At 38.1% G+C, this 57,671-nt stretch carries 54 protein-coding genes, 1 tRNA gene and 1 other annotated feature (1 of these 56 only partly in view); of the genes, 16 read left to right on the plus strand and 39 right to left on the minus strand.

Annotated features, from left to right (window positions below):
* Nucleotides 1-23: 23 nt before the first annotated feature.
* From ACLHK8_RS05750 to ACLHK8_RS05800, 11 genes are all read right to left on the minus strand, one after another.
* Nucleotides 24-1,493 (minus strand): UDP-glucose--hexose-1-phosphate uridylyltransferase, encoded by a 1,470-nt coding sequence (locus ACLHK8_RS05750; protein ID WP_434520225.1) that lies wholly within the window; start codon nucleotides 1,491-1,493, stop codon nucleotides 24-26.
* Nucleotides 1,494-1,499: 6 nt separating this feature from the next.
* Nucleotides 1,500-2,690 (minus strand): galactokinase, encoded by a 1,191-nt coding sequence (locus tag ACLHK8_RS05755; protein ID WP_057774214.1) that lies wholly within the window; start codon nucleotides 2,688-2,690, stop codon nucleotides 1,500-1,502.
* A gap of 106 nt (nucleotides 2,691-2,796) precedes the next feature.
* A complete protein-coding gene (locus ACLHK8_RS05760; protein ID WP_057774216.1) occupies nucleotides 2,797-3,033 on the minus strand; it encodes a hypothetical protein in 237 nt (78 codons plus the stop codon).
* Nucleotides 3,034-3,145: 112 nt separating this feature from the next.
* On the minus strand, nucleotides 3,146-3,610 hold the full coding sequence (locus tag ACLHK8_RS05765; protein WP_057774218.1) for a universal stress protein: 465 nt from the start codon (nucleotides 3,608-3,610) through the stop codon (nucleotides 3,146-3,148).
* 101 nt (nucleotides 3,611-3,711) lie between these two features.
* A complete protein-coding gene (locus ACLHK8_RS05770; RefSeq protein ID WP_057774220.1) occupies nucleotides 3,712-4,278 on the minus strand; it encodes a histidine phosphatase family protein in 567 nt (188 codons plus the stop codon).
* Between the two features lie 192 nt (nucleotides 4,279-4,470).
* Entirely contained in the window at nucleotides 4,471-5,886 is a 1,416-nt protein-coding gene (gene lacG / locus ACLHK8_RS05775) for a 6-phospho-beta-galactosidase (protein ID WP_063696577.1), read from the minus strand.
* Between the two features lie 15 nt (nucleotides 5,887-5,901).
* Nucleotides 5,902-7,650, minus strand: coding sequence for a PTS lactose transporter subunit IIBC (locus tag ACLHK8_RS05780; protein ID WP_063696575.1), 1,749 nt, complete (start codon nucleotides 7,648-7,650; stop codon nucleotides 5,902-5,904).
* A gap of 21 nt (nucleotides 7,651-7,671) precedes the next feature.
* Nucleotides 7,672-8,025 (minus strand): PTS lactose/cellobiose transporter subunit IIA, encoded by a 354-nt coding sequence (locus tag ACLHK8_RS05785; protein ID WP_057774227.1) that lies wholly within the window; start codon nucleotides 8,023-8,025, stop codon nucleotides 7,672-7,674.
* Nucleotides 8,026-8,046: 21 nt separating this feature from the next.
* Nucleotides 8,047-8,898, minus strand: a complete 852-nt coding sequence (locus tag ACLHK8_RS05790) for a PRD domain-containing protein (RefSeq protein ID WP_063696573.1) — start codon at nucleotides 8,896-8,898, stop codon at nucleotides 8,047-8,049.
* A 179-nt stretch (nucleotides 8,899-9,077) separates the two neighbouring features.
* The gene (locus ACLHK8_RS05795) at nucleotides 9,078-9,563 is read right to left on the minus strand and encodes a hypothetical protein (protein WP_057774230.1); all 486 of its coding nucleotides are present in this window, start codon (nucleotides 9,561-9,563) and stop codon (nucleotides 9,078-9,080) included.
* A 199-nt stretch (nucleotides 9,564-9,762) separates the two neighbouring features.
* A complete protein-coding gene (locus tag ACLHK8_RS05800) occupies nucleotides 9,763-10,275 on the minus strand; it encodes a TetR/AcrR family transcriptional regulator (RefSeq protein WP_057774234.1) in 513 nt (170 codons plus the stop codon).
* A 238-nt stretch (nucleotides 10,276-10,513) separates the two neighbouring features.
* Here ACLHK8_RS05800 and trhA point away from each other — a divergent pair, with 238 nt between their 5' ends.
* From trhA to ACLHK8_RS05815, 3 genes are all read left to right on the plus strand, one after another.
* Nucleotides 10,514-11,176, plus strand: coding sequence for a PAQR family membrane homeostasis protein TrhA (gene trhA, locus ACLHK8_RS05805; RefSeq protein ID WP_057774237.1), 663 nt, complete (start codon nucleotides 10,514-10,516; stop codon nucleotides 11,174-11,176).
* Between the two features lie 27 nt (nucleotides 11,177-11,203).
* Nucleotides 11,204-11,452, plus strand: coding sequence for a hypothetical protein (locus tag ACLHK8_RS05810; RefSeq protein ID WP_057774240.1), 249 nt, complete (start codon nucleotides 11,204-11,206; stop codon nucleotides 11,450-11,452).
* A gap of 122 nt (nucleotides 11,453-11,574) precedes the next feature.
* Nucleotides 11,575-11,769 (plus strand): hypothetical protein, encoded by a 195-nt coding sequence (locus ACLHK8_RS05815; protein ID WP_057774243.1) that lies wholly within the window; start codon nucleotides 11,575-11,577, stop codon nucleotides 11,767-11,769.
* Between the two features lie 40 nt (nucleotides 11,770-11,809).
* On the opposite strand, the gene ispE is transcribed toward ACLHK8_RS05815, so the two are convergent.
* The 3 genes from ispE to ACLHK8_RS05830 form a co-directional block, all read right to left on the minus strand.
* On the minus strand, nucleotides 11,810-12,664 hold the full coding sequence (gene ispE, locus ACLHK8_RS05820; RefSeq protein WP_057774246.1) for a 4-(cytidine 5'-diphospho)-2-C-methyl-D-erythritol kinase: 855 nt from the start codon (nucleotides 12,662-12,664) through the stop codon (nucleotides 11,810-11,812).
* Nucleotides 12,665-12,785: 121 nt separating this feature from the next.
* Nucleotides 12,786-13,973: an amidohydrolase gene (locus tag ACLHK8_RS05825; protein WP_057774249.1), complete on the minus strand. Its 1,188-nt coding sequence runs from the start codon at nucleotides 13,971-13,973 to the stop codon at nucleotides 12,786-12,788.
* A gap of 61 nt (nucleotides 13,974-14,034) precedes the next feature.
* The gene (locus tag ACLHK8_RS05830; protein ID WP_057773994.1) at nucleotides 14,035-14,274 is read right to left on the minus strand and encodes a Veg family protein; all 240 of its coding nucleotides are present in this window, start codon (nucleotides 14,272-14,274) and stop codon (nucleotides 14,035-14,037) included.
* Nucleotides 14,275-14,571: 297 nt separating this feature from the next.
* On the opposite strand from ACLHK8_RS05830, the gene ACLHK8_RS05835 reads away from it, so the two are divergent.
* Both ACLHK8_RS05835 and ACLHK8_RS05840 read left to right on the plus strand, forming a co-directional pair.
* Complete coding sequence (locus tag ACLHK8_RS05835) at nucleotides 14,572-15,573, plus strand: amidohydrolase family protein (RefSeq protein ID WP_063696570.1); 1,002 nt, start codon at nucleotides 14,572-14,574, stop codon at nucleotides 15,571-15,573.
* Nucleotides 15,574-15,594: 21 nt separating this feature from the next.
* Nucleotides 15,595-15,906 (plus strand): DUF2316 family protein, encoded by a 312-nt coding sequence (locus ACLHK8_RS05840; protein ID WP_057773997.1) that lies wholly within the window; start codon nucleotides 15,595-15,597, stop codon nucleotides 15,904-15,906.
* A 583-nt stretch (nucleotides 15,907-16,489) separates the two neighbouring features.
* On the opposite strand, the gene ACLHK8_RS05845 is transcribed toward ACLHK8_RS05840, so the two are convergent.
* The gene (locus ACLHK8_RS05845; RefSeq protein ID WP_057773999.1) at nucleotides 16,490-17,689 is read right to left on the minus strand and encodes an MFS transporter; all 1,200 of its coding nucleotides are present in this window, start codon (nucleotides 17,687-17,689) and stop codon (nucleotides 16,490-16,492) included.
* A 531-nt stretch (nucleotides 17,690-18,220) separates the two neighbouring features.
* Between ACLHK8_RS05845 and ACLHK8_RS05850 the strand changes: the two genes are divergently transcribed.
* Nucleotides 18,221-19,069 (plus strand): helix-turn-helix domain-containing protein, encoded by an 849-nt coding sequence (locus tag ACLHK8_RS05850; protein WP_057774001.1) that lies wholly within the window; start codon nucleotides 18,221-18,223, stop codon nucleotides 19,067-19,069.
* 659 nt (nucleotides 19,070-19,728) lie between these two features.
* On the opposite strand, the gene rsmA is transcribed toward ACLHK8_RS05850, so the two are convergent.
* The 7 genes from rsmA to ACLHK8_RS05885 form a co-directional block, all read right to left on the minus strand.
* Complete coding sequence (gene rsmA, locus ACLHK8_RS05855; RefSeq protein ID WP_057774003.1) at nucleotides 19,729-20,601, minus strand: 16S rRNA (adenine(1518)-N(6)/adenine(1519)-N(6))-dimethyltransferase RsmA; 873 nt, start codon at nucleotides 20,599-20,601, stop codon at nucleotides 19,729-19,731.
* Nucleotides 20,602-20,615: 14 nt separating this feature from the next.
* Entirely contained in the window at nucleotides 20,616-21,167 is a 552-nt protein-coding gene (gene rnmV / locus ACLHK8_RS05860; protein WP_063696568.1) for a ribonuclease M5, read from the minus strand.
* Nucleotides 21,154-21,939: a TatD family hydrolase gene (locus ACLHK8_RS05865; RefSeq protein WP_063696565.1), complete on the minus strand. Its 786-nt coding sequence runs from the start codon at nucleotides 21,937-21,939 to the stop codon at nucleotides 21,154-21,156. The genes rnmV and ACLHK8_RS05865 overlap by 14 nt, the downstream gene beginning before the upstream one ends.
* Before the next feature lie 99 nt (nucleotides 21,940-22,038).
* Entirely contained in the window at nucleotides 22,039-24,069 is a 2,031-nt protein-coding gene (metG, locus tag ACLHK8_RS05870) for a methionine--tRNA ligase (protein ID WP_057774008.1), read from the minus strand.
* Between the two features lie 114 nt (nucleotides 24,070-24,183).
* Nucleotides 24,184-25,032 (minus strand): DUF72 domain-containing protein, encoded by an 849-nt coding sequence (locus ACLHK8_RS05875; protein ID WP_063696563.1) that lies wholly within the window; start codon nucleotides 25,030-25,032, stop codon nucleotides 24,184-24,186.
* A 474-nt stretch (nucleotides 25,033-25,506) separates the two neighbouring features.
* Nucleotides 25,507-26,472, minus strand: coding sequence for an AEC family transporter (locus tag ACLHK8_RS05880; RefSeq protein ID WP_057774013.1), 966 nt, complete (start codon nucleotides 26,470-26,472; stop codon nucleotides 25,507-25,509).
* A gap of 123 nt (nucleotides 26,473-26,595) precedes the next feature.
* Nucleotides 26,596-28,224, minus strand: a complete 1,629-nt coding sequence (locus ACLHK8_RS05885; RefSeq protein ID WP_057774015.1) for a malolactic enzyme — start codon at nucleotides 28,222-28,224, stop codon at nucleotides 26,596-26,598.
* Nucleotides 28,225-28,483: 259 nt separating this feature from the next.
* On the opposite strand from ACLHK8_RS05885, the gene ACLHK8_RS05890 reads away from it, so the two are divergent.
* From ACLHK8_RS05890 to ACLHK8_RS05905, 4 genes are all read left to right on the plus strand, one after another.
* Nucleotides 28,484-28,672, plus strand: coding sequence for a PspC domain-containing protein (locus ACLHK8_RS05890; protein WP_057774019.1), 189 nt, complete (start codon nucleotides 28,484-28,486; stop codon nucleotides 28,670-28,672).
* A 219-nt stretch (nucleotides 28,673-28,891) separates the two neighbouring features.
* Entirely contained in the window at nucleotides 28,892-29,077 is a 186-nt protein-coding gene (locus ACLHK8_RS05895) for a type II toxin-antitoxin system HicA family toxin (RefSeq protein WP_057774021.1), read from the plus strand.
* Nucleotides 29,078-29,100: 23 nt separating this feature from the next.
* Entirely contained in the window at nucleotides 29,101-29,505 is a 405-nt protein-coding gene (locus ACLHK8_RS05900; RefSeq protein ID WP_063696558.1) for a hypothetical protein, read from the plus strand.
* Between the two features lie 43 nt (nucleotides 29,506-29,548).
* The gene (locus tag ACLHK8_RS05905; RefSeq protein ID WP_057774025.1) at nucleotides 29,549-30,427 is read left to right on the plus strand and encodes a LysR family transcriptional regulator; all 879 of its coding nucleotides are present in this window, start codon (nucleotides 29,549-29,551) and stop codon (nucleotides 30,425-30,427) included.
* A gap of 48 nt (nucleotides 30,428-30,475) precedes the next feature.
* Here ACLHK8_RS05905 and ACLHK8_RS05910 read toward each other — a convergent pair whose 3' ends face one another.
* The 5 genes from ACLHK8_RS05910 to trpS all read right to left on the minus strand — a co-directional run bounded on the left by ACLHK8_RS05910 (nucleotide 30,476) and on the right by trpS (nucleotide 35,883).
* A complete protein-coding gene (locus ACLHK8_RS05910; RefSeq protein ID WP_105782155.1) occupies nucleotides 30,476-30,799 on the minus strand; it encodes a hypothetical protein in 324 nt (107 codons plus the stop codon).
* A gap of 106 nt (nucleotides 30,800-30,905) precedes the next feature.
* Nucleotides 30,906-31,862 carry a hypothetical protein gene (locus tag ACLHK8_RS05915; RefSeq protein ID WP_057774029.1) on the minus strand — a complete coding sequence of 319 codons (957 nt, stop codon included), beginning with the start codon at nucleotides 31,860-31,862 and terminating at the stop codon, nucleotides 30,906-30,908.
* Nucleotides 31,855-33,120, minus strand: a complete 1,266-nt coding sequence (locus ACLHK8_RS05920) for a hydroxymethylglutaryl-CoA reductase, degradative (protein ID WP_063696553.1) — start codon at nucleotides 33,118-33,120, stop codon at nucleotides 31,855-31,857. Before ACLHK8_RS05920 ends, ACLHK8_RS05915 begins: the two co-directional genes overlap by 8 nt.
* A gap of 100 nt (nucleotides 33,121-33,220) precedes the next feature.
* Nucleotides 33,221-34,141 carry a Ppx/GppA family phosphatase gene (locus ACLHK8_RS05925; protein ID WP_057774033.1) on the minus strand — a complete coding sequence of 307 codons (921 nt, stop codon included), beginning with the start codon at nucleotides 34,139-34,141 and terminating at the stop codon, nucleotides 33,221-33,223.
* Between the two features lie 722 nt (nucleotides 34,142-34,863).
* Complete coding sequence (trpS, locus tag ACLHK8_RS05930) at nucleotides 34,864-35,883, minus strand: tryptophan--tRNA ligase (RefSeq protein ID WP_057774035.1); 1,020 nt, start codon at nucleotides 35,881-35,883, stop codon at nucleotides 34,864-34,866.
* A gap of 71 nt (nucleotides 35,884-35,954) precedes the next feature.
* Nucleotides 35,955-36,131, minus strand: a binding site (T-box leader).
* Between the two features lie 347 nt (nucleotides 36,132-36,478).
* On the opposite strand from trpS, the gene ACLHK8_RS05935 reads away from it, so the two are divergent.
* Nucleotides 36,479-36,551: transfer RNA gene (locus tag ACLHK8_RS05935), tRNA-Thr, on the plus strand.
* Between the two features lie 241 nt (nucleotides 36,552-36,792).
* On the opposite strand, the gene ACLHK8_RS05940 is transcribed toward ACLHK8_RS05935, so the two are convergent.
* From ACLHK8_RS05940 to ACLHK8_RS05965, 6 genes are all read right to left on the minus strand, one after another.
* Entirely contained in the window at nucleotides 36,793-39,405 is a 2,613-nt protein-coding gene (locus ACLHK8_RS05940) for an alpha-mannosidase (protein WP_063696551.1), read from the minus strand.
* Nucleotides 39,406-39,408: 3 nt separating this feature from the next.
* Nucleotides 39,409-40,452: a PTS fructose transporter subunit IIC gene (locus ACLHK8_RS05945; RefSeq protein WP_063696549.1), complete on the minus strand. Its 1,044-nt coding sequence runs from the start codon at nucleotides 40,450-40,452 to the stop codon at nucleotides 39,409-39,411.
* Between the two features lie 20 nt (nucleotides 40,453-40,472).
* Complete coding sequence (locus ACLHK8_RS05950; protein ID WP_063696547.1) at nucleotides 40,473-40,787, minus strand: PTS fructose transporter subunit IIB; 315 nt, start codon at nucleotides 40,785-40,787, stop codon at nucleotides 40,473-40,475.
* Between the two features lie 12 nt (nucleotides 40,788-40,799).
* On the minus strand, nucleotides 40,800-41,258 hold the full coding sequence (locus tag ACLHK8_RS05955) for a PTS sugar transporter subunit IIA (RefSeq protein WP_063696545.1): 459 nt from the start codon (nucleotides 41,256-41,258) through the stop codon (nucleotides 40,800-40,802).
* Nucleotides 41,251-43,179, minus strand: a complete 1,929-nt coding sequence (locus ACLHK8_RS05960; RefSeq protein WP_082854798.1) for a BglG family transcription antiterminator — start codon at nucleotides 43,177-43,179, stop codon at nucleotides 41,251-41,253. Before ACLHK8_RS05960 ends, ACLHK8_RS05955 begins: the two co-directional genes overlap by 8 nt.
* A gap of 232 nt (nucleotides 43,180-43,411) precedes the next feature.
* Nucleotides 43,412-44,839 (minus strand): ISNCY family transposase, encoded by a 1,428-nt coding sequence (locus tag ACLHK8_RS05965; RefSeq protein ID WP_057775614.1) that lies wholly within the window; start codon nucleotides 44,837-44,839, stop codon nucleotides 43,412-43,414.
* Between the two features lie 193 nt (nucleotides 44,840-45,032).
* On the opposite strand from ACLHK8_RS05965, the gene helD reads away from it, so the two are divergent.
* Nucleotides 45,033-47,339: an RNA polymerase recycling motor HelD gene (gene helD / locus ACLHK8_RS05970; RefSeq protein ID WP_063697267.1), complete on the plus strand. Its 2,307-nt coding sequence runs from the start codon at nucleotides 45,033-45,035 to the stop codon at nucleotides 47,337-47,339.
* Nucleotides 47,340-47,390: 51 nt separating this feature from the next.
* On the opposite strand, the gene sstT is transcribed toward helD, so the two are convergent.
* From sstT to ACLHK8_RS05990, 4 genes are all read right to left on the minus strand, one after another.
* Nucleotides 47,391-48,698, minus strand: coding sequence for a serine/threonine transporter SstT (gene sstT, locus ACLHK8_RS05975; protein ID WP_063697269.1), 1,308 nt, complete (start codon nucleotides 48,696-48,698; stop codon nucleotides 47,391-47,393).
* 270 nt (nucleotides 48,699-48,968) lie between these two features.
* Entirely contained in the window at nucleotides 48,969-49,799 is an 831-nt protein-coding gene (locus tag ACLHK8_RS05980; RefSeq protein WP_063697271.1) for a PRD domain-containing protein, read from the minus strand.
* 26 nt (nucleotides 49,800-49,825) lie between these two features.
* A complete protein-coding gene (locus tag ACLHK8_RS05985; RefSeq protein ID WP_063697273.1) occupies nucleotides 49,826-51,277 on the minus strand; it encodes a glycoside hydrolase family 1 protein in 1,452 nt (483 codons plus the stop codon).
* The gene (locus ACLHK8_RS05990) at nucleotides 51,278-53,113 is read right to left on the minus strand and encodes a PTS beta-glucoside transporter subunit IIBCA (protein WP_063697275.1); all 1,836 of its coding nucleotides are present in this window, start codon (nucleotides 53,111-53,113) and stop codon (nucleotides 51,278-51,280) included. It abuts the gene before it with no gap.
* Between the two features lie 484 nt (nucleotides 53,114-53,597).
* On the opposite strand from ACLHK8_RS05990, the gene ACLHK8_RS05995 reads away from it, so the two are divergent.
* The 4 genes from ACLHK8_RS05995 to ACLHK8_RS06010 all read left to right on the plus strand — a co-directional run bounded on the left by ACLHK8_RS05995 (nucleotide 53,598) and on the right by ACLHK8_RS06010 (nucleotide 56,492).
* Nucleotides 53,598-54,386: a hypothetical protein gene (locus tag ACLHK8_RS05995; protein WP_057774748.1), complete on the plus strand. Its 789-nt coding sequence runs from the start codon at nucleotides 53,598-53,600 to the stop codon at nucleotides 54,384-54,386.
* Nucleotides 54,387-54,469: 83 nt separating this feature from the next.
* On the plus strand, nucleotides 54,470-54,778 hold the full coding sequence (locus ACLHK8_RS06000) for a nucleotide pyrophosphohydrolase (RefSeq protein WP_063697277.1): 309 nt from the start codon (nucleotides 54,470-54,472) through the stop codon (nucleotides 54,776-54,778).
* An 8-nt stretch (nucleotides 54,779-54,786) separates the two neighbouring features.
* A complete protein-coding gene (locus ACLHK8_RS06005) occupies nucleotides 54,787-56,145 on the plus strand; it encodes a DNA/RNA helicase domain-containing protein (RefSeq protein WP_434520226.1) in 1,359 nt (452 codons plus the stop codon).
* Nucleotides 56,142-56,492 (plus strand): DNA/RNA helicase domain-containing protein, encoded by a 351-nt coding sequence (locus tag ACLHK8_RS06010; RefSeq protein WP_434520227.1) that lies wholly within the window; start codon nucleotides 56,142-56,144, stop codon nucleotides 56,490-56,492. Before ACLHK8_RS06005 ends, ACLHK8_RS06010 begins: the two co-directional genes overlap by 4 nt.
* A gap of 241 nt (nucleotides 56,493-56,733) precedes the next feature.
* On the opposite strand, the gene ACLHK8_RS06015 is transcribed toward ACLHK8_RS06010, so the two are convergent.
* Both ACLHK8_RS06015 and ACLHK8_RS06020 read right to left on the minus strand, forming a co-directional pair.
* Nucleotides 56,734-57,600 carry a GRP family sugar transporter gene (locus ACLHK8_RS06015; protein WP_197460021.1) on the minus strand — a complete coding sequence of 289 codons (867 nt, stop codon included), beginning with the start codon at nucleotides 57,598-57,600 and terminating at the stop codon, nucleotides 56,734-56,736.
* Between the two features lie 66 nt (nucleotides 57,601-57,666).
* On the minus strand, nucleotides 57,667-57,671 hold the final stretch of the coding sequence (locus ACLHK8_RS06020; protein WP_320531972.1) for a glycoside hydrolase family 38 C-terminal domain-containing protein. Its footprint extends 2,623 nt past the window's final position; the window shows 5 of its 2,628 coding nt (coding positions 2,624-2,628); its start codon lies off the right edge, out of view; the stop codon is at nucleotides 57,667-57,669.

The following is a 57,671-nucleotide window of genomic DNA, read 5'->3' on the forward strand; positions in this document are numbered from 1 at the left end:
CTAAAACTTTCTAGTTTACTTAATTACCGATTGATTGCCTTAATAAATTTTAGAAAACCGGTTTGCCCATCACTGGTCCGTTTAAAGACCCCAGCATCTTCTAACACTCTTAAAAAGACGTGCCCAACTTCTTGATTCAAAATTTCTTGGACATTTGTGTCCGTGATTGTATGCCGTTGTTGCACTTCGTCAGCCCAATTCTTATGGTACTCCTTCATTTGATTAGGTTGCGCTAATAAATAACGTTGAACTTCTTGTAACTCTGTTTTTAAACGTGCCGGCAGAATTGCGCGACCCATTACTTCAATCAGCCCAATATTTTCTTTTTTGATGTGTTGCACATCAGCGTGAGGATGAAAGATTCCATCTGGATACCGCTTGGAAGTTTGATTATCTCGTAAAACTAAATCCATCTCAAATTGATTCGCTCGTTTTCGAACAATCGGCGTAATCGTGTGATGATTGATCCCCTCTGTTTCACACTGAATTTGGCGATCTGGATCACGGTACTTTCGCCATGTATCGAGAATGTGGGTAGCAGCGTTCACTAACTCGCCTTCATCTTCACTCGCAAGGCGAATCACTGACATTGGCCATTTCACAATTCCTGCCTGAACGTCAGGATAGTCACTCAATTTGAAAGATGTTTCAACTTTTGCCATGGCCATCGGAAAATTGTGTTTTCCGCCTTGATAGTGATCATGGCTTAACATCGAGCCTCCCACAATTGGCAAATCAGCATTACTCCCAACAAAATATTCAGGAAACAGTTTGGTGAGCGCCACTAAGTTTTGAAACGTCGATCGATCGATGTGCATTGGTCGATGTGTTTCAGAAATGAAAATACAGTGTTCCGCAAAATACGCATATGGTGAATATTGAAATCCCCATGTTTCACCATCTAGCAACAAACGAACGATCCGATGATTAGCTCGGGCCGGATACCCAACGTGGCCTTCATATCCCTCGTTTTCCATACATAACTGGCATTGTGGGTAACTAGTTGATTGCTGCGTTTGAGCTAGGGCAATTGCGCGCGGATCCTTTTCAGGTTTGGATAGATTGATTGTGATTTCTAGGTTGCCATAATCTGTTGCAACCGGAAATTCAATATTTTTAGCTATCGCCCGAGTTTTAATATAGTCATTATGCTGGCTTAACTGATAAAAGTAAGTTGTGGCCGCTGAAGCACTTTTTTGATAAAGATTCCAAAATTTGGCGTTCACTTGAGACGGTGTGGGAGTCGCAAAATTCATTAAATCAGCGCCTAATATTTCCCGTTCTGTAGGGTTATCTTCAATTTTTTTATTTTGGATAGCCATCTCGATCAAAGCATCGTGAATTTCCAAAAAATTACTGGGATGTTTTTCAAGCTGAGGATCAGTTTCACCCACTAATGCGTAGATCCGATTTACGAGATACTGCCGATCTAACTCTTGGTAGGGTCCTTGCTCCAAAACTTTGGTCACAAAATTTTCAACGATATTTTCCAACTGCCCTTACTCCTTTTGTAATTGTTGGGGGCCATCCGCAATTTCGGCCACATAGAAATCAGGCGCATATCCAATCACGGCTTGGTAATTGCGACCTACACGCTCTTCGAAAGTTTTAACCGCAGGCTTTTGAACCAGGGCAATGGCACAACCACCATAACCGCCACCGATCATGCGGGCCCCTAAAACACCATCTTGTTCCCAAGCAGTATGTACCAAAGTATCCAGCTCCTTACCGGTCACTTCAAAATCATATTGAAGGGATACATGAGAAGCGTTAACTAGCCGACCAAATTTAGCCAGGTCTTTCGTTTGCAGCGCTGTAACGGCCTCACCAACTCGCTGATTTTCAAACACAGCATGACGTGCACGCTTGAGCAGTGGTTCACTTTGAATGAGATAACTGTATTCGTCAAACGTTTCTTTATCTAGCGCTCCCAAGGTGGGGATATCGATACCGGTTTGCAATTGAGCTAGAGCTTCATCACATTCACGCCGGTGTTCATTATACTTAGAATCTGCCAGCTCACGGCGTTTGTTGGTGTTCATAATGATGATGACGTACTCACCTAGTTTAAGTGGTACGTGCTCATATTCAAGCGTATTGGTATCCAACAAAACCGCGTTATCTTTTTTACCCATTTCAACGGCAAACTGGTCCATAATTCCTGAGTTTAGACCAATAAATTCATTTTCGACTTTTACACCAAATTTCACCATGTCAATCGGGGCCACCTGGAGATCAAACTCTGTTTGCAGAATTTTTCCAAACAACATTTCTAGGGATGCTGACGAGGACAAACCCGCACCGTCAGGCAAATTACCTTCTATGTACACATTTAACCCATGCGTAATTTGGTTTCCCGCTTCGATTAAATATCGCAGCATTCCCTTTGGATAATTCGTCCAAACATTTCCAACTTTTTCTTGAATTTCATCCGTTCCCAGCGTTAATACTTGCATCCCTTGATCAGCAAAATTGGCCGAATATAAATGGAATTCATTATCAGACCGGGAGCTTACTGCTGCATAAGTCCCTAAACTAATCGCACATGGAAAAACGCGGCCGCCATTATAATCTGTATGTTCCCCAATTAAATTAATGCGTCCTGGGGCAAAATAATAGGTCTCGGCATTACTGTTAAACGCAGCTTCAAAGCCACCTTCTAAATTTTGAGTAGAAATTCCTGTATTCATAATAAGACTCCTTTGTTTTTAAAGCGCTATCATAATTTGTGAAATAAAAATGCTTCAAAGACGGCTTCTTTTTCTTAATTATCCACCCTTTGAAGCACCATTTGAATTATTCCCAAGTAATTGCTTCGACACCGTTTGGGCGATTCTTTTCAGTAATCAAATAGCTAATTGCCCCGCGAAATGACAGCATCCCCACTAACCCTTTTTCGCTAAATTTAATTGTTGAGCCAGAAGACATATGGGCCAATAAATCTTTCTCAGCATCCTCAAGGCCTTCATAGTCTCGGTAAAATGTGACAACGCGGCCATTTTCATAAGATAATTTGAATTCGAATTGTGTCAATTGATAAACTCCTCTTCTTTTTTAAGGTTATATTCATCATACCATTTTTAAACTACTAATTATTATAAAAACAGGTTGCTGATACTTCATTTAGACGCATCGCAACCTTGTTTTAGCTTAATTTGTTATTAAGATCTGTTCGTATCAGCAAAACATCACAGTTGGCGACCCGCACAACGTAATCTGCAACCGAACCAATCATTGTCCGCTGCATGGCATTCATACCGGTGGCTCCCATCATAATCAAATCACTATGCAATTCTTCTGGAGCCAACTTTGCAATGATTTTTCCAGCATTCCCGGACTCCACAGAAATCGAGACATCATCAAAATCATATTTTTCCTTAATGGTGTCTCTCAACATTTCTACGTATTCTTGCGTTCGGTGATAAGTAATATCTAGATAATCTGTATTTGACCCCATATGACCATAAACATCTAAAAATCGGCTAGTCTGAATTATTGAAACAATGTCTAAATGAGCTTGATTGCGTTTAGCTGTAAACACGGCTTTGGTCACTGCCAATTCAGCATTTTTCGAACCATCAACCGGAACGAGAATTTTTTTATATTGCATCGGGTTACACCTCTCATACTTTTAATCTGTTAGGTTGATTATAGTCAATCTGAGGCTGTAGCGCTACCATTTGAGAAAAAAACACGCAATTTTAAACTGTTTTAAAATCGAATCACATCTACTAATTTAAATTTCCGTTGGTCATACGTAAATTTAAAAATACTACAATTCGAAAATCCACTCTTCAAAACGTCTGTCGGGTCCTGCAGCATTTCCAAGAAGTTCACACAGGCACCAGCATGTGAAACGGCCAAAACATTTTGATGATCCGGCTTATCCATAATGTCAGTTAATGTTTCTAGCATTCGTTTACCAACCGCTTTGGATGATTCGCCCCCAAAAGGGAGGAAAAAAGTTTCATAATCTTTAAGGATTGTTGGATTGAGCTTTTCGCTCTCGCCCTCATAAACACCAAAATTCATTTCCTTCAGCCCTTTTAGCCTTTGATAGGGCATGCGATTCTTCAAGGCAATTTCAATTGTGTCGCAACTGCGCTCTGATGTTGAACTATATGCATGATCAATTGGTAATTTATCCAAGTATTCACCCGCAACTTTAGCCTGTTGAATACCGGTCTTCGTAAGCGGTGAATCACACCAACCTTGAATTTTTCCAAGTGCATTAAAAAGTGTTTCTCCATGTCGCATTAAATACAGTGTTTTCGCCATTGATTACTCATCCTCTTTTAGCATGAAATCGTTTTACTTATCAACTCATAAATTAAGTCAAACAGATATTTACAAATAATTCAAGCACGGATTAATATTTAATAAAAAAGTCTTAAGCACAAGCGCCCTGCAGACCAGCAGGCGTTTGATGTTTAAGGCTTTTTTAGGAGAAACTACTAAGATCTCAGGACATTATTTATCCATCGTATCCGCTAATTCTTTAAACCACTCCGCACTCTTTTTGACATATCGTTTCTGAGTGTCGAAATCAACATAAAATAATCCGTAACGCTTATTGTACCCATTTGCCCAAGAAAACTGATCTTGTAAGGACCAAACGAAGTATCCTTGAACATCAACGCCCTCACTACGAGCTTTCAATAAAGCTGCAACGTGTTGATCAATGTAATCAATTCTTGGTTCATCTTCAATTACTTGATCTTCACTTACAAATTTATCTTTATAGCCCAAACCATTTTCAGTAATATAAATAGTTTTAGAGTTAGGATACTCTTTTGCAACACGTTTCAAGATATCGTACAAACCTTCTGGATAAATATTCCAATCCCAATCAGTAGTTGGAACTCCTGGTTTTTGTACAATCTGTCCCACACCATGGAAACTAAAGGATGAAGAACCCTTATCACCAGTTCCGTTAAATTTATTACCACTTGGGCCGTCGTAAGCCTGAATAAACTGTGATTGATAATAATTCATCCCAAAATAGTCATTTTGAGTAGAAGCTTTTTTCAAGATATCCATATCACCATCTTGAATATCAAGTTTGGCGTTATTTTTATCCAAAATTTCGTTAATCAAGCTCATGGTTTCATCGGAATATTCACCAAGGAAAGTCCCATCGAGTAAAAATCGATTAATAAACGCATCGTATAAAGCAGCGGCATGTTTATTTTCAGGTGTCTCAGTAATTGGATAAATTGGCTGCAAAACGTGAATCAACCCAATTCGACCATCTAAATTCAATGATTTGTACAAATTAACGGCCTTTGCATGTGCTAAAAGTTCATTGTGCTGAGCTTGAATAGCACTTGTCACATCAAAATGATGGTTAGGCGGAAAGTTTCCTGCAATATATTGAGAAAGAGAAAGTGAAATTAATTCATTAATTGTGAACCAGTTTTTTACCTCAGTAAATTCTTTAAAACAGAACTCAGCATACTTCACGAAGTAATCAATATTTTTACGATTTAACCAATCGCCTTGGTCAAAAAGTGTTTTTGGCGAATCAAAATGATGTAATGAAACATATGGTGTAACACCATTCTCGATACAAGTTTTGAATAATTCGTGATAATATTTCACACCCGCTTGGTTAGGTTCACCATACCCATCTGGGAAGATCCGTGTCCAAGCAATGGAAACTCGAATCGCATTTAAACCATACTTATGCGATAATTTTACATCTTCTGGATAACGATGATAAAAGTCACTTGCAGGATCAGGAGAGAACCGACCTTGCGCTTTCAAGTAGTCGTCCCACATAGTCTTGCCTTTCCCATCGACTTTGGTTGCGCCTTCAACTTGATAGGCAGCTGTGGCACCACCCCAAACGAAATTTTTTGGTAAAGATTTTACTCTATTTAACATATTAACCTCCTAGTGTTAAGCAGTTGGTGTTGGAGTCTGTGTAGGTTTCTCAGTATCCTCTGATTCGCCTTTTAATTTACCGACAATGAATTCCAAAGCCTTATCTGCATGTCTTGTTAGATCGATATACTGTTTACCAGTCGTTGTAATCATTTTGACATTGGCTTTATCGGTCTCTAGTTTTAATGAATCACGCATCGCATCCATTTGGGGTGCCAAAACAACAACATCCATGTCAGGTAACAAGTCACCATGAGCACCGTACGCTGCAGCAGCTGCTTCAACAGGTAACTCTTTTTCTTTGGCCATTTTATTTAAAGCATTGGCCAAAATACCACTAGTACCACCACCGGCACAGATAACCATAATATTTAGATTCTTTTTATCTTTTGTCATGCTAACTGGAATTTCACCACTGTCAACTTCAATAGGTGCTTCAACAGTTGTTGCAGAAATGCCTTTTGCAGCATTTTCTGCATCAGTTGCTGCTTCTTCAGCAACTTTTTGTGAATCATAGGCTTTAAAGAATGGATAGTAACAAACGACATCCATTGCTAACAAGGCCACAATTAAGATTAAAGCTTGAATTGAGAAACCAACACCCATGTATAATCCAATTGGACCTGGTGTTGTCCAAGGTAAGTTATAAACAAATCCATTCATACCAAAGAAATCAACAAAGAATTTGAACAACCAAACGTTAAAAATTGGTGTCAAAATGAATGGTAAGAAAAATACTGGGTTCAAAATCAAAGGAGCACCGAACAAAATCGGTTCATTAACACCGAAGGAAACTGGAATTGCCGAGGCTCGTCCAACAGCCTTTAGTTCTTTCGATTTCGCAAATAATGCAAACATATAAGTAATTACTAAAGTAGCACCAGTACCTCCAAGGGTAGCAACGAAATACTGGGTTCCTTGTGCAAGGATATTTGTTGCGTGTCCACCAGCCTGAAATAATTTTAAGTTAGCTTCAACGTTAGTTAAATAGATAGCTGTAACAGCTGGTTCAACAATTGATGGTCCTTGAATTCCGATAAACCAGAAGAAGGCCATTGCTCCATATACAATTGCTAATCCAAAGTATCCATCAGCAGCTGTAAATAATGGAGAGAGAACTTGAATAATCCAAGCCGCTAAGTTTGCACTTGTTAATGCTCTGAATACAATATCAAATATCCAGAAGAAGAAGCTGGCAAATGCGAATGGAATAATATTTGTAAATGCAGATGAAATATTTTGTGGGACCGCATCAGGTAACTTAATTGTAATATGATGTTTAAAACAGAAAAAGTAAATGTTAGGTACAATAAATGCAACTAAGAAAGCACAAATTAAACCTTTAGTACCCATGAAAGCAGTGTTAAAGAAAAGCTCTCCTGCTTTGTTTGTAAATGGGTCAACAGCAACCAATAAGAAACTGATTTGAGCACCAAACATAACGGCAGCTTCTGGAATCTGATCAATTTTTGGTAACCGAACATTTAAATTACGTGTTAAGGCTCGTGCAACGTTTGCTGCGGCCATTAACGATAAAACACCCATTGAATAATTATAAAATCTATTTAAGTTATTACCTACATTTGTTGGCCAGTAAAAGCCCCAAATGTTTGGTACATTTGCTACTAGAATAAAAATACTTGAGAAAATAATAATTGGCATTAATGAGATAAACCCATCACGAACCGCCTGAAGATAGATATTTGCAGACAGTTTTCTAAAAAATGGTTGAGCTTTCTCAATTTGTTTAACAATCCAATTCATGAGATAACCTCCTACATTAATTTATTTCGATTTTTCGATTCCTAATTTCTTTTCGATAACATCAATTCGTTCATATTCATCAATAAAGTATTGAACTTCGTCTTTCAACATCATCGTGGTCATCAATGTATCCTGTCCATGAACCATAATGAATGTCACGTCCATATCATCACCACCAGCTTCTTTACTTAAAAGCTGTGTTTGCTCGTTATGAGCGTCAACGATGGATTGATTGGATTCTTTAAGTAATGCGCGTGCTTTTTCAAAGTTACCATCGCGTGCTTCATTGAGCGCTTTAATCAGCGCCGTTTTTGCATCTCCTGCATATGCGACGATTGCAAAACCAACCATTGATACTTCTTCTCTTGTTGCCATAATACTTTCCTCCATAACTGTTTATTCTTGAGCCTGTTCATTAATTAGTCTCTGTATATGAATAATAAAATATAGTTTTTCGTTATCACTAAGTGTTGCAGATAATTGTTTTTGCAGATTGTCATAAATTTCTTCTGCAATCTGTGTTGAATTTGGATAAGATTTTTCTAGACTTTTTTCTAAAGATTTTGTAAATGCCGAACCATGTACTTCAGATTGGTTGAGTCGATCCACCAAATATTGAAGATGAACCATTAATCGATCATAATAATTGCCATTTTCTTTAGTACGTAGAATATGATTTTGGTTCAAAATGTCTTGAACAATGTCGTTTACACTCATAGTCAGTGATTCATCAAGTTTATCGGCTCCCGGTGTGCCTTTTGCATTGATGAAATGTAAAGCAATACTCTTTGCTTCACTATGTGGTAACTGAATGTGCAAATTATTGGATATAATTTCTACTGCTTTTTCACCAATAGCATATTCAGTCGGATATTCTGTGTGCATATCAGGCACAAGACTTTCAGTATAGTTGTCTGCTTGAAGTCGTTTATAAACACCGTAAATATGATCACTTAGCGTTATATATACATAATCAAGTACTGGAAAATCAAATGCTTTCTGTGCAACGTCGACTATCTCATATGTGGTAGTCACAATATCGATGGGAATATCTTTAAGCAGAAAATATAAATTTTCTCTAGATTCCGCGGTCTCCAGATAAAAGATCTTTTCTACTTTTTCAACATCAACACCTTGTCCTTTTTTCTTTTGAAAAACAATTCCTTTTCCCTTTACGATTGCCTGTCGATTATCATTTAGCTTAACCAAAGCTACATTGTTATTAAAAATCTGAACGATAGTCAACATTTTTATCACATCCTCTTTTTTGAAAAAAAATGACCACAAGCAATGAGTTGCATTGCTTGTGGTCACGCCTAATCTAATTAGTAACGATCCACAAAAACTTTATCCGTGATTACTATATCATATGATTTCTTAAATGTAAACGCTTTATTAAATAAAATTTCCTATTTTCAATGCAAAGCTTATACTACCACGCTTGAATGCTTATGAATAATCTGCATAGCCTCTCGAGCAATCGGCTGCGCAATCAATAGTTCCACAGCTAAAGCAATCGCAAAATTACGTGGCCATTTTACGAAGAATTGCTGAATTGGTGCCCAGCTAATTTGTTGACTTCCGATCCATGTTCCTAAAACAGTCATAAAAATTGAGATTAATAATACCGAACACATCCCATTAATCACCATATGAGCCGCAAAACTATCTTCTTGAGCTACAATTTTCCCCGTCAACCACCCAGCTGGCTGCTGTGTGAAAATCACAATTACCAAAACAGTTATCCACATAAATGGAATAATTGTCAAAACCTGACGCCAGGTCTGCCAACTAAATCCAATTTCAAACCCTGTGATCACAGGGGCAATAATATTCACCGAGATTGCAGAAATTAAAAACATAAATAAAACCGTTTCTTTCTTGTTCTGTGGTAACTTCATTCTAAATAACATCTAAAATCCTTCTAATTTTTTAAAACTTACCAGATTAGCCCTTAAAAGCACAAAAAATCAGCGCATGTTTTTTATAAAAAAAACATACGCTGATCAATTATACGCAGTATGAGCTCTATCTATTTCATTGTATCAAATACAGATTGAAAATTTCTAGTGTTTTTTGAAAAGAATTGAAAATCAATTCACTTTCCATATACTACCTTAAAAACTTACGGGCGATCATAACCATTTCCTCATTTGACTCTACCATTTGGTCTTTATCCCATCTAACAATCATTTGGGTTAATCCGCCGGCAACAAACGCAATCCACATTTTTGAAGTTCGATCACGGATTGTTAAAACACCTTTATCAATCAGGTCAGTAATATAGAATTGTAGTTTATCCAAAATAATCGGGGTCAAATCTGCTTGAATTAACACATTTACGGTCCCTTGATGACGTCGCATCACAGTAAAAAACGCATCCAAAAATGCCGTTAAATCATGATTGTTCATCACTTGCAGGTAACTAAAGAACTCTTGAAACACCTCGTCAAATTGATATTCTAGAATTTGTTGTTTTGATTTAAAGCTCCGATAATAAGACATCCTCGAAACTGAGGCTTGTTTACAAATATCGCTTACTGTCACTTCATCAACAGAGCGTGTTCGCATTAATTCGAACAACGCCATCACGATTTTTTGCTTGGTGTTCACACGCTTTGCCATGATTTCCCTCTTTACTATTTCTCTCTTTAAATACACCTAACGCGAGTGCTGCAGGTCGCTGGCGTTACTTATTAAAATCTCACTCACTACATAGTAGCAGCCGACCGCATTTCAAAACACCCTTCTTAGTATCATACCATTTTCCCTTAAAATTAAGTAATTTGCAGTTTTTAGCTTCATCTAGTTTTAAATACTAGATCATTGGTATATAATATCTAGTTGAAAGAGAGGATGACCAATGAAATCAACTTTAACAACTAAACAAACTCTATCAATCCGGCACGCCCAATTGTTAAACGAAATCTGGAGTGCAATTACTCATGGTTTTGGATTCATTTTGAGTATCGTCGGCACAATTTTATTACTTATTAAAGCAATGGGGCTTGGGAAACCACTCGATTTAGTTGCCTATGCGATTTATGGAGCCAGTTTGTTGGTTCTATTCTTCTCCTCCACCATGTTTCATAGTTTATATTTCACGAAAGCTAGTCATGTCTTCCAGATTCTCGATCATGACAGTATTAATTTTTTAATTGCCGGAACCTACACACCTTATTGTTTGTTGGCCATTCGTGGGCGGCTTGGTATCGGCCTTTGTATCGTTATTTGGCTTCTCGCAATTGGTGGTATTATTTTTCAATTTTTTGCCGTTGGTAAATTCAAAAAAGTTGAAACGCTAATCTACGTTTTGATGGGTTGGCTGTGTATGGTAGGTGCTAAACCGCTCTATGAAAGCCTTGGATTAATCGGTCTTTCCCTACTGGTTGCTGGTGGAGTTGCCTTTTCGCTAGGCGGATTAATTTATAACATACCTCATGTCAAATACGTCCATGTTTGGTGGCACGTCTTGGTCTTAGTAGGCGCCACACTCATGTATTTCTCCATTTTGTTGTATATTTAAGATAATCATCCACAACGGAGGACTCACATGAAACGACCAAATAATAAATTTTTACTGATTCAATATCTTCTTGGATATGTTGTAATGGCTTATTTTCTGTATAAATTTGGCTTTCCATTACCTTTAATTTTTGGACTAGTTGCCGTCAGTCTCAGTTTAGCCGGTGGCTCGATGTATTTATCGAAACATTATAGTCGTCGTAATCTTTTATTGATGTTGCTGGTCATTTTGATTGGAACTGGCTTATTATTTTTGATGTTTAGAAACTTTTATTAAGTTACATGTAGGCCTTATGTAAGCGTTTTCTAAAACTAATAGACCATGCTACACTATGCTTGTAATGTCAGACTACCCAATAAGAGTTTTAAGTTTCGTAAATTTGAATGAAGGCGATTATAATGATTACGCGTATCTTAATTGGTACTGTGAGTATTTTAATTGGTTTGTTTCAGTTTTACAACGTATATACCAGTTGGAAAACATTACGAGTAAAGATGACAGCTGGTACATCTGTTTTTATGCCGTTTGCCCTTTGGTACAGCATATTTTTCGGCCTACTCCTGATTGGTCTGGGTGTTGCTGCATTACTTTAAAAAATAGAGAGTTCACCAAATTTTGGTGACTCTCTATTTTTTAATTTAACGGCCTCACTAGATACACCTCAGGACAAAATCCCTTTAAACTATTCACTAAATGCTGGGCCCGACTTTCTTTGTGACAAATTCCAAATACCGTTGGCCCAGTACCACTCATCTGAGCCGCATCAGCACCATATCGTAACATCCGATCTTTTAGTTGGAGAATTTGCGGATGCAACTGCCCTGTGATGGGTTCTAAAACATTGCCCACATTAGCACAGATTTCCGCAAAATCATTTTGTTTAATTCCTGCTAAAATCCCATCGATTTCCAAATGGTTTAAACTTTTGTGATCAATTTGGCGCAAAATTTTAGGTGTCGAAACACTTAATTTTGGTTTAGCAATCACAAAATACATCGCTGGTAATTGGCGTAACAGTTGCACTTTTTCGCCCTTCCCGTACACATAGGCGGTTTGACTGTATACACAATATGGAACATCCGAATCAATTCGCAGGCCTAGCTTGGCTAGCTGCTCACGCGAAATACCCAAATTCCATAAATTATTCAATCCACGCAACACGGCGGCTGCATCTGAAGAACCACCACCCATACCAGCCGCGACCGGAATATTTTTCTTAATCCGAATCTTAGCGCCTGCCTGCACATGAAACTCCTGTTGAAGCAGTTTAGCGGCTTGATAGGCAAGGTTACGACTGTCATTAGGTAAAAAGCCTGTATCCGTATGCACGCTAATGGCGCGTTTACCAGGCTTGGTCTCTATCTTCACATAATCAGCCAGATCGACCGACGTCATGACCATATTCCATTCTTGAAGTCCATCCGAGTGATTATAAGGTGTATCCAAAAACAAGTTGAGTTTGGCTGGGGCCTTTTCCGTTGTCTCCATTTAATCACCTAGTTTGTTAATCCAGTATTTTATCACAATTATACTTAAAAACTGGGCAAAGTACCAGCGTGGGTCTAGTTTAACTAAAAAAAGCCAACTAAAAAATCTGTTGGCTTTCATTTCATGCATGCATCAAATAGTTTAAAGTGACCGTTCCAGCTGCTTTAGCTGCAATTAACAGGCACTTTTCATTCATCATAAAATCTGGACTATGATGGGGGTGATTGGCATGATCATCTGTCATGCAGCCCACGTAAAAGAAACAACTGGGGACTTTTTGCGCAAAGTAAGCAAAATCTTCAGAAGGATCTTGCGGCCCACAATCCGAAACTTCAGTAACTTCAGGTAGATTTGCAGCTTTCAAGCTAGTCACCACTTGATCTGTTAGCTTAGGATCATTCACAAGGACTGGATAGTTGTCATCATAATCTAGTTCAGCCGTGACACCAAACATCGACTCAACCCCATGAATAATTTGCTCAATTTGTTTTCTGACCAGTTTTCTCGTTGATTCTTTCATCACGCGGACATCCCCTTTAAGAGTGACAGACTCCTTAATAGCGTTATATGAACCTACCCCATCGAATGACCCAATTGTGACACTAGCTGTATCAAACGGATTAATTCTACGAGCCACAATCGTTTGTAGAGCGGTCACAAAGTAACTTCCGGCTACAATCGCATCGTTAGACAAATGAGGCATTGAGGCATGACCGCCTTTACCAGTAAATTTAACCGTGAAATTAGAACGGCCCGTTTGCGTTTCACCAAAGTGATAACCAATCATGCCGGTCTCCATTGAAGACATCACGTGAATTCCAACCACATTATCCACGTTTTTTAAAACGTCATCTGCAATCATGGATTGTGCGCCACCTGGAGAAACCTCCTCAGCTGGTTGGTGAATGATCCGGATTGATCCTTTTAAGCGATCTTTTAAGGCAATTAAATGTTTCGCTAACACCATAAGATAAGCCGTATGCCCATCATGGCCACACGCGTGCATCACTCCGGGTACTTGTGATTTAAAGGACAAATCATTATCTTCTTGAATAGCTAATGCGTCAAAATCTGCGCGCAATCCAAGTTTTGGACCTGAATGACCGCTATCAATATCCACCACAAAACCATACCCATCACCATAATCCGTTATCTGACAGTCTAAATCTCGATAAAACTTTTTTATGTAGGCAGCCGTTTGTTTCTCTTTAAATGAAATTTCTGGATGGGCATGCAAATAGCGCCGAATCTCAATCATTTCATCTTCAGAGTCTTCTAAATGGTGCATTAATTCATTTTGTAAATCCATAGTTTTTTAAATTCTCCCTATTTTTGGCAAAATAAAAAGACCTTCAAGGCCCAATTATTTTTTATTCTTCTCCAAATGCAATTTCGATGTTTTTGGTGAGGATATCTGTGTAACTATAAGATACGCGCTCAAAAGAATTTTCTTCTTGGTCCAAATCAACAACGAAAACTGCTGGATATGTTTTGTGGAGAATACCATGACGTTTCGTAATTTTCTTACGACCTGCTTGTGCAACGACCATCATTTCTTCTCCGACCTTGTTATCTAAATCAGACTTAATTGTGGCTAGTGTATTTGGCATTGGCATCACCTTCCCATGTGAAACATTGTAGCATAGTTTCACAAAAATTGCAAATTATACCACAATGCTTAATGAGCCGCAATAAGTAGTTTCGAAATCACCGCCAAATTTTATCAAAAACTTCTAATTTCAGTTTATTCTATTTGACCGTTTTCATCTGCGTTACACTGTTGCTGCACGTCTATGAGACATATAGTCCTCTTGTGTCTTGCAAAACGCTTTTATTTACCTTATGGCCTCTTTATAATATCTATTGTATAAAGGATTTAAATCCTCGTGACGAAAGGAGCACTTAAAATGAAAGTTATTACGCTTGAAGAACATATTGAATCAAAATTATTAACCGATGAAATTAACAAGGCCATTGGTGAGCCCACTTTGCCAAATCTAAGTAAAGATATGTTGACTTACATGCACACATCGCTACCTACTCCGACTGATATGCAGGATGTAGATAACCGCCTAAAATTTATGAATAAATATGGCGTTGACATGCAAGTTCTCTCTTATGGTAACTCACAACCTCAAAATTTGGACCCCGAAGTGTCTGTTCGGCTCTGCAAACTCGCAAATGATGAACTCGCCAAAGTGGTGGACGCCCATCCAGACCGGTTTGCTGCATTAGCCGTATTGCCAGTCGGTGATCCCGAGGCCGCTGCCAGTGAACTAAAAAGAACCGTTAAAGAATTAAATTTCAGAGGCGTCCTTTTAAAAGGTAACTTTGATAATAAGTTCTTTGATGACCCATTTTTCTTCCCAATTTTCAAAATGGCAAGTGACTTGGATGTCCCAGTTTACTTTCACCCATCTTTTATTCCACAAAATATTACCGACCACTACTTTGGTAACGGTGAATGGTCCGATGTTGTGACTGGAATTGCCTCTAGTGCCGGTTTTGGTTGGCATATGGATGTCGGCATTCAAGTTATGCGCATGATTTGGTCTGGCATCTTTGATAAATTACCTAACCTAAAACTCATTTCCGGACATTGGGGCGAAATGATCCCCATGTTCTTGGAACGTTTAGATGATGAACTCACCAACTATTCTGGTTTAAAGAAACCATTTTCTGAATACTATCGAAACAATGTTTGGCTCACACCAAGTGGCATGTTAAGTGAACCCCAATTGAAATTCATTTTAGATGAAATGGGGCCTGAACACATCATGTATTCACTGGATTATCCATACAAGCAGCCTAAAAATAGTAAAACTTTCCTAACAGAGATTTCCGCTTTAACAGACAAGCAACGTGAATTATTTGCCCATGGTAACGCAGAAAAATTACTCAAGCTTTAATTTTAAAGGAGGAAACTTAAAATGTCTTTAAATCCCACTCAAATGAAAAATACGCGCAAGGAACTCAAGGAAAACTTTGAGATTTCTGGTTTAACCAAAGAACAGGTTGCTAGCGACCTTAACATCAGTTTAGAAAAACTGGATCACTTATTCACCCTTACCCAACAATCACTTTCTGATCCTTGGATATTGAGAAACTATTTAACTGAAAAAGTTGAAGAACAGGGTAAAACCCCAGTTTCGTACACTGCTTTACTAGGTGATTGGCATCAATACTGGTTCTTAGATACTAGAGCCATTGATGCGCAGCAGATGACGCCCGGTGATAATTAAACTCACTGTAAATTAAAACACGATTATCGAATGATTGTTTATTCGGTAATCGTGTTTTTTTTCTGTTCAACTTAATGAACTGATTGCTGCTTTGGTAACAAGTTGTCGTAATTGCGAAATTTCTTTTTTTTTCGCTTGATTTTCGCCTTGGGTTTTAACCTTTCGTTCAAGTACTTGTTGCTCTTTTTTAGACATTGTTGGATCGGATTTAACTGCCTTTTCTACATTTTGAGTAATTGCTGTTTTAATCTCAGATTTCCCGTTTTTTTAGCAGTTGCTGTTTTTGACGGCCATTCAGCCTGACTTCGACTTAAAATATGCCAATTATTGGGAACTGTGACCTTATTTTTACGACTACTAAAACGCCTTTGCGAGGTAACCGATGAAAATTTCTCTAGTGTTTGTGGATCTTTTTCTAGTTGCTTAACAACATCTGCAACTTTCTAAAAATCGAGCTGCTTTTATTGATCCAAATTTAAAGTATTCTCCATATTAAATTCCTCCTCGTATTTTTTAAAGCCAACCATTTAAAATGGTCTGCCTGTAGGCACACTTTCCCTACCAAAATTACCACCACCTATTTCTATTTATCCAACGCAGGAGATACTTGATGCGTTATTATTAACACTACTGCAAAAGTTAAATATACAAGACCTCCAATTAATGCGAACCTCTGAATACCCCAAAAGTTAATTAGTATAGGAATTCCAAGTAGTCCAATAGGCTGGGTTATATTCATCACAGCAAAATAGCTATTAAAAACAGTGCCTAATTTTCCTTCTTCTACCTTATTTTGAAGTATGGTTTTAGAAGAAATGTTAAAAAATGGTAATGATAAGCCTAATATTACGAGCCCAATTAATGACACTAGTAAGTTGGTTGTATCTCCAAAAATTAATAGCGATATTGGGACAAGTACCAATGCAGTTTCAATAAGGTTATGCATTGGAACTCTTGTAATAATAATTTTATAGAACAGCGATCCTAATAAAAATCCAAGTGAGAAAAACGATTCCATAAAGCCTACTAATCTTGGGTTATTAAAAACACGACTAGATATCTGTGTTAAGTACACATCATTAGGTGCTAAAATAATGTTAAACAAAACTGCCGCGAGAAAAACAGGAACCACTACTTTGTAAGTGTTTAAGAACTCACGAACTACCTCAAAACCATTCAAAAAACTTAAAAAATTCCCTTTTTCGGTTTTTGCAGTCTCCGCAATCGGTTTAATACGAAGTTGAATTAATAAAATTGTAATAACTAGATAAGACATAAAGTCAAAAATAAATAAAAAATAGGTAGACAAAAAACTAATGAAAAATGTCACTATAATTCCAGAAAATAGATTTGCTCCGGTCATGGCCGTACTAATGGCCGCATTTATATCATTGTACTCATTGCGATCAAATATTTGTACGGTTATCTTAGTAACAACAGGCATATAAAATCCAGAAAATAGATTATAAACAATGGCCAAAAGAACTAGTAGGAAAAACGATTTTACTTTGAAGTACGTTAACAATACAATTCCTAACACTGCAATTGCTGAAAGAAAACTTGTACTTATCAACAATTTTTTTTGATTTCTGCACGAATCAATAAAGTAACCAATTGGAGTTGCCAATAATATATTGGGCACAAACAAAAAGAAAGAATATACTCCCACATATATTGGGTTTTTAAACCATGTGGTGACTAATATAATAAGGGCAATTCTAGAGAACCCCGAACCAAAATTGTTTACAAATTGACTCACAAGTATAACTTTTTTATTACTCAATCGCCATCACCCCAGTTCCACAGTTGCGCCAATTTATTCTTATAAGAAAACGCGTAATCACTTTCACTTTGAAACTTTTCACCGATTCTCTTGAGCTTCTGCAATAAGTGATTTTTTGGCACACTCACCTCAAACTCTACTGACTCCCATTTTCATGACGTCTAACGTTTTTTTTACCGATGATAATATTTTTTGAAATCTTTTGTAAGCTTCAATTGAACTACTGCTATTACAATAATCGAATGTTTCACTTAATAATTGTAATTTGAGCTTATAAACAATTAAGCTATTATCACCATATTTAACCGTATAACTTTGAATTTAATTTTGAAAAGATTTTACATACTCAAAAAAGCTATTCTTATTCATATAATTTTCTGCCTTCCTTTTAACCACCAACAATCCAAAAATGAGTTTTAAATTAAAGCTGCTGCCGATTCGTCATCTCGTTTTATAATATGATTTTAACATGATTGTAATTATTCGTGAAAAAAGGTAAACTATATTCACAATATAATTGGAGATGATTAAGTGACTTTTGGTGATACGCTCAAACTAATTAGAATATCCAAGAGCTTGAGTCAAAAAGAGCTGAACAATAACCTAATGTCTAGAACCTCAATATCAAAAATTGAAAATAATCGTCAAATACCAACTTACCCCAAAGCAATTATTCTAATATCAGAATTAGGTGTAACACCTAATGAGTTTGAATATATAAGAAATGGCTTCAAACAAAGTTCAAAACAAGAGATTATTGACGACTTCATTCATTTATCTAATTCAACACAACATAAAGCTCTCGAACAGTTATTTATTCGATGCAATAATCTATTAAGCAAAGGACAGAACGACGATATATATAGAATTTCATTAATTATAAAAGCTTTACTTTGTACCGATACCAAAAGTCTTAAAGAGTTGCGAATAATTGTAACTCCTGTCTGGAAATATTTAGAAACTCACGATTCTTGGGATAAACTGGATCTTTATCTTGTTAACAATATTTTATTTTTATTTTCATCAGAGACTTCCTACACCATGGCTAATACAGCTATCAAAAATATAGACCAAAATTATCCTCAGTTAAGGAAATTAAAAAATGGTTTTTTACTAAATGAAGCATTTCTCTTAATGCAACAAAATTGTTGGAATTCAGCTTTACAACTTTTGGAACTGAGTATGTCATTGTCTCAACAAATTCAACGTTTCGACCTTTTTATACTAGGAAGAATTAGAATAGCTATATGCAATGGCGACTTTATAACTGCCGAAAAAGAAAGAAAAGTTCTATCGTTGATGGGAGCAACAAACATGTACAAATCGATTGAATATGAAATTAATGAATTTAGAAAACAAATTCAAAAAAAAACACACTAAAATGTGTATCACAGTTAACGCATTTTTGATTAAATTCTCTTACTAAAACTGAGAATAACTTAACAAGACGGAAACTAGTAAATAAGCAACACTAACACCGGATACCGAGTCTCATGATCTCACCTTACTTATTTCTTGGCTCTTAACGACTTGTTTCGTCCACTTTCTTAGGACAGTTCGACAAAATAAGTGTAAAGAAATAGACGTGTCGTATGCGGGATTGCGATCTGACAAATCTGAGGACAACTGCACAAGTCAGAGTCAAAAAAATAAGAGAGGTTCTCACTACTCGAAATTACTGATGATTTTCGTCCCGAAAATTTCATTTCTCTCATTCGTTGTCGATTTTTGTGGCCTAATTCAGCCGCAAAAACTCGCAGCGGGATATGATCCCGCCTTCACCTCTCTTATTTTTTTGACTCTTAACGACTTGTTTCGTTCACTGTTTTAGGACAGCTCGACAAAGCAAAAGGTGATAAATAAGCATGACTCCCGCGGGATTGCAATCCCGCATCCGTCACGTCTTCGCCTTTTGCTTTCCGCTGAGCTTTAGGACAGTTCGACAAAATAAGTGTAAAGAAATAGGCGTGTCTCCCGCGGGATTGCGATCCCGCGGGAGACACGCCTATTTCTTTACACTTACCATTTTGTCTCACTCACTATTTTAATTCGTTCGTCAGCCTTACAAAATCATCCACCGTCAACCGTTCCGGCCTCACTCCCGGCTTGATTTCTAATTTTGCTAGTACCGCTTCTAGCTTAGCCTTTGTCTCATCATCCTTGCCGTAAATTCCCACAAGGTTATTCCACAAAGTCTTTCTCCGATGCGCAAAACACCCATGCACCGTCTTGAAAAAGGCATCCTTTGAATAAGGTTGCACCTCTCTTGGTTCGCGATGGGTCAGCTTCACGATCGCCGAATCCACCTTTGGTTGTGGCACAAATGCCGTCTTAGGCACCTCAAATTCGACATTTACATTCATTTCTAGCTGCACTGCCACACTCAACGAACCGTATGCCTTCGTTCCTGGCACTGCATTCAAGCGATCCGCCACCTCTTTTTGCATCATAACCACAATCTGATCCAACGTTAAGGGGCTCTGTAACAAGCCCTTTAAAATTGGCGTCGTAATGTAATATGGTAAATTAGCCACCACTTTTAGAGTGTGTTTGCCATCTAATTCTTCTGAGACAACTTTTGGTAGATCCACCTGCAAAATATCACCATTAATGATCGTAATGTTTTGATAGGGTGCTAAAGTTTCATCCAAAACGTTCAACAGGTTATCATCGATTTCAAAAGCCAGCACATGATGGGCGTGGCGAGCTAATTGTTCGGTCAAAGCCCCAATTCCTGGGCCGACTTCAATAACATCATCAGCTTCAGAAATTTCCGCGGCTGACACAATATCCTTTAAAATTTGAGGGCGGGTCAAGAAATTTTGTCCAAGACTCTTCTTGGCATTTAATCCATAGCGTTCTAAAATGCCTCGTGTTCGGATTGGATCGGCAATATCTATTTCTTCTGTCATCTGTTGTCCCTTCTTTACTCTTGTCCCAATTTAGAAACCGCATCCTGAAAATCTTCATCGCTAATTTGAAATAGCTGTAATCTTTTCAAAAGCTGTTTACCATTTACATAGCCAATATTCAAAATTTCACAAAGTTCCATGCGCCGTTGCTTTGCATCTTGCCCAGCAATTAAATCAGCATCCAACAGGTCTGCACGAGTGATTGTCTGAGGGGCATCAGAAACTTCCGTATATACTTTATCCAATGCGTCACGAATAGCTTGTGGCGTCGCATGTTCTACGCCAAGACTCCCCTTTTTACTAGGCACCGCATCCCGACGTGCCAAAAAGGCATGTTTCACATCAGGGACCGCCGCTGAAATGGTTTTACGGATCTTTTCGCCAGAAAAATCTGGGTCCGTAAACACAATCACGCCCCGTTCTTCTTGCAAACGACGTATTTGATCAATGGTTTGCTCCGAAATAGCGGATCCCCGGGTCTCAATCGTATCCGCATTGACAGCTTTGTTGATGCGGACTGTATCATCTTTACCTTCAACTACAATTACTTCTTTAATTTTTTTCATCATCTATTATCCTATAAAATCGTTTGGCATTTTCATAAGTGGCTTTGCCAGTCACATCTGGATCTTCATCCCGCAAGCGCGCTAAAGCTTCCACCACATAAACAGTATATGCAGGTTCATTTTGTTTACCGCGAAATGGCATCGGGGCTAAATAAGGGGCATCGGTTTCGGCCATAATCCGATCTAGCGGCGTTGCCTGCACTGACTCGTGAACATCCTTAGCAGATTTGAAACTAGCCACGCCACTATATGAGATATGCATCCCAAGGTTTAAAAACTTTTCTAGCCATTCTGGCGAGCCATTAAAACTATGCATCACCCCACCAAAGTTTTCAACATGCGCGTTTTTTAAAATTGCATACGTATCTTCAAACGCATCCCGATTATGAATGGCGACTGGCACATTGAGCTCACTGGCAATCGCTAGCTGTTCTTCAAAAACACGCCGCTGAATTTTTTGTGGCGATTTCGTTTCATAATAATCCAAGCCAATTTCACCTAACGCAACCACTTTCGGATCTTGTAATTGGGTTTTTAAGGTTTCGACTTGAGGTTCATGAAAATTTATGGAATCTTCCGGATGCCAACCGACTACCGCGTATAATCCAGCGTATTTATGAGCTAACATAATCGCATCTGCATTTAGTTTGGCATTTGAACCAACCATGGCCATTTTTTGAACGCCTAATTTATGGGCATGGTCAATGTAACTGGCTTCTTGGCCTAAAAATGCGGCATCATTTAAATGGGTATGTGAATCAAATAATTGCATGTTTCCTCCAATTACTAAAATAACTCAAGACACCTAGATAAACGCGTTTGGTCTTGAGTTAATTTTATCATTCTAAAACGGCCTCAAAAGGCATTCTTCTTATTCCACACCCGAACCATTCACAAGTGATTTTGGTACTTCAACCACTTGAATATGGCCATCGTGTTCCGCTGACAACAGCATGCCTTGGCTAATCTCACCACGCATCTTACGTGGTTTAAGGTTAGCGACAATTAACACTTTTTTGCCAACTAAAACACTTGGATCTGGGTAATATTCAGCAATTCCTGAAAGAATTTGGCGATCACCAACATCCCCAGCATCTAACTTAAATTTAAGCAATTTGTCGGCACCTTCAACATGATCAACAGACTTGATTTCAGCAACTTTCAACTCGATTTTGTCAAAAGCTTCAATCCGAATTGATTTTTTAGCTGACTTTAATTCAGGTTCATCAGCAGTCTGGGCAGCCTTTTTAGCAGCTTCCATTGCGGCACGACCCTTTTTCTTGTCAGTCTTTGTCATCTGAGCCTTAATAAAGGCAACTTCCTCTTTAGCATCCAAACGGGGGAAGATTGGCGTTCCTTTAGCAATCACTTTAGTACCAGCAGGAATTGTGCCAAACTTAAGTTCATCTAAGTTAACCGTTTGAGCAGATAAACCTAACTGTGTCAAAATCTTGCCAGGCGCCTGAGTCAAAACTGGTTGCAACAGGTGAGCCAATAAACGCAAACTTTCAGCCAAATGATTCATCACACTAGCCAATTTGGCGCGATCAGCTTCATCGTCACTCTTAGCTAGAACCCATGGGGCTGTCTCATCAATATACTTATTAGAACGACTCACTAACTTCCAGACTTCAGAAAGAGCGTCAGAGAAGTGCAACGAATTCATTAATTCACGATAGTTGGTAACCACTGTGGCAGCCGTTTTTTCAAGATCCTCGTCAAATTCGGTAACTCCAGCTTTGAAAGGTGGAATAACGCCGTCTTCATACTTATTAATCATCGCCACTGTCCGGTTCAAAAGGTTTCCCAAATCATTGGCCAAATCATAGTTAATTTTGTCGATAAAGTCTTCCGGTGTAAACACACCGTCGTTTCCGTAAGGCATTGCTTTTAATAAATAGTAGCGCAAAGCATCTAGACCGTAGCGTTCTACCAAAGTTTCTGGATAAATTACGTTTCCCTTTGACTTCGACATTTTGCCGTCTTTCATCAATAACCAGCCATGCCCAACTACGTGCTTAGGTAGTGGTAAGCCTAACGCATGTAATAAGATTGGCCAGTAAATCGTATGGAAACGCACAATTTCTTTACCGACCATATGCACATCAGCTGGCCAGTATTTATCAAAGTTACTTTGATCCGCGCTGCCATAACCTAAAGCAGTGATATAGTTCGTCAACGCATCAATCCAAACATAAACCACGTGTTTCGGATTATCCTTTACTTTAACTCCCCAATTGAACGTGGTCCGTGAAACAGCGAGATCTTCCAAACCAGGCTTGATAAAGTTATTGATCATTTCATTCATTCGGCTTGCAGGCTGAATAAAATCAGGATGTTCCTTGTAATATTGCAATAACCAATCTGCGTACTTACTCATTTTGAAAAAGTAAGACTCTTCTTTAACTTTTTGAACTTCATGCCCTGATGGAGCTTTTCCGCCGGTCACATTGCCGTCTGCATCATGATAAACTTCGGCTAATTGGGTTTCCGTAAAATACTCTTCATCTGAAACTGAGTACCAACCTTCGTATTCGCCCAAATAAATATCGCCACTATCTTCCAATTTTTGGAAGATTTCTTGAACGGCTTTTTCATGATAGTCATCTGTAGTACGGATAAACTTCGTGTTTGAAATATCCAATAATTTCCAAAGCTTTTTGATGCCGTCAGCCATGCCATCAACATAAGCCTTAGGCGTGGTGCCAAGTTCCTCAGCCTTTTGTTCAATTTTCAAGCCATGTTCATCAGTTCCTGTAAGGAAGAAAACATCTTTACCTTCTAGACGCTGAAAACGAGCCTCCGCGTCACAAGCGATGGTCGTATATGAATTACCAATGTGTAATTTTCCCGATGGATAATAAATGGGAGTTGTTATATAGTATGTGGATTTATCTGCCATATGAGATTTCCTTCCTAGTTTCACAAAAAATTTAATTTTATATTTGAATTATTTTAACTTTAAGTATATCACAAAGAACCGCTTGGCAAAGCCTGTTTCATTCTGATTTATCACTTAAAACAGACCAAGCTGTAACGGACCTAATCCATCAAAACTAATATTCAAAATTTCTTTTAAACGCAGGGCATTTTCAGCAGCATCATGCCCACTATTATTATTAAAAATAATGCACACTTCTTCCGATTTTTCCTGCATCTGTTTCACAAGCTTCGCAAAACTTTGTAGCTCTTCTTCCGAGTAGCGATACAAAGTCCGTGTTTTACGCCAGTTCGGCCCTTTTTGTGCCCAACCTTCTGCATTTTGCCCGTGTAATCGTAAAACAGCTAATTGAGAATTGGTCACGGTGCTAACTAACGGCACCCCATTTGGCACCGAACTTGGTTCATCCACACTCACATGACTCATGCGCAACTTTTTAAGATACAGCATCGTTTCCTCTTGAACCGCCGGATCATACCAACTCTGATTACGAAACTCCACGGAAATTGGTAGGTCACCCATCAACTCACGAATGTCCCATAAATATCTGATGTTGGCTGTTTCACAATTAAAATAGGGTGGAAACTGAAATAAGATTGTTTTAAGTTGTTTAGCCTCAACTAAAGGCCGGACCATTTTACGAAACTCCGTAATTGCTAGGCGGTGTTCATCATTTAAATACTCATCCGCATTGACGCCATCATGTAGAGTCATAATTTGATTAGCTTTCAAAATAAATTGAAACTTTTCTGGAACGGATTTTTGCCAATTTTCAACGGTCGTTAGTCTAGGAATCCCGTAAAACGATGTGTCCACCTCGACCACAGGAAAAAAGCCGGCATATTCTGTCAACGTCACCTTACGATCTTCATTTTCAATTAGTGAAGGATGATCTGCCCATGTTGTTAATCCAATTGTAATCAATTCTCTTGCCTCAATTTATCGTTTATTTACGCCTAGTCTATCACAGTTTTTCTACGCAAACATTAGCCAAATATTTCTGTAAGATTTTAGTTTGTTTTCTGGATACTGAAATAATTGCCTACTACTTCAAAGCAAATCAGGCAATGGGTTGGAGGTGTCACAATTGTTTCTTGCTTCTCTCATGTCGCTTTTAGTAGCGATTTTAAACTCTTTATTTGTCTTTTGGTTGAATAGACACGATAAAAGTGAAGACTAGGCAACATCAACCCGCCCGCTTAGTTTTGGTCTTAGCCAAAGCTGATCTAAAAACGTTACATAAGTGTAAAAAAGGCCTTAACTATGTCCAGTAGTTAAGGCCTTTGGCGTCACAATTGTTGATCACTTGTCTCACAAGCTTATTTTAACTCATATACTTTGTGCTAGCAAAAAATAGTTTACCAAAACGACTGCTCGTCTTGATAAACTATTTAGTGATTATACAAATTGAATTAAGCTCATAACAATTGGGACAACCACAATAAAGAGAATTGTACTTGTCGTGACCAAGTTGGTTGCAAACTTCACGTCACCATGCGATTCATTAGCCAAAATTGGCATTACAGCTAACGCAGGAGCAGCAGCTTGGACAATCAAGGTCTGCATTTCCATTTTTGGAATTGCGTAACCCATTTTGGCACCTAACATAATCAACAATGTGATCACAATTGGTGATAATGCAAATCGGCCCAGCAAAGCAAAAATGGTATCCTTATCAAAATTGATACTCTTTAAGCCGGCATCTGCCAACACGATCCCAATATAAATTAAGGAAAGTGGTGTAACCAAGTTACCAACGTATGTCAACGTATTGTTGGCCCAAGCTGGAACTGGTAGGTTCAAGATTAACCAAACTAAGGCAACCAAGAAACCTAACAATGGTGGGGGTAGAAGTTTCTTCCAGTTAAAGTTACCGGAACCCTTTTCGCCCTTTTTCTTCGTTGGGTCATCGTTTGAGATTAAGAACACCCCAAATGCCCACGTTGAAACGGTGTTGGTTACATAGTAAACCAAGAAGTAAGGCAAACTTATGGAACCAAACAACGCAATATTTAATGGCAATCCGATAAAAATCGTGTTTGCATTAACAACCGTATTCATAAAGATTCCCCGTCGACCTGGTCGAACACGAAGAACTTTGACTGCTAGCCATGCAATGATGTAGCCAATGATGACCCCACCGAATGAGTAAATTAACCCACTAGATAGACTGATCAATTTTGGTAACGTTAGATATTTCATAATCGCCACAAAAATTGATGCTGGCAACGCAACATTCATAATTAATTTGGAAATACTGCCACTAAAGTTATCATCAAACCAGCCAATGCGGCGCAGCACATAACCTAACGCCATCATCAACAGGATTGTCACAATACTCTCAACAGAAGTTATAAAAGCCATGATAAACCTTCCTCCAGTTAAACTCTTTTATTTTTTAGTAATGCTTGCTTATTTTAATTACGCTTTTTACTATTTAGCGCAAACTTGTTTAAAAAGGCACTAGCATTGGCCTTTTGAAACACTCTAGTATTTTGGTTCCCACTTCATATCTTTGATTGCTTTATCAACATCTGAAATAGGTTCCTTATTTAATTTCTGGTCTACTGCACTCTGTGCGACAGCTTTAGCCACAGTGTATGAGAATTGGTCAAGCTTTGAAACTGGAGGCAATACTGCTGCACCAGCTTTGTCGCCATCCACAATTCCACCTAATGAATGAGCAGCCTTTGAAATCATTTCATCATTCAAAACCTTGGCAGTTGAAGCAATCACCCCTAAACCTAAACCTGGGTAAACTAACGCATTATTAGCCTGACCGATTTGGTAAGTTACGCCATTGTATTCAACGTCATCAGCTGGGATACCGGTTGCTACTAAAGCTTTACCATCAGACCATTTGATCAAGTCCTCTGCCTTAGCTTCTGCTAATTTAGTTGGGTTTGATAATGGGAAGATGATTGGACGTTCAGTATGAGCTGACATTTCCTTCACGATTGATTCTGTGAATGTATCTGGTTGCGTAGAAGTTCCTACTAAAATAGTTGGGTGAATGGCCTTTACGGCTGCTTCCAAACTAGTTAATTCATCAGCATTAGCAAACTCAGAACGTGAACGGGCAAATGGCTTTTGTTCTGGTGTCAAAGTCTTGTCATCATCAAACAGCAAACCTTGCTTGTCCACCATGTAGAAGTGTTTACGAGCTTCTTCTTCAGATAAACCTTGTTGTAAGAATTCATCGTAAATTCGTTTTGTGATTCCGGCACCAGCAGTTCCAGCACCAAATGAGAGATAAACTTGATCAGTCATTTTTTGTTTAGAAACGTTTAAAGCACCCAAAATTCCTGCTAAAACAATAATTCCAGTTCCTTGAATATCATCATTGAATGTGGTGATCTGATCTTTGTAAGTGTTCAAGATATTTGCGGCGTTGTCGCGACCAAAATCTTCAAAATGTAGATAAAGCTTTGGGAAAAGATCTTCAGCAGTCTTTACAAATTGATCAACAAATTTGTAGTAACGATCGCCGGTTACCCGTTCGTGACGATTGCCAAGATACATTGGATCCTTCAACAAATCTTGGTTGTTTGTACCAGTATCCAAAACAACTGGCATGACTTGGCTAGGATCAATTCCAGCAGCGGCCGTGTAAACCATTAATTTTCCAACTGAAATGTCCACACCGTTTGTGCCCCAGTCACCGATACCCAAGATTCCTTCAGCATCTGTAACAACGATCAAACGAATATCACGACCGTCAGCAGCATTCTTCAAAGATTCTTTCATGCTGTCTGGATCATCAATTGATAAGAACGTTGCGTTTTGTGATTGAACATATAACTCACTGTAGTTTTCAATTGTGTCTGCAATCGTTGGGTCATACACAATTGGCATGAATTCAACGACGTGTTGGCTAAACAACTTGTAGAATAACACACGGTTTTCGTTGAAAATTTCCATCAAGAAAATTCGCTTTTCTAAACTTGTTGTTTTTGATTCGACCTGCGCATAAGTTTGGGCAGCTTGTTCGTCTAAAGTTTGGATGTACGGTGGTAGTAAACCAACTAAACCAAGTGATTGACGTTCTTTTGCTGTAAAAGCTGTCCCTTTGTTTAAAAATGGATCGTTTAAAATTTCTACTGGACTTTTTGTCATATTAATAACCTCCAAATACTTATTTTCCTAATCAACAGCGCAAGTATACGCGCGCTAGAAAACTATAGTCAAATGTTTAAGATTCCATTAAGTAAATTAATAAGCAGTCAGACAAACCGGGTATCCGCCTGGGTTTACGTCACCCTTTATTTTGAACGCTTTTTGGTGGGTTTTAATAGTCCAAAAAGTTATAATAAAAATATAGAAAAAGTTTGTAAATGTGGATGTGATTTATAAATAACGGAAAAGAGGAATAATTATGGATAAGAAATTAACCAAATCATCAGATAAAATGTTTGCTGGCGTAATTGGCGGCTTTGCTGAATACCTTGGCGTCGATAAAGCCTTACTCCGTGTCATCTACGCCGCAATCTCAATTCCTGGATTTATCCCCTGTATCATTTTGTACCTTGTAGCCGCTTGGGTAATGCCAGAGAAAAGTAAATAGGTAATTATAAAACTGTACTAGAAGCTGAACCATAACTTAGCCAATAGCACAGTTATTTTAATATTTACCTTTCTATAACTGAATTAATCAAATAGCTAGTTTTCCTACAGCATTATTGCGTATATTATTTTGACGCACATCATATCACCCGATTTAAACGAACTTTTAAACTAGTTTTACACGTGTAATATGGTATACTTTTGCTGTTGGAGAATAGTCATGAAAAGAAGAGACTTAATCAACAAACTTAAAAATGATGGGTGGCAATTGATTCGTCACGGTGCTAACCACGACGTCTACGCCAAAGGATCAAAAACAGAACCCATCGAACGCCATAGAGAAATTCCAGAGAATTTAGCACACAAAATTCTTAAAAGAAATCATATAAAACAAAGCTTTGATTAAGTTATTTAGAAAGGAAATAGATCATGCAAAAAAAACATCAAAATTTAAGAGCAGCCTATCCAGTCATTATCAGTCACGATAAACCTGACCTTTATTTGGTACATATCGTGGATTTTAATAGCGACACAAGTGGCACAACCCTATCAGAAGCAATTGAAATGGCTCGTGATGCTTTATCAGAAGAAGGATTGGCTAGGCAAGATGCTGGTCTCTCCATTCCTGAACCAAGCTTTGACATTGAACATCCCGCAAATACAGTGGTGACTTATGTTGATATTGACTTAGCTAAGTATCGAAAATTATCAGATAATCGAACAGTCAAAAAGACAATCACTATCCCCAGCTATCTAAATGAATTGGGTCGCGAACAAGATATTAATTTTTCGGAGACCATGACCATTGCGTTGAAGGAAAAACTAGGGGTTTAAAAGGAACCATTCGATTCTAAAATTAACCAGATTGAGGCAGCCAATGAACATTAAAGATCTAGAATATTTTCAGGCCATGTTTGAGGAACATAATTTTTCCCGCGTGGCCACCAAATTTAAAGTCAGCCAACCGACAATTAGTACCGCCATCAAACGACTCGAAACTGAGCTCAATACCCAATTATTTGTGCGCGATGCGAGTAAACACCGGCTGACAACTACTTTGAGCGGTCAACAATTGGCTGAACACTCTCGCATTATCCTAGATCAGGTTAATGTTGCTCAAAACGAAATCAAAAATATCAACAACGGCAAAATCGTGCTTGGTTTGCCGCCCGTCATTAGTCAGTCCTACTTTCCACAAATTGCGACTGAGCTTGCCAAACAAAACTTACTTGCGCAAATTGTGCCAATTGAACAAGGATCTGCGGAATTACTAAAACTGCTTTTAAATGGCACTCTTGATATGGCGTTAGTGGGCTCCATTCAGCCTTTTGATTCTGGACGCTTATTCAGCCAAACCTTTGCGACAACCACCTTTAAAATTATTGTTAGCAAGGATAATCCTTTGGCACAACAATCCGGAGTGTGGTTTCGTGATCTTCAGAAGCTAGACTTTATTATGTTTGGTAGTAGTTTTGTCCATTCTGAGGCGCTTAAACAATTAAGTCATGCGAACCATTTTCGACCCAAGATCACTTATCAAAGTGAGGATCCCCAGGTCATTCAAGGGATGGTGGCAAACAACGTTGGAATTAGTTTCTTAGCTAAATCAGCCGTTACTAATCCTGATGTCGTGCAATTAGATCTACTAGATGATCCACAACCGGAATTTTTTATGAGTTTAGCCTATCGAACAAATCATATTCTCTCCCCCGTGCAACAAAAAGTGGTGGACATTTGTTTGAATATTGAAGAATAAATAAAAATGAGCTGCTTATTCAAAAACTGAATAAGCGGCTCATTTATTTTAATATCTTTCAAATTGGCGAATGACCATAATTTCGTCTTCTGATAGTTGACCACCCAAATGGCCAATCAACGTCCGACCCATTTTGCGATAGTTTTTGCGAATCTGGGTAAAACACAAATCAATCACCGCAATTAAAAAGGTGATGGCCATGGCGTTATCTTGTGGCATTATTTTTCCAAATAGGGAAACTGTGTCGCCACTCAATACCGTTCTTATAAATGTGTACATCATGATAAAATCAAGCGCTAACTGAACAAAAATTAACCCTTGCATGCGATTTTTTAATTTAATAAGTTGTTGGAAAACGTCTTGACGCTTCACGGTTTGGCTTCCCTTCACTATGAGACTTCATTTACTATCTTCGAGTATATCTATATTTTAAGCTAAAAAGGCCACCAGGTAAACCAATTGATTTTCATCAAATTGGCTAACGCACTAGATATGGAATTTGTAATTTCTCAAACAACTCTCTTACTGATAAACCGTACAACGTCTTGAAATATTCTTCCGTTTGACTCTTAGGAGGCATGGGAAGGACAAACGCATTTTGTTGATCATGAACCCCGAGGCCAATGTACGCCCGTTTCTTAGTCACCGCATCTTGAATTTCGGAATGAGAAATCTGGAAAAGTTGGCGGACCTCCAAACGTAATTGGCGCTCGCTCAATACACTTTCTAAAGTGACAAACTCGCTACTTCCTAGAGTTGGCAATCCGAGCTCTTTCAACACATTATCAAATTCCGCAAACAGCGCCACAATTGTCCTTCTTACTGCAAACGGCGAATCAACCGGTTTTTCCGTAATTAACTGATAGAGTTTTTCAGCTGCTGCTAAAGTGACTGGATAATCACGTTTAAACTGATCAGTCACTTTATCAAAGTCGTCACCGTAAAACACAAGGGCATCCAAAACTGTCATCAACCGCAAATGCATCATCGGATCAAGTTTGCCGGCCTTCTCCGGCGTGATGGTCTGGACAATGCCTTCCAAATAATCTGCTTGAACCTCTTCGGTTAGCAAGCCATGTTTTCGTTGCCACTCATAAATATTCAAATGGAGCACCGCATCATATAGCGCAGTCGTGATAATCATTAATTGCTCATCAAATTCCCGATTACCACTAGTTAAACGAAATTGAATTTGCGGAAACTTTTTAACTTCCATTAATTTGTGCAAAAGTTCATGTGAAACTGTATAATTCGGCGCTGTGACATCCTGCACGTGAATAATCAGCTGCCCATTTTCCGCTGTTTGATACGATTGATCATAACGGACATAGCCAGACTTTTGATTGCCATATTGCACAACCAATTCTTCTGGAATCATTTCATTAATCTGTTCAAATAGCTTTGTTACCTCAGCGTTAAGCTGTTCATTACTCATTAATTTCTCCTTCATTTCGTAACTTTTTTAACACCTGTTTTGCCGCGCGTACGTCCATCACCGGTACTTTTTCGAGTGCCAGTTGGGCCTGCGTTAATTCGGCGTTGGTAGCTCCCACACCTAATAAAAGGGATTTTGCCTGCAAATGCATATGGCCCCGTTGAATTCCTTCAGAAACTAACGCATTTAAAGCCGCCAAATTTTGCGCCAATCCAACACTGACAATTACTTCTTCTAGTTCTTTTACAGAATTAATCTGTAAGAGTTTATGCGCCAATTGCGCCTGGGGATTAATCTTAATCGACCCACCAACAAATCCGACTGGCATCGGCAATGTTAGTTTTCCAACCAGGTTGTCATCAACAACTTGCCAATCACTCAGGCCTTGATACTGCCCATTTTTGGATGCGTAGGCATGCGTCCCACTTTCCATACTACGCCAATCGTTGCCCGTTGCCATCACGACTGCATCGACACCATTCATAATTCCTTTGTTATGGGTCGCGGCTCGATACGGATCTACTTGAGCTGCTAAACTAGCCAGGGCAATGCGATCCGCCACTGTTTTCCCGCTTAACTGATTAGTAGTCAAACTGGTTACTGGAATCTGACAAGTAGCTGTTGCAAGACATTCGTCGGATAAATTACTTAAAACCGCCATCAAACTATTTTGCTGTAAATCACTTTGCAAATAAGTGACCACTGCCTCCAGCATGGAATTAATCATGTTGGCGCCCATAGCCTCTTTCGTATCAATAAAGATATCAAGTGAAACAAACTGGTGAGTTAATTTCCGGATGCGCATTTTTTTAGCGCCACCACCCCGTTTGACAATTGAGGGGTGCGCATCATTAGCCGTTTTTAAAATCTCAGTTTCATGTTGGGTCAATTGGGAAACCAGCTGATCAGAATCGGGAACTTTGGCCATTAGAACTTGTCCCATCATCAACCGCTCCGTTACCTGAACCTGAATTCCTCCACCAGCAAGGGTCATTTTGGCCCCGTGACTGGCGGCGGCAACCACCGAAGGCTCCTCTGTAACCATCGGGACAACCTTTTCTTGACCATTAATCAAAAAATTAACGGCTACCCCTTCAGGAATAGAGAAATCCGTCAAATAGTTTTCAATAATCTGATCGCCTTTTATTGTCCGGCTCCTGGCAATTAGTTCAAGATCCTGTTCATCTAAACCTAGTTGTGCCTGCAGGATTGCCAACCGACCCGCATATTTTTGTTTATAGAAATGATTTAAATTCATCGAGTCACGACCCCTCAATTTAAAAAAGCCCAGTAAATCTATTCTAATTATAATAGTAGAAAAAAGATTTCTGGATTTTCTTATTTATGCAAAATATTTTTTAACGGTGATGCACATATTCTGAGATAATCCCCTCACGCACACCGCTTTCCGAAAAAATTACCCGATCCGCATCCAGCATCTGTAAAAGCATCACTAAGGGTAAAATTCCCCCAATGATAATGTCTGCCCGTGGTGTTTCCAGTCCCGGCATCTTTTTCCGATTGGCTAAATTTCTAGATAGGAGTGCTCTGAAGGTTTTATTGACAACTTCCGTTTTTAAACGATACCCATGAATATTATCCACCCGCGCCATCCCTTGATGTTGGCGATTCATGCGTGCCAACGTTCGATTGGCCCCGCCAAGCAGGATGATTGGTAATTGTAAGGCATCCATAATCCACCAAATATCACGAAACTGTTTGTTTACAAAATTTTGGGCGGCAAATAACCGATCTGCGCGAACCACATTGTTTAAGTGGAACCGTTCTGAAAGGCTCACCGCTCCAAACGGCACACTAATTAAGTTGCGTGGTTTGCCATTTTGTACATGGATCAATTCACAGCTGGCACCACCAGTGTCAAGGATCAAACAGTCCTTAATTTCTAGTGAATTCATCACACCCAAATAATCATAGTAAGCTTCGTCGTTGCCAGATAAGACGTCTAGTTCAATGCCTACCTCATCTTGCACCCGTTTTAAAAATTCGGCTTGATTTTTAGCCACACGAACTGCTGCCGTTGCAATGCCACGCACCGTCCGTTTAGGGTAGTTATTATAAATATGTTTAAACCGTTTTAAGGCTGCTATAGTACGCTCCATGGCGATCGGCTGTAAAACCTTATTACTGCCCATCCCTTCAGAAATTCGTGAGTCTTCCTTGATTCTCCGGACTTCATGAAAACTTCCGTCATCGCGGATTTCATTAATTGCCATACGTACTGAATTTGAACCCAAATCCACAATTACTAAGTTCTCCATTTTACACGCCTCAATTTTTTGATTCATCCCGTCAATTTAATTGTATTTATTTTAACATGTTTTTAGCAGGAAATGCGCGTTCTGAGGTAGGCTGGGATAATTTGCATCATAAAAAATTTTGGTTTGCTTTGTCTTTAATTCCTAGAGGCTTGAACGTTTGATGGTCGTGTGGGTGCTATTGCTGAGAACTAGGACAGTTCAATAAACCAAAACATCCCATATAAGCACCCCTACTGCGGGATTTCTCCCGCTTACGGCGCACTTATATGGAATCTTTTTAACGGTTTATTTCACTCACTCTTTTAGGACAGTTCAATAAACCAAAAGTTCCCATATAAGCACCCCTACTGCGGGATTTCTCCCGCTTACGGCGCGCCTATATGGAATCTTTTTAGCAGTTTATTTCACTCACTCTTTTAGGACAGCTCGACAAGTCAAAAGGACGGAACTAAGTATGCTTCCCGCGGGATTGCGATCCCGCGCTGCTCCATTTCATAGGTTGATTTTCGAATCGAAAATCTTTCTTATTCCGGTCGCTGTCGATTCTTGTGGCAAAGTTCAGCCGCAAGAACTCGCATCCAGGACAGTTTTCTGCAACTCTCCGCTGAGACTTAGGACAGCTCGACAAGTCAAAAGGACGGAACTAAGTATGCTTCCCGCGGGATTGCGATCCCGCATCCAGCACACTTAGTTCCGTCCTTTTTAACGACTTGTCTCACTCACTACTTAAAATAATTAATTCCCATTGCATCCCGCACTTCATCCAACGTTTTATTGGCCACACGGTTTGCCTTTTCACTACCCTGCTTCAAAATATCATACACGCCCGGAATATCCTGCGCATACTGCTCTCTTCTTTCTCGTATTGGTTTCAAAGTTGCCTGCAAAACTTCATTTAAATACCGCTTAATTTTGACATCACCAAGTCCACCGGCCTGATACTGATCCTTCAAATCCGCAACTTTAGCCTTATCTTCATCAAAGATATCCAAATAAGTGAACACCGTGTTACCTTCGACATGACCCGGATCCGACACCTTAATATGGGTTGGATCCGTAAACATCGACATCACTTTCTTTTGAATTGTATCTTCATCATCCGACAAATAAATTGCGTTATTCAATGATTTACTCATCTTGGCGTTTCCATCCAAACCAGGAATTCTTCCCAATCCCTTTGGTGGGAAATAGCCTTTAGGTTCCACTAAAATTGGCTTGCCATAAATATTATTGAAACTTCGCACAATCTCGCGTGTTTGTTCCAGCATTGGTTCCTGATCGTCTCCAACTGGCACCGTATCCGCACCAAATGCTGTAATATCAGCTGCCTGACTCACTGGGTAAATAAAGAATCCCGCTGGCACACTTTCACCAAATTTTTTCTGTTTAATTTCAGATTTAACAGTCGGATTGCGTTCCAAACGCGAAACGGTCACCAAATTCAAATAAATTTCAGTTAAATCACTCAATGCTGGAATTTGAGACTGCACTAAAATAGTCGACTTTTCAGGATCGATCCCAACTGCTAAATAGTCCAATGCCACTTGGATCAGACTGTTACGAATTTTTTCTGGATCACGCGCATTATCAGTTAACGCCTGCATATCAGCGATCATGATGTAACTCTCATAGTTACCACTGTTTTGTAACTCCACGCGATTTTTCAACGACCCAACATAATGTCCAATATGGAGCTTACCTGTAGGACGATCACCCGTTAAAATAATGTGTTTTTCTGCCATTTTAATAATCCTTCTTCCTATTAAATAACTAATTTTTACTTACAAAAAAATCCCATCACTAGTTAACCTAGCAATAGGACGAATTCACCGTGGTGCCACCTAATTTGCAGAAATTTCTCTGCCACTCAATGCAGTTAACGGTGCCCCGTCGCTTTAGTTCTCCAAAACCCACTTCGTTTTTCGAAATCTTTCAGCATTTGATTTCTCTCTGTTAGTGAAAAACTACTTCATTTCTTCATTGAACTTATCACAGTAATTGTACCTGTCTTTGCGGATACGGGCAAGTTAAAACTTAACGCATACTTATTTAACAGCATCTTTTGCCAGTTTCATAAATAGGAGTTATAACGAACTTACGAAAATAACAAAAAGCACACCTCCAACCCATTGCATAATTTGCTTTGAATCAGTAGGCACCTATTTTAGTATTCGGGAAGAATTAATGGCCACAAAGACTAATAATATCCATGCCTAAAAGTATCTATAATGCGATATATGGCGCTTTTTTTCGAATTTCAAAACCTAGTACAAAATTTCTAATAAAATAATTTACTTGCTCTAAAAACTTGAATATAGTAAACTAACTAATGTAATAGCTTGTTTAGCTCAGTTGGCAGAGCACATCACTAGTAATGATGAGGTCGCTGGTTCGAGACCGGCAACAAGCATTACGAAAGTCATTCTAACTAATTAGTTGGGATGACTTTTTTTATGGACTGCTTCATACAAATCTATTTATTGTCAGACTCTCTTCACAAATTTGATACTTTAACTAAATAACAATTATCTGGAATAGTCCGTGCCTTCGCCAATCACCAAGCAGTATTAAAGTAGCGAGTAGATTCTTAAAAACAAGAATCTACTCGCTACTTTGTTTAATCCGATTTTTCTATAACTTAAATAATTCGATTAGTACTTTAACTTTAAAGAAATCATATCATAAGTTCCAATAAATGTTTTACGGTCTACAGTTTCCTCTAGAGCATTAACAAATTCAGCTTCTTCAACTAAATCATCAGGCAATTTCATTACTTTGTTAGTTGGATTTTGAATTCGCATAATGTAACTATCTTGCTCCTGATATGATGGATAAATCGCTGAAACAATTAAACTTTTATCCAAATTTAATAACGAATAAGAATCTGAAATCTGCGGATTATTTTCAGTTTCCCAAATTTTATTATCTAAACGATTAATAAAATAATTTAGTTTTTGTGTCTGATATGAAATAGATTGTGACAACCAATTTCTCGTCTGTTCACTAATTTTCTGTTCAGAAAATGTTTTATCATCAAACACAATTCCGAACTCAAATTCATTTAAGCCAAGTTCTTCAGCCATTGGCGTTGCCATCATTACATGACCTTGATTAGTAGTATCACCTGAGGCTCGTCCTGGCCGCCACGCGAGATTTCTCTTTCCTAACTGACTAGTAGTTGCCATTAACGTAATAAAGAGCTTGTCGTCCTTAAATTCATATTCTTTAAGTCCTTTACCAAAGAATGTTAAATATTTCCCGCCATCCGTAATTGTGACCGTTTTATCAAAATTATAGATGTTGACTGGTTTCTCGACAAATTCTTTTTCCCAATCTTTATTAATAACATGATTAGTAGTTTTTACAAATCCATCCTGTATATGAGCGATTGCATCTTGAGTGTGGATAGTTGATTTAATTTGAAGTCTTAATCTATGGGAATAAACTCGATTGTCTATAATCAACTTAGCATTCAGCATACCATCACTTAAAAAAGTGAAATGAATTTTATAGTCCACAAAGCCATAAGCAGGATCAGTTTTTTCTCTATCCGTAAGTTTCAGTGGAAGCCTGCTCGAGCCACTTACGACTAGCTCGTAAGGATCATCATCTACACTATTTACAAAAGAATTATTGAATGTTAATTCCTTTTCTTGGTCATTTTTCAATGGAGAATAATCATACGTATCACCATCATTTGCAGAGTCGACCAAACGAACAATATCGGGAATTTTAATTCCATTAATTATAAGATTAACAACGCCATTCACAAATTCAATTTTATGCCCATTCTTTTCAATGCTGTTATTGGTATTATTAGCATTGCCCAATTCTGGGATAGATTTTTTTGCATCAGTAAAATGAATGACTTTATATCCAAGACCTGGCAAATCTACCTTGCCTTGTATCTTCAACTGAAAATACTCCGGTTCATCTGTATATTCTTGTCCTTTAGGTGTCATCATTAAGATATGATGACGCGCCGGAAAATGGTTGCTCTCCAGAATCATTGGATTCTTCATCCCGATAAAACTAATATTTTTGGAGCTTGTTACAATATTAATTTCCTTGTTGCCGTGAAATTCACTTGGGTCTGTATTAAAAATTAAAACATCATGGTCCCCAAGATTCAGATATTCTGCTAATTTTTTTTCAATCATATTTTCAATTCCATCAGCAATTTCATTTGCTTCTTTAAATCTATGATTGATATCAACTGCAACATTATCTGACACACTTCCACCGATGGTATCATGTGCTTGACACTCTAGCAATTTTTTCCAAAGCTTAATCAAAAGTCCGTTCCCAATATTAATCCCATTTTTTTTAGCGATTACTACAAGTGGTTCAATTCTGCGTAGAATTTTTTGTTCTAAATCAAAGTTTTGTATTTTATTTCTGTGACGTACTGACCCAATTGTCCGATGTACACGAGAATACGTTGGCAAACGAAGTTCTCCTTGATAATTTGGCAAATTATCACGTTTACGAAGCTTGTCAATAAAATCAGGGTAAGTACCGATTTCTGTTTTAACCTTACTAATTTTATTTAAATCATCTACAGTATCAGACATGTTTTTCACAATGTTCATTTGATCAATACCAGAAGGCATCAATACTTCGTTATTATTGTGATGGACTGCTTCAAACTCTGCAGCAGGGTCATAACGCTCTTTCACAAACTGTTCTAATTTACGCTTAGATTCTGTCGTGATTTGTGCAGTAAAATAACCAAAAGGAAAATTTGCTGCATAGACTTCTTTGCCAGACAATCCTTGCCATTTGAAATAAACTGAATTCATTTGTAGACGGAAATTTGTTCCTCTCCAAAACACGAAATTATCTATCCCAACTTGTTGCAACAACGTGGGCATCTGAGCATTGAATCCAAAAGTGTCAGGTAAATATCCAACCATCATCGGATTCCCATAATTCCGTTTCGTATCGTTTATTCCAATTACTAAGTTTCGAACAATTGCCTCCGCATCTGGAATTAATGCATCCGTTTGTGTGTACCATGGCCCAACGAATAAGCGTCCTTCAGACACAAGCTTTTTAATACGTTTTTTTGCTTCTGGATGTATTTCTACATATTCATCAACTACAGAAGTTTGCCCGTCTAAACAAAAGTTAGCATCCTTATTTTTGTCTAATTCATCCAATACTTCGGTGAATAGCTGTTCACTTAAGGTCAAAGCATCAGCAGTCGTAAAATACCATTCTCGATCCCAGTGAGTGTGATTGACGATATACGCTTTAGTCATGAACTAACCTTCCTCTCCTTCAATACTTCCATTATGTCTTGTAAATCGTTTCAAGAAATTAACAAGTAGTGCTTCAATTATGACACCAATTAAAATAGCAAGTGTATATAGCAAGGCATTGGAGGAAAATGGAATCGCCATAACTGTCGACAATGCAGTTTTTTGAATTGTTCCAAAGAATGCATTGATAGCACATCCAGCCGTTGTTCCTACGATAATACTTGGAATTACCCGAACTGGATCAGCTACCGCGAATGGAATTGTTCCTTCAGTAATACCAACAATTCCCATTACTAAAGCAGATCGGCCGCTTTCAATCTCTTGATCACTGTATAATCGTTTTCCGCCTAGTAAAGTAGCAACAAACATACCTAGTGGTGGAATACCAATTGCCATAAGCATTGCGGTACTTGCTTGATAACCTCCTGAAGTGAAGGCGGCCATCCCAAATGCATAAGCAATTTTGTTAATAGGGCCTCCCATATCTACGGCCATCATAGCACCTAGAATAGCAGCTACAAAGACCGCGTTACCGCCACTCATACCTTTTAGCCAAGCAGTTAAACCAACTGTCATTGCTTTAATTGGATCTCCAACAATATATATTAGAATTAATCCAACTATCAGAGTAGCTAAAAAGGGAATCAGAATTAAAGATTTAACAGACATCAAATTTGCTGGCATTGGAATCTTCTTTAACCACTGAACCAAATATCCGACTAGCAGTCCAACTAACATACCACCTAAAAATCCTGTTCCCATTTGTGCTGCAACAAGTCCCACAATAAATGCCGGGGCTAGCCCTGGACGATCAGCAATAGAAAAAGAGATATATGCTGCAATAATTGGCGGAATAAAACCTAATCCAGTTTGTCCTAAAAGTCTTAAGTTTCCCCAAATATTACTTGTTTGATTCCAAACATCTTGCCCACCAAAGATAACAGCAATTGATGTTAACAAACCTGCCGCAGTGACTAACGGTATCATATACGAAACGCCAGTTTGGAAATGGTTTGCTAATTCTTTACCAAATTTTTTCCAACTCATGATATTCACCTCATCCTATCTTATTCAACTTGTGAAATTGCACTATCAATAGCAGCTTTACCATCTTTAACAACCTGAGATGTTCCAACTTTATAAATCTGTTTGCCTTCAAACCGATCTGGTTCTTGAACAGTTGTATCAACAGCAAAGATTACGACGTCAGCATCCTTAATCTCCGATGAAGAAAGCCGGTTTTCAAGTCCCATTGCACCTTGAGTTTCAACCTTAATCTCGTATCCCTCTTTTTTTGCATATTTTTTTAAATTTTCCGCTGCCATGTAGGTATGTGCAATCCCTGCAATACATGCTGTAACGGCTACAATTTTTTTTGCCATAATAATTTCCTCCTATTGTTGTTTTAAAATTTTTAATATCTGTTCAGATGAACCTGCGGTCTTTATTGCATCCACAAAATCATCATCCATTAATTTTCCCGAAAGTTTTGCTAACATCCTGAGATGCTCATCTCCTTGGTCATCAGGTGGAATTGCCATCAAAAAAATTATATTTACCTTGCTTCCATCCAATGAATTCCATTCTAATTCTTGATCATTTTTTGCAAAAATCATTGTGGATGAAATAACTGATTTACTTTGTCCATGTGGAATTGCAATGTTTTTACCAATCCCAGTAGTTGTCATTCCTTCTCTTTTTAAAACATCTGCATAAAAGTCTTCGGAGTCGGAAACGTTTCCATTTTTTTGCAAAATAACAGCTAGCTTTTTAATTGCTTCCTCTCTCGTCTTTGCATGCAAATTCATCACGATATTCTTATCTGAAATAAAGTCACTCAGTTGTTCACTCAATTAGATCACCCCTCAATAAATTCAAAATTTCATTTTCCCTTTTGCTATTAACAAGTTTTTTTATAAGCCTTTTATTTTCCAACACACTATTAAAGTGCTTATAAATTTGTTCAATTTCTGGCTGTATTTCTCTATTCATGGCTAAGAAAAAAACGATATTTACTTGGTTATCTCCCCATGAAATTCCATCCAAATTTACATACACAGCAATACATGGATGGATCACAAATTCAATAGGAGCATGCGGCATAGCAATATTATTCATTGCTGTGCTTGCCATCTTTTCTCGCTTCATCGCCGCCAAGCTGATCCCTTTTTGACCAAATCCTTGTTTTACTAATTCATTGCCAATTTTGTTAATAACAGCTTGCTTGGTTTCAGTTCCATGATTAATAAAGATTAATTTTTTTGAAAGTAATTTACCAAAACTATTTGAATCTTGCCTTTCAGATAGAACTTGATTACTGATTTTTCGAATTCTACCAGTAGACTTCTCATCTAAAAACGGAGAAACGACAACCACAGGCTTATCTGGAATTTCTATATTAATCGTGCTAATAACTAAATCCTCGCTGATTGGCTTTTTAATCAAGTCTTGAATTGAAGTTATGCGGCTAATATGAATGGTATCAGAAAAGAATTCACGCAATCGCTGCTCTAATAACCGGGCCGTTCCTAACCCTGTGCTACATACAACTACCGCATCAACTACATCCTTTTTTCGCTCAATAAACGCCTCTATATGAAGTGCCATAAAGGCAATCTCATCATCGTTCAATTTAATGCCAAATGTATTCTCAATCTTTGTCCCTAAGTCCATTGCGGTGTTAAACGCAAACGGAAAAAATGTTTTTATATCTGCAGTGTATGGATTATACAGGCTTAACCCAAGTGATAATCTTTTTAATCCTGAAGCCAAATGTACTGTTAATCCACGAAGCAAAATCTCATCATAATTAGCCAAACTCTCGACTAAAAACTCATGAATATTATTTTTCTGTATAGGAGAACTTGCCTTTTTTAATTTATCATTACCAATTGGCTGCCCTTCAGCCGCTAATATATGAATATTTATATATTGACATTCATCTATAGGAATAGAGAATTTAAAATTACTTTCCAAAATTGATACGAGTTTCTTTGTGTCTGCTTCTAGCGTAACTTCTGGTCCATTTTCAGTAAGCGTTTTGTCTTTACGAATTCGTTCGATTGAAACTACTAAATGAATTGCTAATGACTGAAACTCATAATCTGTAAAATGTATTGCGCTTTGCTTTTCGAACTCTTTCAACGATTTTAAAACATTATCAAAAGTAGCCTTACTAAAAAATGGCTTCATTGCGCTAGGAATATCTATTTGCCGATGCATTTCCCCCTTTTTATCTTCTGAATAAGCTGTTTCACCCCAATACATCGTAAGTAATTGTGACATTAACTTTCTTTTAGAATTTTCAGTTGCCTCGACTATCATTCCTTCATGATTTGTAGTAATAGTTGCACCAAATTTTGCTAACATCCTTTTCACTTGTTTAAAATCTTTTTCCAAGGTGCTCCGGCTAACAAAGGCACTATCTGCTAAATCTTGAATTGTTTGTGGTTTTCCTGATAATAATAATCTGGACAATATTGAAATCACACGTTCATCACTATTACTCTTTGTACTTGAATAGGTTCCACTTTGCATTGCATTTTGTAATCCACTAGTACTACCCTCAAAATAGATTCCCACATTTCTCTTTCGAGTTAATTTAACGTCATATATCTGAATAACGTCTTGAATGTTGTCCAAGTATTTCGAGATAGTCTTCCTGGATCTTCCAATATGCTTAGAAATATCAGAATAATGAATGACTCCGAAATTTAGAATCAACTTCACTATTTCGACTTCCTGATCAGTTAAGTCTTGAATTGATTCTTGCAATACATCCACCTCCTGAATACGGTTACATTGTATAATGAATACTGCAATTGGAATATACTCTAAAGTATACTTAAGAAAGTGTACTTTTTACACATCCTTTCAATAATTAATGATTAACCTTTTTTCACCGAATCAAATACCAGCCGCTTTATATTTATGATTCGTTTCGTTCGCTTCGCTGTCAATCGGTAAGGAAAAATGTCTCAATAATCATTGAACATCCTTGTCAAATTTAAATCTCATATGCCATATGATTTGCTCCTTTTTCGGAATACCCAATTGTACGCAAATAGTCGCGATAATTGGCTCTCCTCCATGGGTGGTTCATAGAAGCCTTGGGCTTCTTGTTCTTTGGGGCCATATTAGATGGTTTTTCAATAATAACCTCGAAAGCTGGCGAAACTAAGTCATGATCTGCAAGCGGATGTAAATCAAATATTTGATCTGCATCTGTAGTAGCGTAAAGCTTACCAGTTAAAGTTTTAACGATTAAGACCTTAGTTCGTGGTTTTAAACAAACTAGCTTATCTGATTCAAATAATTGATATTCCTGATTATTTAATTTGACAGTGTGACCAGATGAAATTGAGCGCTCTCGAGTTGTGATTAAAATCTGATCAATTTCTGAAGATGTAAGTTGTTTGTCAAAGCCACTCGTGTTAATTTTAATAGGTAAAGCAAACTTTTGATTGAATTCTTTTACAAATGGGTTGAGGAAGTCGTTAGCTTGCTCAATTGTCGTTGTATTTGCTAGTTTAAGTTCATTTAAAAGTCGGCTTTGTAGTGTTTCAAAAAGGCGTTCAATTCTGCCTTTGGTTTGCGGTATGCTAGTCACTGAGAGTTTGGTTCCCAGTGACTTACACGCATAACCGAATTGAGTGAGTGGGTTTTCCTTCGTTGGAGAATCTGCTTTTTTGTTTGAGTTAAAAACCGTTCTTCGGTCTGTTAAAATCTCGTACGGGATTCCAAAAGAAGTCAATATTTGAGCCATAACTTGATAATAAGCATTTAACGTTTCTTCGGTATCAAAGTAGGCGCCAACAATCGCACCACTATAATCATCAATCGCGGCATGTAGATAAGTCTTTGTATTGCCGAACCAGAGCTCAACCGAGGCATCCATCTGAATAAGTTCACCGGCAAATTTTTTCCTAGCGCGTGACGGATGAGCCTTTATTGCTTCCACTGGTTCAACAACTTGTAAGGTCTTTTCGTCACGTTTAGACAAAGCCTGCCGTTGTTCCTTGAGCTTTAATTCTTTGCGTATTTGTCTTTTGGTATTGTGATGAGCTTTGGGTGACAGAACCCGATGGGTTCTAAGTATTCGTCGTAAAGTTGATTCAGAAACTTGAATACCTTCTCTACTTAATAAAAACTCATAGAAATGGGAAATATTGAAGCCTTGGTAATCAGTTTCATACAGCTTAATAATTCGATTGATTTGTTTGGTTGAGATCTTATTCTGTGGCTTTTTGCCAGTATTGCCATGCACAAAGCTAGATTTACCCTTAGTTCGATATTTGATTATTAATCGATCAATTTGTCGTAATGATAGATTTAATTCAATACTAGCTCGACAACGATTCTTTCGTTCATTAACTACTTGCTGAATTACTTGATATTTGTGGTCTTCTTTCACTGTTAAAACAACCTTTCTCATGTTGTCCACCTCCATTAACTATTTTGCCGGAGGTGAAACATATTTGCGAGACATTTTTGCTGACCAATTAGTTAAGACATTATCACTGGCGAACAACAATTTATGATTCGTTTCGTTCGCTTCGCTTGACTTCCCCACCCAAACGGCCTAAGATACTTACACATTTAAATGCTTTTCACTAAGGAGTCACGCTATGAGCACTGTTGATCCAGAAGAATTCCAACGCGAGCAACACCGCGTTGATGACATCATTAAAAAAATTGGCAAGCAAGCCGATCACACTCAAAAACTCTATAATCAAGCTCACAACGAAAGACGTTCCGTCGAAGGTAACTATTCTCAAAATGCCAAAATCAACACCTTCGAAGCCGATGACCGAATTGAAACTAATGCGGAAGTTCAACAGCAAAAGGGCCTGGTTGCCAGTGCCGTTGAAAATGAAACGATTCTCAATCGCCAAGTTGCGACCTATAAACAACTGCAAAAGTCTCCCTACTTTGGACGCATTGATATTCAGGATCCGGACGAATCCGAACCAGAAACCCTTTATATCGGAACTGCTTCATTTACCGATGAACACGAAAATTTTCTCATTTATGACTGGCGAGCTCCTATTTCCAGTGTTTATTACAACGGCAGTCTCGGTAAGGTTTCCTATCAAGCACCTGCCGGTAAAATGACCACCGATTTAATAAAGAAACGCCAATTTTCAATTCAAAACGGTGAAATCGAGAACTTGTTTGATACGAACGAAACCGTTGGCGATGAAATCTTGCAAGAGGTCCTTGGCCAACAAAACGACACGTATATGGCCAACATTGTGGCGACCATTCAAAAAGAACAAAACGATATTATTCGCGATACAACTAGCGATTTACTCGTGGTTCAAGGCGTGGCCGGCAGTGGAAAAACTTCTGCTATCCTTCAGCGAATAGCATTTTTGTTATATCACAGTCGCCAATCACTGGATGCAGAAGAAATTGTGCTGTTCTCACCTAACCGATTGTACAGTCGCTACATTTCTGATGTTTTACCAAGCTTAGGCGAACATAATATGCGGCAGATTACCCTCGCCGACTTTTTGTCCCAGCGTTTCCAAGGGTTAAACGTCGAATCTTTATTTGACCGTTACGAAAAAGATGACCGTCGTTCTGAAGCCCAACAAACAATCAACGCCTTTGAAGAAAGCGCCGAATTCATGCAGCTAATCACTGATTATGTGGCCAATCTCACTGCAGAGGATATTCAGTTTTCTAATGTCTTATTTAAAGAAAAGCCATTTTTTACTGCCGATGAGATTCGCAAAATCTACCAGCAATTGCCTTTGACCATGTCACCTGCTGACCGGTTTTTAAAAACCAAAAATACCCTCATCAAACGATTGAAAAATCGTATTGATCAAGAAGCCAATGCTGATTGGGTTCACGAACAAATTGATCACTTAAGTAATGAGCAATATAACGACTTAACTGGCACCAAAAAGCTTCATGACTTTGAAAGCTACGATGATGAAATTCATTACATCGGTAAAAAAATCGTCTCCAAATACTTTCAGGTCGTTTACGATGCACTCTACAACAATTACTTCGTTGATCCTTATACCCAGTTCACGCAGTTTTTAAAACAGATTAAGCTACCTAAAGAAATCTCAGCTGATGATTGGCAAACACATTGTTTCGCCTTTCAACAGGCCATTGAATTTCACCGCCTACGTTTAGTAGACGCCGCTCCGTTGCTTTTAATGCGTGATTTGATCACTGGTGGAGGTCGTAATCGCCAAATCCAACATATTTTTGTGGATGAAATGCAGGATTACTCACTTGCCCAGATGATTTACTTTAAACATGCCTTTCCAAACGCCAAATTCACATTACTTGGTGACAGTGAACAAGCCCTTTTCAAAAATGTGGAAGCCCCTCAACAATTGTTGGACAATTTAAAGGAAGCTTTCGCCGTTCGCCGAGCTAATTTAATCACTCTGAATCGAAGCTATCGATCGACTTTTCCAATTACAAATTTTGCCAAATCGTTGCTACCAGACGGAGATCAGATTCAAGCATTTAGTCGTGATGGGAGTTTACCAACAATTTTGGTTCGTGACAACTTCACAGAAAGTCGCGAGACACTCATCAAACTCTGTAAAAAACAATTACAAACCTATGGCACTGTGGCAATCTTGACGCGCAATGTGGCAGAAAGTCGCCAAGTATTTGAACAAATTCACCAAGATACCCAGGCTCATTTACTGACCGATGCCGACTTAGCTTTGCCCAAAGGTGTCTTGATCATGCCTATTTACCTGGCTAAGGGGCTAGAATTTGATTCTGTAATTGCCTACAACATCTGTGAAAATAACTATCCTGATGCGAGTTCAACCGGAATCATCTACACCATGGCATCCCGGGCCATGCATGAATTGACTCTGTTGAGTATCGGCCCAGTTTCGCCACTTGTGCAAGAAGCGGTGACTGGAGAAGATAAACTTGTTCAGATTCAATAAAAATAGGCATCCAGCCGCTCTTAAAAAGCGTTTGGATGCCTATTTTGTTTACTAATCTGCTTCATTTTCAACTGATTGAATATCCATTTGGTCATCATCTCGTGTTGAAGACTCATTCTTTTTGGCCTGCCGAACACGTTCGCTAATGTTGACTGGTGTCCCGGCACGGCGTAGATCTGCGAACTCTGCAGTGGCTGTAAAAAGTAAATCACTAGCAGAGTTAACGGCCGTTTCAACTGAATCTTGAATCACACCAATGATGAAACCAACTCCGACGACTTGCATCGCAATGTCATTCGAAATGCCAAACAGGCTACAAGCCATAGGGATTAGAAGTAACGATCCTCCTGCAATTCCTGAAGCACCAGTTGCCGAAATGGCGGATAGTAAACAAAGCAGGAATGCCAATGGAAACGAGACTTCCATTCCGAGGGTGTGCGTTGTCGCTAAAGTCATAATCGAGATGGTCATTGCTGCGCCGCCACTATTTGCAGAAGCTCCCAGTGGAATCGAAATGGCATAAGTTTTCTTGCTTAATCCCAGACGCCGACTAAGATCCATGTTAATTGGAATGTTCACGGCAGAACTTCGTGTAAAGAATGCTGGAATGCCACTTTCACGGAGCGTAAAGAACGTTAACGGATAAGGATTTTGATGGGTCATCAACCACACCATTGCTGGGTAGACAATCAGCGAAACAAACATCATCGAACCCACTACCAATAAGACTAGCTGGCCATATTTTGCCAAACCGACGAGCCCAGATTCTGAAACTGACGTAAAAACGAGGCCGATAATCCCAAATGGTGCCAGCTGAATAATTAACTGAACCACACCTGTCACTGCATTCGAAAGTTCATTGACAACCTGTTTCGTTTGTTTGCTGGCCGCTCGCAAGCCAACACCAATCAAACTTGCCCAGACTAGAATTGCCAAGTATTGACCCTCTACTAGGGCTTTGACGGGATTTTCAATCGCATTGTTAAGGACACCTTTCAGCACAGTCGCAATGCTTTTAGGTACAGCGGTGGTTGCATCTGATACTTTTGGCAAAAGGATTTCAACTGGAAATAGGTAGCTGGCGCCAACTGCTACCACGGCGGCCACCAATGTTGCCACTAAGTACAGAACGACAATTGATCGCATGTGGGTTTTCGAACCCTTTTCGTGTTTGGCCATTGAAGACAGAATTAACAGAAAAACTAACAATGGGGCAATTGCTTTTAGTGAATTGACAAAAAGATCACCAAGGATCGTGATCCAGGTCAAGTGTGGGACCCCCACTCCTAGAACTGCACCAACGATAATTCCAATCAAAATTCGCTTAATCAGCGAAATGCTAGTAAATTTATCCCACATAAGTTTCACATCCATTCTTTTTAGTTATGACCTAGTATATCGGAATATATGATAAAAAGAAACATTTTTTAATTTATTTTTAATTTTTCTCACAAAAACATCACTTTTGAGCAATCATCATCTCCAGTTTTACGCTGGCTTTGCATCTAGATCTAGACACAGAAAAATCCCTTCATGGTTGTCAGATGAATTATATTATTTCATCTGAGAACCATGAAGGGATTACTGTAGATCCAAAACTAGTCATAAGGAACATTTTAAAATTGTATTTTACTTCAGTATTCGTTGAATCTGCATGGCCATCAGCATAACTTCTTCGTCAGGTAATCCATGTCCAAACTTAATATCAATGTACTCCGATATTTTCTTAGCGATTCGATAGGCACGTTCGTTTTGACTTTCAACTATCGCTACCATCGCTGGATCTGCATCATCTAGTAATTTTCCGGCAATTGCACGTTCAACCAAAAACTTCACATGAACCACGCAACGTTGGTAGTTTGGACTGTCTTCATCAAGCTCTCCTTGTGACTGATACTTGATAATATTAACGATCCGTCCAATTATTTGCCCCGCCTTCAAAGCATCTTTCCGTTCATCAGTGCCATTTTCAGCGTTAATCACATGTGCGGCAATATTGGCGGCTTCTTGTTCAGAAAAATCAGTTTTCAACTGTTCATTCATTAACTTAACAGCATACTTACCTACACCAAACTCAGCCGCATAATAAGATTTTATTTCCCAATATACCCGATTAGTAATCGTAATTCCTTGTTGGAATCGTTCCAATGCAAACTTCACATGATCCAGCAGTGATACATATAGCGCATCACTAAGTTTGGCATTTAAATTTGTTTTCGCATAATTAATAATTTGCTGGGTAATATCAATTAATTCAGGAGAGGATTCTGCAATCATCGTCAAAAAACGCTCAACACCAGCATCGTTAACTGGCATAAAAACTTGATCAAAAGATTCATCGGTTACTTTGGCTCCGGGTCGTTTTCCATATCCGATACCTTTCCCAAGCAAGATAAATTCCTTTTGCTTTTCATCTACTGCCAAGACCACACTAGAATTAAGCACTTTTTTGATTTGCATTACAGTCACCCCACTTCCTAAAATTATTAGGCTAAATCCGTTCCATTAGAACGAATAACTTTCTGATACCATGCAAATGAGTCTTTCTTATAACGATTAAAAGTACCCTGACCCAAATCATCTTCATCTACATAAATAAAACCATAGCGCTTAGACATTTGCGAAGTCGAAGCACTAACCAGGTCAATTGGCGCCCAACTTGTATATCCCATCAAATCCACGCCAGCATCGACTGCTTTAATCATTTCTTCAAAATGGCTCCGGAAATAATCAATCCGATAATCATCGTGAATTTTACCATCACTTGTTAACTCATCTTGCGCACCCATTCCATTTTCAACGATGAACAGGGGCTTGTGATAACGATCGTAAAGCTGTAATAACGAAATTCGGAGTCCAACTGGGTCAACTGTCCAGCCCCAATCGGTTGATTTCAGGAACGGATTCTTTCCGCCGACCACGGTGTTGCCACTAGTCAAAGTTAAGTTATTCTCATCATATGCAGAAACCATCGACATGTAGTAACTAAACGACACAAAGTCAACTGTATTAGCAGCCAAAATCTCTAAATCACCATCTGCCATTTTTATGTGTAGATTATTTTCTTTGAAATAATTTAATACTAGCGCAGGATAACGTCCAAACACTTGTACGTCCGCTGCAAAATAATTCATAGTATTCTTATTGAACGAGGCCAAAACGTCTCGCGGATCAGCAGAATTAGCGTAATCCGTTAACTTGGTAAGCATACACCCAACTTGACTCCCTGGAATGATTTCATGACACAATTTAGTAACTAAAGCCGACGCCACAAATTGATGATGGAATGCTTGATATTCATCTTGTAGTAGATTATCCGACTGATCTGGAATAATTCCTGCTGAAGTGAATGGATGGCGTGTCACACTATCGATCTCATTGAAGGTCAGCCAGTATTTTACGTCATCTCGATACGCTGTGAAACAAACCCGACAGAACTTCACAAATAAATCAATCACGCGTCGGTCTGTCCAACCGTTATATTTTTGTGCGAGTGCTAGGGGCATTTCATAATGGGACAGTGTTACTAAAGGCTCAATATTGTATTTATGCATCTCTTTGAAAACAGACTTATAAAAATCAACTCCCGCTTGATTAGGCTCAGTTTCCTCACCCGTTGGAAATAAACGTGTCCAGGCAATTGAAATTCGTAAAGTCTTAAAACCCATCTCAGCAAATAATTGCATGTCTTCTGGATAACGATGATAAAAGTCAATTCCTCTGCGTTTAGGATAATAGGTCGTGTCATCAGTTGTCAACGCTTGTGCGATGCTCTCTTTTGAGATTTGAACTTGCTTCTTGTAGTCCTTAATATTTACATCAGGTTTGTACGTTGCTACATCGGCAACTGAAGGCCCTTTACCATCAACATTCCAAGCACCCTCAACTTGATTAGCAGCAATAGCGCCACCCCATAAAAAATCTTTTCTTAATCCCATTTAGTTAGCCTCCAATTTTGAAATATTCATCACAGCATGTGGTTCAGTGGTTTCAGTTTCATCTACATCAACTGCATAATGGTCCTGATTAGTTACAACCATCATGGTTACTGGGTTATAGCCAGCCTCTTTAATTTTATCCAAATCAAACGTCTCAAGAAGATCACCTTTTTCAACATGATCACCAACTTTAACCTGCACATCAAAGTATTTACCTTTTAATTGTACCGTGTCCAAACCAATATGGAAGAGCAATTCTGCCCCGGCATCAGTTGTCATTCCTAACGCGTGTTTTGTTTCGTAAACCATTTGAATTGTTCCAGAAGTTGGTGCCACTAGCTTTCCTTCAGTAGGTGTAACGGCAATCCCTTTACCTAATAAGCCTTGTGAAAAGACATCGTCCGGAACGTGTGACAATGACATTACTTGACCGGCAACAGGTGCATCTAAATCTTCTTTGGCAATATTAACTTTTGTCGTATCTACTTTCTTATCTGATACTTTTTCGTTTTTCCAAAGAAGCAAACTAGCTACAAAGGAAACTGCAAACGAAATTCCGAAACCGATCATAGCATTTACAATATTCATTGGATTACTCTTGTCTACAAACATTGGTAAACTTGCTAGCCCCGGTCCCACGATTGTAAAACCAGCTAACCCAGTAATCCCAACATAAGTACCACCAACCAAACTTCCGATAATCACACTGCTTAAAGCACGCTTATGCTGTAACGTAACTCCATACAAAGCAGGTTCTGTAATTCCAAACAATGCTGAAATTCCGGCCGAGATTGCTGTAGCCCTCATCCGTGTATCATTTGTCCGTAGTGCAATCGCAAAACAAGTTCCACTTTCAGAAATATTATGGGCTAATGATGCTGGTAGATATAATGTTTCTTTACCAACTGTACTAAATGTTGCAACCACGTAAGGAATCATTGGTTTATGCATCCCTGTAGCTACCATAAATGGTAATGCAGCTGCTAACAAGGCAGTTGCAACCCAGCCTAAGTGCACATTTAAGAATAAAATTGCTGCAACAAAGTACTGTCCAATGACATATCCTAAAGGTCCTAAGAATAATAAAGTTAAAGGGGCTGTAATCAGCATTGACATCATGGGTACGAAGAAAATTCTGATTGGTTTTGGTGAATACTTCGTAAAGAAGCGCTCCATAACCGCATATAATAAAATACTTAAAATTGCTGGAAAAACCTGAGAACTGTATGTCACATTCAAAACATGCATTCCGAACAAGCTTGTACCTTTTTCCAACATCGTCGCCATATCTGGTAAGATCAACACACCTACCGTAGATACTGCCACGAGTGGATTAACATTTAATTTTTGAGCAGCTGTAATCGCTACCAAAAGTGGTAATAAATAAAGTGGCGCGCCACCAATTAAATTAAGAATTTGGTATGTTGAACTCTTGTCGCTCATCCATCCAAACATCACAATCAGCATCAGAACTGACTTTAAAATTCCGCCTCCAGCGATTGCAGGCACTAAGGGTTGGAAGACGCCAATAATAAAATCTAATACAATTTGGCCAATCGATTGTTTTTTTGCCTTGCCGGTTCCCTTGCCATCGCCTAAAAATTCTTGTGTGGCATCGTACATCTCAACCACGTCGTTACCAATAATTACTTGGCATTGTCCTCCAGCAATCACGGCACCAAGCACACCATCAATTTTCTTTAAGCCATCTAAATCAGCTTTATCAAAATCATTTAAGCTGAAGCGCAGCCGTGTTGAACAGTGAATCAAGCTAGCGACATTACCAGCTCCACCAACTTTTTCAATTATTTCTTTTGCACTCTTCTTGAAATCCATTGTAATTCCTCCTCGTATGATATAAACAAAAAAACAGGACCTAAAAGTTACGGACTAATGTCCATATCTTGTTAGATCCTGCCTGCATTACCAGTCACATGTCTATATATATTTATTTTATTTATGTGTTTACTGTAACCGTTTTCTTTTTGCTTGTCAACTGTAAATTTTTCAAAAAAATATTAAAACCAGTCAAAGTACGCAAGAATTACAAATAAAATTAAAAAATATCAACTTTTTTATAGTTCAATTTTATACTTTTTAAAGGAGATTTTTACCAAATAAAAATCTTAAGAAATTGTTTTACACGTAAAGGTGCGTTTGAATATATGCTACTTACTCATAAAGGGTCCTAAATTCCCATTTAAAATGGGTAATTTACCCGCTTTACATGCAACTTATCAGGGTATACAAAAATTTAATTTCTGGTACACTCTTAAAAGTATCAAAAATTAGTTATTGAATATACGGGGGAGTTATTTAGATGGATACAGTACACTTGGAGAAGTTAAATGAGTTGCACGAGGTTGTTGAAAGAAGAACGATCAGTCGGTTTCAAGAAATCGCGGATAATGCGCAAACAATTGATCGAACAGAGATTTGTGAAACCACGACTTATTACATTCATGACACCTCACACTGGGACACCGACTATAACAGCATCGTTTTTGATGCTCATCGCGGTCTTCACAAAACGAAGAAATCAACCAAACAGTTGATAAATAGCTTTGCTCGCTCTAAAGAAGCCAACTTTATGTTAATGCAAGAAATGGGACGCCAACTTGAAGTTAAACGGTGCTGGCCTTATGTATTGGGAAACGTTCAATTCGTGCCAACTAGTGGTGCCACTTATGCTTCAACCAATTGGATCGCGGTCCATCACTTGAAGGACGCTTATCAAGATGTGGATGATGCCAAACGCCTCTATTTACTATTTGACGAGGGCCTCCGTTTAAACGTCAGAATTGATTTAAAACATTTAGAACGAAAACTGACGACTGTCCGCAAATACTATGATTTCCAAGTAAGTTTAGCTAAATTTCTTGGCAACCAATTTACAACCGAATTTGTGGCACCTCAAGCTAATAGTTATCTCTTTACACGCATCCCTAAAACCGCAGAGTTACCAGAAACGGAATACCAAAATTGTCGTGAAATTTTGATGCGAATTCTATTTCAGGTTTGTAAAACCATGAATCCGGAAGAACGGATCAGACTCGATGATATGGAATATTTTTATAATGAGATGCTGAAGGAACGCGGAATGCTGTAGTCCAAAATCGTAGGTTAAACAACACAGCCACATATTTTCGTTTATAATACAAGTAAGAATTATTATAACTGGAGATGATTGGCATGGATTACGAACAAATACACAAAGAAATAATTAATTTTCGTGATGACCGTGGTTGGAAAAAATATCATAATCTAAAAGATTTGGCTTTATCATTGAACTTAGAAGCCAGTGAAGTTTTAGAAATTTTCCAATGGAAGAAAACTGACCATAAATTATCGGATGAGGAACAAAAGCACCTTGAAGATGAACTGGCAGACACTCTAATTTATGCATTTTATATGTGTGATAAACTTGGGGTTAATCCGTACGATATTATTCAAAGCAAATTGAATGTGAACAATAATCGTAAATGGAATTTTGATGACTAGGTGAAACCATGACAAAGTTACATATGATAGAAACTACGTATAATGATTCATTTGAAAAACAGCTTTATAGCGGAAACGATAAAAATGATCACTTTATCAGCAAATTTCCAGTTTTATATGTTATTTACAGTTTAGCCAAGATAAAAAAAGCTTACATTGGTGAAACTAATTCAATCGTACGACGGACAAAACAACATCTCAAAGATGATCATCAATTCAACGCGCTTCAACATATGCTCGTAATTGGTGAAGAAGAATTTAATAAATCTGCGACGGTTAATTTAGAGACACGTTTAATTAACTTATTTTTAGCTGACAATTTTGATCTTTATAATACTAAACAAACAAAAATATTATCCACTAATGACTATTATCAGAAAAGTTACTATGACGATGTTGTATTGAAAGATCTATGGAACGACCTTAGAAAACGTAAGCTTGTAACCGAATCTATCGATTATCTTGAGAATAGCGACGTGTATAAGATCTCACCGTTTAAATCTCTGTCTAGTAGTCAGCTAACTCTAAAAGAAAAAATAATAGAGAATTCACAGAAATGGCTTACAGAGTATCAAACCGACAAAAAACACGCTATTTATATAGTTAAGGGTGAAGCTGGAGTTGGTAAAAGCGTTGTTCTAAGCTCTATTTACAATGAAATACAAAATATTTCACGTAATAAAAATAGTAAAGATGACTCACTCTATGAAACTGATAATTATTTATTGGTCAATCATCAAGAAATGCTCAAGCAATATCATCATTTAGCGAAGCATCTTAAAAATCTATCTAAAAATCATATTCTTAAGCCAACTTCTTTTATTAATGATGTAGATAAAGGAAAACACAAAATTGCGGACGTTACATTAGTTGATGAGGCACATCTTCTTTTGACTTCTAAGGATAAATACAACAACTTTGACTACCAGAATCAGCTTTCTGAAGTAATCAAACGTAGCAAGGTCACCATCCTTTTCTTCGATCCAAAACAATTTCTTAAATTAAAAAGTTACTGGAATGTAGATGATTTGGAACTGTACAAAAAAATGTATAAGAGCAGTAGTTTCGATTTAACAGAACAGTTCCGTATTAATGCCGGCCCAAGTGTCATAAATTGGATAAATGATTTTGTGGATTGCCAAATTGATGATTTTCCAAAAACATTTGAACAAGGTAAACACTACGACTTTAGGATTTTTAATGATGGCAACGAAATGTTTAAAGAAATTAAAAAGAAAAACTCGGAATATAAACTTTCCCGAGTTGTTTCTACATTTGATTACGAATATCACATCCCTAAAAAAGATAAAATTGGTGAAAATTCGGCTACTTATAAAGTGCAAGCAGGTGCTTTAGAGCTACCTTGAACACAACTAATGACAATGATTCATGGGCTGAACGAGATGACACAATTAACGAAGCTGGTTCTATTTACACTATTCAAGGTGCAGATTTAAACTACGTTGGCGTAATCCTTGGTCCTTCTGTTTCATATGACGAAGAAGCTGACAAGGTTAAAATCCTAACAGATAAATATAAAGATACAGATGCTTTTCGTGGCCGGCATGATCTTCCCAATCGTGAAGAAGCCAAACGACAAATTATCCTTAATTCTATTAATGTTTTGATGAAACGTGGCATTCATGGATTGTATATATTTGCTGAAGATGAAAAGCTTCGTAAGAAACTGGTTAGTTTAGGTAGCAACCATTAATTATAATATGACTTAAATAAAATTATAGATTTCATAACTTTATTATTGACCAAACAAAGCTTATTTGATAATCTATCTATAGGCTTGTGAGGACAGTTTGCGTTTGTAAACTGATAGCCGGCTGCAATCACATTTTATAATGAAATGTGATTTTTTGTTGTCTAAAAAAGCATACAACGGCAAAATGTTGTATGCTCACTTTCCTTTGTAAAAATGTAGCTTTTCTTTAATACCCAATATACTAAGCCAGCATTATAACAACCACGCTACCTCCCAAAATTAGTCCAAGCCCCATAAAAGTCCGTAAGTTACCAACTGCTGTGTGTTCTTTAAGCCAAAATATACCAAGTAGTGTTGCAATGATCATATTCATCTGTGATAGAAGAAAAGCGTTAACGAGGCCATTCATTGACATCGAAACAAGATAAGTTCCAGCAGCAACACCAAATAGCATACCAACACCAGTATTAGAACGTATTCGCAACCAATTTACATTTCTGCTTTTATCTAAACCTTTAACTAACAAACAGGCCATCAAAACCATCCCAATTGCTTGGAACAACAAAATTTCTACTGGACTTCCCTTAGAAGCAAGTTTTGGAAAAGCTGAGTAGCCCCAATAACCGATTGTGGTCAAAACTAATATCAAGTAATCCTTTTTATGCGCTGTTTGTTTCTCCGCCATTTTATTACGCTGAACCAGATTTCCCACCGTCAGACCAAATATTATTAAAAGAATGCCTAAAAATCCATATTTTAATTGATTCCCTGTATGCCATTCTCCTAAAAGCAATCCACCGATTAACGTGTTCCCAATAATTTGTAATCCTGTTGATATCGGAAATGTTTTACTAATACCAATCCTTTGATAAGCCCAATATTGGCCATACTGTCCGACACTCCAGAAAATACCAGAAAGCAAGCTAAATAGCATTACATGTGGGCTTATGCTTGGTCTAAAACACATAAAAACAAGTATAGCTACTATCAGTGTTCCCATAGTAGTTCCGAGTAATTGTTCCGTCGCCTTCCCTTTAACATAAAATAAAATAGTAGGCGTAATGCCCCAAATCAGAGCTGGGATTAATCCTATAAATATAGCTAACAATTTAAACACCTCAAAAAAATATCGTCTGTGCACAATTGTCACAAACGACATTTCAACAAATTTACATTATT

Source organism: Pediococcus sp. M21F004 (assembly GCF_051122535.1).
In the GTDB taxonomy this organism is placed as follows: Bacteria; Bacillota; Bacilli; order Lactobacillales; family Lactobacillaceae; genus Pediococcus; species Pediococcus inopinatus.

Excerpts from the sequence above, each read along its gene's own strand:
- ACLHK8_RS05900 (WP_063696558.1), top strand. The coding sequence starts at position 29,101 with ATGCAAAAAAAACATCAAAATTTAAGAGCAGCCTATCCAGTCATTATC.
- ACLHK8_RS05895 (WP_057774021.1), top strand. The coding sequence starts at position 28,892 with ATGAAAAGAAGAGACTTAATCAACAAACTTAAAAATGATGGGTGGCAA.
- ACLHK8_RS05815 (WP_057774243.1), top strand. The coding sequence starts at position 11,575 with ATGATTACGCGTATCTTAATTGGTACTGTGAGTATTTTAATTGGTTTG.
- ACLHK8_RS05840 (WP_057773997.1), top strand. The coding sequence starts at position 15,595 with ATGTCTTTAAATCCCACTCAAATGAAAAATACGCGCAAGGAACTCAAG.
- ACLHK8_RS05765 (WP_057774218.1), bottom strand. The coding sequence starts at position 3,610 with ATGCAATATAAAAAAATTCTCGTTCCGGTTGATGGTTCGAAAAATGCT.
- ACLHK8_RS05905 (WP_057774025.1), top strand. The coding sequence starts at position 29,549 with ATGAACATTAAAGATCTAGAATATTTTCAGGCCATGTTTGAGGAACAT.
- lacG (WP_063696577.1), bottom strand. The coding sequence starts at position 5,886 with ATGTTAAATAGAGTAAAATCTTTACCAAAAAATTTCGTTTGGGGTGGT.
- ACLHK8_RS05980 (WP_063697271.1), bottom strand. The coding sequence starts at position 49,799 with ATGCAAATCAAAAAAGTGCTTAATTCTAGTGTGGTCTTGGCAGTAGAT.
- metG (WP_057774008.1), bottom strand. The coding sequence starts at position 24,069 with ATGGCAGATAAATCCACATACTATATAACAACTCCCATTTATTATCCA.
- ACLHK8_RS05880 (WP_057774013.1), bottom strand. The coding sequence starts at position 26,472 with ATGGCTTTTATAACTTCTGTTGAGAGTATTGTGACAATCCTGTTGATG.
- ACLHK8_RS05835 (WP_063696570.1), top strand. The coding sequence starts at position 14,572 with ATGAAAGTTATTACGCTTGAAGAACATATTGAATCAAAATTATTAACC.
- ACLHK8_RS06005 (WP_434520226.1), top strand. The coding sequence starts at position 54,787 with ATGACAAAGTTACATATGATAGAAACTACGTATAATGATTCATTTGAA.
- ACLHK8_RS05885 (WP_057774015.1), bottom strand. The coding sequence starts at position 28,224 with ATGACAAAAAGTCCAGTAGAAATTTTAAACGATCCATTTTTAAACAAA.
- ACLHK8_RS05985 (WP_063697273.1), bottom strand. The coding sequence starts at position 51,277 with ATGGGATTAAGAAAAGATTTTTTATGGGGTGGCGCTATTGCTGCTAAT.
- ACLHK8_RS05890 (WP_057774019.1), top strand. The coding sequence starts at position 28,484 with ATGGATAAGAAATTAACCAAATCATCAGATAAAATGTTTGCTGGCGTA.
- ACLHK8_RS05830 (WP_057773994.1), bottom strand. The coding sequence starts at position 14,274 with ATGCCAAATACACTAGCCACAATTAAGTCTGATTTAGATAACAAGGTC.
- ACLHK8_RS05810 (WP_057774240.1), top strand. The coding sequence starts at position 11,204 with ATGAAACGACCAAATAATAAATTTTTACTGATTCAATATCTTCTTGGA.
- ispE (WP_057774246.1), bottom strand. The coding sequence starts at position 12,664 with ATGGAGACAACGGAAAAGGCCCCAGCCAAACTCAACTTGTTTTTGGAT.
- ACLHK8_RS05940 (WP_063696551.1), bottom strand. The coding sequence starts at position 39,405 with ATGACTAAAGCGTATATCGTCAATCACACTCACTGGGATCGAGAATGG.
- sstT (WP_063697269.1), bottom strand. The coding sequence starts at position 48,698 with ATGTGGGATAAATTTACTAGCATTTCGCTGATTAAGCGAATTTTGATT.
- ACLHK8_RS05755 (WP_057774214.1), bottom strand. The coding sequence starts at position 2,690 with ATGAATACAGGAATTTCTACTCAAAATTTAGAAGGTGGCTTTGAAGCT.
- ACLHK8_RS05785 (WP_057774227.1), bottom strand. The coding sequence starts at position 8,025 with ATGGCAACAAGAGAAGAAGTATCAATGGTTGGTTTTGCAATCGTCGCA.
- ACLHK8_RS05995 (WP_057774748.1), top strand. The coding sequence starts at position 53,598 with ATGGATACAGTACACTTGGAGAAGTTAAATGAGTTGCACGAGGTTGTT.
- ACLHK8_RS05920 (WP_063696553.1), bottom strand. The coding sequence starts at position 33,120 with ATGAATTTAAATCATTTCTATAAACAAAAATATGCGGGTCGGTTGGCA.
- ACLHK8_RS05865 (WP_063696565.1), bottom strand. The coding sequence starts at position 21,939 with ATGCAATTATTTGATTCACATACCCATTTAAATGATGCCGCATTTTTA.
- ACLHK8_RS05780 (WP_063696575.1), bottom strand. The coding sequence starts at position 7,650 with ATGAATTGGATTGTTAAACAAATTGAGAAAGCTCAACCATTTTTTAGA.
- ACLHK8_RS05925 (WP_057774033.1), bottom strand. The coding sequence starts at position 34,141 with ATGGAGAACTTAGTAATTGTGGATTTGGGTTCAAATTCAGTACGTATG.
- ACLHK8_RS05800 (WP_057774234.1), bottom strand. The coding sequence starts at position 10,275 with ATGGCAAAGCGTGTGAACACCAAGCAAAAAATCGTGATGGCGTTGTTC.
- ACLHK8_RS05790 (WP_063696573.1), bottom strand. The coding sequence starts at position 8,898 with ATGTTGACTATCGTTCAGATTTTTAATAACAATGTAGCTTTGGTTAAG.
- helD (WP_063697267.1), top strand. The coding sequence starts at position 45,033 with ATGAGCACTGTTGATCCAGAAGAATTCCAACGCGAGCAACACCGCGTT.
- ACLHK8_RS05990 (WP_063697275.1), bottom strand. The coding sequence starts at position 53,113 with ATGGATTTCAAGAAGAGTGCAAAAGAAATAATTGAAAAAGTTGGTGGA.
- ACLHK8_RS05950 (WP_063696547.1), bottom strand. The coding sequence starts at position 40,787 with ATGGCAAAAAAAATTGTAGCCGTTACAGCATGTATTGCAGGGATTGCA.
- trhA (WP_057774237.1), top strand. The coding sequence starts at position 10,514 with ATGAAATCAACTTTAACAACTAAACAAACTCTATCAATCCGGCACGCC.
- ACLHK8_RS05965 (WP_057775614.1), bottom strand. The coding sequence starts at position 44,839 with ATGAGAAAGGTTGTTTTAACAGTGAAAGAAGACCACAAATATCAAGTA.
- ACLHK8_RS05945 (WP_063696549.1), bottom strand. The coding sequence starts at position 40,452 with ATGAGTTGGAAAAAATTTGGTAAAGAATTAGCAAACCATTTCCAAACT.
- trpS (WP_057774035.1), bottom strand. The coding sequence starts at position 35,883 with ATGGCAGAAAAACACATTATTTTAACGGGTGATCGTCCTACAGGTAAG.
- ACLHK8_RS06000 (WP_063697277.1), top strand. The coding sequence starts at position 54,470 with ATGGATTACGAACAAATACACAAAGAAATAATTAATTTTCGTGATGAC.
- rnmV (WP_063696568.1), bottom strand. The coding sequence starts at position 21,167 with ATGAAAAAAATTAAAGAAGTAATTGTAGTTGAAGGTAAAGATGATACA.
- ACLHK8_RS05795 (WP_057774230.1), bottom strand. The coding sequence starts at position 9,563 with ATGTTATTTAGAATGAAGTTACCACAGAACAAGAAAGAAACGGTTTTA.
- ACLHK8_RS05915 (WP_057774029.1), bottom strand. The coding sequence starts at position 31,862 with ATGAGTAATGAACAGCTTAACGCTGAGGTAACAAAGCTATTTGAACAG.
- ACLHK8_RS05825 (WP_057774249.1), bottom strand. The coding sequence starts at position 13,973 with ATGGATTTACAAAATGAATTAATGCACCATTTAGAAGACTCTGAAGAT.
- rsmA (WP_057774003.1), bottom strand. The coding sequence starts at position 20,601 with ATGACAGAAGAAATAGATATTGCCGATCCAATCCGAACACGAGGCATT.
- ACLHK8_RS05770 (WP_057774220.1), bottom strand. The coding sequence starts at position 4,278 with ATGGCGAAAACACTGTATTTAATGCGACATGGAGAAACACTTTTTAAT.